A 57,671-nucleotide genomic window follows, 5' to 3' on the forward strand; every position below is an offset into this window, starting at 1 on the left:
GCTTGCATATACCTGCTTACGTAGGTGAGGCATCAGCAGCTACACCGTCTGTGAATCCGCTATAACTTCACTACCAACTTCACTCACTTACACACATGCGCAAAACAATACTTTCTGCGCTTCTGGTCGCGCCCGTCCTGTTGCAGCAGGCCGCCGCTCAGAACCGCGAAATCTCTGGGCGTGTTACTGATGCCGCGAACGGCCAGGGGCTACCAGGGGTTACCGTGCTAGTAAAAGGTACAACTACTGGAGTATCAACTGATTCGGACGGCTCGTACACGATTAGTGCGCCTGCTTCTGCTACCACTCTGGTGTTCAGCTCCATTGGATACTCAGCTGTAGAGCGTGTTATCGGTAATGCTTCTGCTATCAATATTGCTTTGGCTACGGATGCCAAGCAGTTAGGCGAAGTAGTGGTAACTGCCCAAAACGTAGAACGAACTCGGAACTCGCTGCCTTACTCGGCTACGCAGGTAGAGGGGGAGAGTATTACAAAGGCTCGTAACCCTAATTTTATTAATGGCCTCTCAGGCAAGGTAGCGGGTGTTACTATTCGCCAGAGCAACTCGCTAGGAGGTTCGACGAACGTACTAATCCGGGGTACGAAGTCGCTGTTCGGAAATAACCAGCCTTTGTTCGTGGTGGATGGTGTCCCAATTAGCAATGCCAATACAAACTCTTCGGACCAGCAGACGGGACGCGGAGGCTATGACTATGGTAACGCTGCCGCTGACATTAATCCGGATGACATTGCGTCGACTACTGTACTGAAAGGTGCTGCCGCAACTGCCTTGTATGGTGAGCGCGCTGCCAACGGTGTAATTCTTATCACTACCAAGAAAGGGCGTAAAGGACTAGGTGTTACGATTAACCTCGGGGCTACAGCTGGTCGCATTGACAAAAGCACCTTCATTAAATATCAGGATCAATACGGTGCTGGCTATGGTCGCTACTATGAGGACCCAAGCCTTTTCTTTCTCTCCCGCGACATTGATGGCGACGGCGTCAAAGACTTAGTAGCACCTCTATCGGAGGATGCCTCATATGGAGGACGGTTTGATCCTAATCTGAATGTTTACCAGTGGGATTCGTTTGACCCCACGTCGCCAAACTATCAGAAGGCTACTCCCTGGGTAGCCGCCAAAAATGGCCCTGAAGAATTTTTTAAGACAGCTCTGACGCTCAACAATAGTATCTCCATTGATGGAGGTAACGATGCCGGCTACTTCAAACTGGGCTACAATAACATTCGTGACAAGGGTGTTTTGGAGAATAGCGAGGTAAATAAAAACATCGTAAACTTTGCTGGTTCGCTTAACCTAACCCCCAAACTAACCACTAGTGCCTCCATCAACTATACGCGAGTTGATGGTAAAGGCCGCTATGGTACAGGTTACGGTGATGGTAACGTGTTGACTAACTTCCGACAGTGGTGGCAGACTAACGTTGACTTGAAAGAGCAGAAAGCTGCTTTCGAGCGCACAGGTCAGAACAAAACTTACAACTACTCTGACCCCAGTGACCTGTCACCAATTTACTGGAACAACCCATATTGGGTGCGTTACAAAAACTACGAGACTGATAGCCGTAATCGCTTCTTCGGCAACGTAGCTGCTACTTATAAAGTAACAGATTGGTTTAACATCCTAGGTCGGGTAACTTCTGACTCATATGATGAGATTCAGGAGGAGCGAAATGCTATTGGTAGCGTTGGCCTTTCTAGCTATAGCCGCTTCGACCGTACCTCTCGGGAATACAATTACGATCTGATTGGCAACTTCTCTAAGAACGTTACGGAGTCGTTCAGCTTAAGCGGATTGATTGGGGCCAACCTACGCCGTCAGTACATCAGCTCAATCTTTAGTTCTACCAATGGTGGACTAGTAGTACCCGATCTGTACTCGTTGACGAACTCGGTTAGCGATCCGCTGCCTCCTACCGAAAACGAAACGCGTATCGGCGTAGACGGTATTTTCGCTAGTGCAACCTTGGGCTTCAAGAACATGCTGTTCTTGGACCTAACTGCCCGGCGCGATAAATCTACTACACTGCCTTCTCAGAACAACACCTTCATTTATCCCTCCGTTGCCGGCGGCTTCGTGTTCTCCGAAATGCTGAAGGATGTATCTTGGCTCTCGTACGGTAAAGTGCGGGCTAACTACGCCGAAGTGGGTTCGGGAGCTTCTGCTCTGTCCGTATTTGATGTGTACTCAAAAGTGTCAACCTTTGACGGTAACGCACTTTACTCTGTTCCTAATACGAAGAATAATCCTGACCTTAAGCCAGAGCGCACGAAGAGTGCTGAGGCAGGCTTAGAAATGAACTTTTTGCGGAGCCGGGTCGGTTTCGATTTGACAGTTTACCAGCAGAATACGGTAAACCAGATCATTCCAGTAACTCTGTCTACTGCTACCGGCTATAGCTCTCGCTTTGTGAATTCAGGCGAAGTTCGTAACCGCGGCGTGGAGGTTAGTGCCTTTGTAACTCCAGTGAAAACAACTGATTTCTCTTGGACGCTGAATGCGAACTGGACCCGTAACCGTAACGAGGTACTATCCCTGTATCAAGGCGTCGACAACATCGTACTTGCTACCTATCAGGGTGGTCTTAGCTCAAATGCTACGGTAGGACAACCGTTTGGATCATTGCGAGGCTCGGACTTTATCTATAACGATAACGGCGAGAAAGTGGTAGGAGCTAATGGCTATTACGCCCAGACTGCTACCACTAACAATGTAATAGGTAATCCTAATGCTGACTGGACGGGTGGTGTGTCTAACACAGTGAATTACAAGGGTTTGGCCCTGTATTTCTTGGTTGACGTACGGCACGGCGGTGAAATATTCTCCCTGGACCGTTATTACGGACTGGCTACTGGCTTGACTCCAGAAACTGCTCAGAACAACGATCTGGGCAACCCTTCACGCAACACCATTGCCAATGGTGGCGGTGTGATTCTGCCCGGCGTAAAGGCTGACGGCACTGCTAACACAACCCGGGTAAGCAACACCAACTACGGTTTGTATGGGTATCTGCGTAATCCAGCATCGGCCTTCGTGTATGACGCTAGCTTTGTGAAGCTGCGCGAGGTTTCCTTGACCTATTCGCTGCCAACCTCCATTGTTTCCAAGTTTGGTGCTTTCAAGGGAGTAGATCTGTCATTAGTAGGTCGCAACCTGTGGATCATTTCCAAAAACCTGCCTGATGCTGACCCAGAAGATGCATTGAGCTCGGGTAACTTGGGCCAAGGCTATTCTTCTGGCTCATTCCCTGCAGTGCGCACGTTTGGTGGTAACATCCGCTTAAGCTTCTAACTCAAGTCTATAATGAAAAAGTCACTTCTCTTCATTCTGCCGGCGATGGTGCTTGCCACCTCTTGTGTCGACACGCTGGATGACTATAACATTGATCCCAAACGGCCACTTTCTGGCCAGGTGCCTGGCACTACCCTCGTGTCAAGCGCAGAGCGCAGCTTGGTTCGTACCCTAGTGAGCTCAAGCGTAAACTTGAACCCCTTCCGCCTGTACACTCAGTACTGGGCTGAAACCACGTATTTCGACGAAAGTATCTACGATATCAAAACCCGGAACATCAATGGTGGATTCTGGACTGCACTTTATCGTGATGTGCTGCGTGACCTGCAAGAGGCCAGAACTATCATTAATGCCAATACTGATCCCACCTTCGACCCGAAAGTAAAGGCTAATCAGTTAGCCTCTATTGAGGTGCTGGAAGTGTATGCCTGGGCCACGCTGGTTGATACTTTTGGTGATGTCCCATATTCTGAGGCTTTGGACTTCACCAAGGCCCCTAAATATGATGATGACATGGTTATCTACAACGACCTGATTACGCGCTTGGATAGAGCCATAGGTCAGTTTGATGTGGCTTCCGAAGGGTTAGGATCAGCTGACCTGATTTATGGGGGTAACGTGAAGGAGTTCGTGAAATTCGCTAACTCACTCAAGCTGCGCCTTGCATTAACAATTGCTGATAAGGATCAGGCAAAGGCGAAAACCCTGGCCGAAGCAGCCGCAAAAGCAGCTCTAATTTCCTCGAATGAGGAAAACGCTGCTATCGAGTTCCAGTCTTCTAACCCGAATACCAATCCCCTGTTTGAGGATTTGGTGCAGAGTGGTCGTAATGACTTTGTTGGCACAAGCGTGTTTATCGATAAGCTTAACATGCTTAATGACCCACGCGTTGATAACTACTTCAAAGCTAGAGGTGGAGTATACAAGGGCGGTGTTTATGGCACCAGCAACAACTATGCATCCTTCTCAGCTCCTGGAGCAGCCCAGGAATCTGCTACCCATCCTGGCGTACTGCTCTCTTACTCACAGGTAGAGTTTTTACTTGCTGAAGCTGTAGAACGTGGTTTCGCCGTAGGTGGAACGGCAAAGTCTCACTACGACAATGCTGTTACTGCCTCCATCCAGGAATGGGGTGGTACCACTGCTGAGGCTACTGCCTATTTAGCTCAGCCTACAGTAAACTACCTGACTGCTACGGGTGACTATCGTGAGAAGATTGGTACTCAAAAGTGGATTGCCCTTTACGACCAGCCGGTTGATTCCTACCGCGAGTACCGTCGGTTAGATTATCCTAAGCTCACAAAGCCAGCAGGTGCCCTTTCTAACTTACCAAACCGCTTCCCTTATCCAGTAGTTGAGCAGAACCTGAACGCTGCCAACAACAGCGCTGCCGCCGCCGCCATTGGTGGTGACAACGTGGATACGAAAATATTCTGGGACGTTCGGTAATTAACTTTCTAAGCAAAAAAAGAGGCTACCAGAAACGGTAGCCTCTTTTTTTGCTTAGAGAAATGAGAAAAACTCGTTAGAATAACCATTATACAGCTCACCATGCTTCTTCTCTCAGGCTGATAATTAAACTTGTCTTGTATTTGATGTAACAGTGCAAAATCTTCACTAGTAAAAAGTAGAGTAGATTAAAAGCAGCTGCCAGATTACAGAGTTTTATAAGCCGCTAATTCTGCATCAAATAGCCCTTGATATACTCCTCTAAGTCTCCGTCCAGCACGTTCTGCACGTCGGTGCGCTCAATGCCGGTGCGCAGGTCCTTGATGAGCTTGTAGGGGTGCAGCACGTAGTTGCGGATTTGCGAGCCGAAATCGATGCGCTTCTTTCCGGCTTCTACTACCGCCCGGGCTTCGTTGCGTTTATCGAGTTCCAATTGGTACAGGCGCGACTTGAGCATGCGTAGGGCGTGCTCCTTGTTCATGAGCTGGCTGCGCTCAATCTGGCATTCGATGATGATGCCAGACGGGGCGTGGCGGAGCCGAACGGCCGTTTCTACCTTGTTTACGTTCTGGCCCCCAGCGCCCCCGGCCCGGTAGGTATCCCAGGTAATGTCGGCCGGATTGATTTGGATGTTGATGGTATCGTCCACGACGGGGTAGGCAAATACCGAGGCGAAGGAAGTGTGGCGCCGGCCGCTGCTGTCGAAAGGAGAGATGCGCACCAAGCGGTGAACTCCGATTTCGCTTTTGAGGTAGCCGTAAGCAAACTGACCATCGATTTCCAGGGAAGCGGACTTAATGCCGGCGCCTTCGCCGGGCTGATAGCTAACTTGGCGCACGGAGAAACCTTGCTTTTCACCCCACATGATGTACATGCGCATGAGCATTTCGGCCCAGTCCTGGCTTTCCGTGCCGCCCGCCCCGGGGTTGATGTCAATGATGGCGGAAAGCTGGTCCTCCTCATCCGAGAGCATGCGCTTGAACTCCAGCCGCTCCACCGCCTGCTGCGCCGCGTGAAACTCGCGCTGCATTTCCTCTTCTTCTACGTCGCCTTCGCGGTAGAAATCATAGAGTACTTCTACGTCGCTGACTAGCTTCTCAACGGCCTCATAGTCATCCGTCCAGACCTTAACCGATTTGATTTCCTTCATAACAGCCTCGGCTTTTTTGGAGTCATCCCAAAAGCCGGGCGCCGTGGTTTGCTGCTCGGTAGCTAGTATTTGCTCTTTGCGGGCATCGTAGTCAAAGATACCTCCTCAGGGCCTCGGCGCGGCCCTTCAACTCCTTCACCTGGTCGTAGGTCATGGAAAAAAGAATGAATGATAAGATGAAAGGACAGGGCGTGACATCAGCAGATGCACGAAGGCAAATGTCCGGATAAATTGTGAGGGTAACCCTACCCCCAAAAAAGGCCTACAAACCAGAAAGGACGGCTCCGGGTATGGGGCCGTCCTTTCTGGGTTACTTTAATGCTCGCTAACGAAGCTAAGCTATACGCGTACCATCCAACCGTGCTGGTCGGCCGCCTCGCCGCTACGAATGGCGGCCAACGCGGCCGATACCCGGTGCGAGAAGGCGTCGGCGGGTGGTGTGGGCAGGGTGTAGTCCTGGCCCGGGTAGCCGATGGTAGCAATGGGCGCGATGGTAGCCGCCGTGCCTACCCCGAAAGCTTCCTGTAGGGTGCCATTGGCCTGCGCTTCCAGAATCTCCAGGGCCGACACTTTGCGCTCTTCCACGGGCATGCCCCAGTCGTGGGCCAGCTGCAGCACGCTGCGGCGGGTGATACCGTCGAGAATGGAGGTGCTCAGGGCGGGCGTAATCAGTCGGTCATTGATAACGAACATGGCGTTCATCGTGCCCGACTCCTCCACGTACTTGTGCTCCGAGGCATCCGTCCAGATGAGCTGGTTGTAGCCTTCCTGCTGGGCTAGCTTGGTTGGGTACATGGCTGCGCCGTAGTTGCCCGCGTTTTTGGCAAAGCCCGCTCCGCCTTCGGCTGAGCGCACGTATTTCTCCTCGAAGCGCACCCGTAGCGGTTTGTTGTAATACAAGCCAACGGGGCAAGTGATGATCATAAAGCGGTAGGAGTCCGAAGGACGGACGCCTAGCATGCCATCCGTGGCAAACATGAAGGGCCGGATGTAAAGGGCGCTACCCGTGAAATTAGGCACCCACTCCGCATCCAGACGGATCAGTTGATTCAGGCCCTGCATGAAAATTTCTTCCGGTACGGCCGGCATGCACATGCGCTCGGCGGACAGGTTCAGCCGGCTTAGGTTGTCGTAGGGACGGAAGATGTAAATGTCGCCTTGCTGATTTTTGTAGGCTTTCATGCCTTCAAAAATGGCCTGGCCGTAATGCAGAGCCGAGTTAGCCGGGCTTACCGTCATGTCGCCGTAGGGCACAATTTGCGGCTCCTGCCACTCGCCATTGTGGTAGTCAACTACCAGCATGTGGTCAGAAAAGGTCTTGCCGAATTCGAGCTGGTCGAAATCTACGGCAGCCAGACGCGAGGCGGTGGTGCGCTGCGTGGGAATAGTGAACGTGTCGAGCATGAGGAGTGGGGTGGGAAAAGGGTAATGGGTACACAACCAAAAGTTCCGGGCCACTGGGCGGGCCTAGGAAGCTAGTTGTGTTGGCGTGGGTGGGAGGAGGGGCGGTGCGGTAGGGTAAAGGTGCAGAATTTCTTCCGAACACTTGTTAGTTTAAATCAGTGCCAGCCTCTACATCCGAGGCTCCCACTTCACTTCTTCGGCTTGTAGCTCATGCGCCATCTGGCGGCTTAGGACGAAGAGGTAATCGGAAAGGCGGTTGAGGTACATCACAACCAAATCGGCCACAAAAGAATCTTCGCGGAGCTGAATAACCAGCCGTTCTACCCGGCGGCACACGCACCGGGCCACGTGGGCAAACGAAACGGACTGATGGCCTCCGGGAAGTACGAAAACCCGCAACTCGGGTAACGTTTCGTTCATGCGGTCCATCTCACGTTCCAGCAAAGCCACGTCCTCGGCGTGCAGGTCCGGAATTTTCATCTTGGACTTCTCCGGGTCAGAGGCCAGGGACGAACCGATGGTAAACAGGCGGTCCTGGATTTCTTTGAGCAGGTCGCGGCGGCTGGCATTTACCTCCTGGTCCCGGACTAGGCCCACGTAGGAGTTCAGTTCATCCACAGTGCCGTAGCACTCAATGCGTAGGCTGGATTTGGGCACGCGGGTGCCGCCGATGAGGGAGGTTAAGCCCTGGTCGCCCGTTTTAGTATAGATTTTCAACAGGAAGGAAGAAAACAGTGGAACGTAAAGTCCAACTACTACTTATTGGCCCTAAATGTTAGAATCCGGACTACATCTGAAGGGCGGCCAGCGGCTAGGAAGTAGTTAACTGCTGGGTAGCCACCGCGTTATTTACCACATCAGATTCAACCAGGCCGTCGCGCAAGCGCACGATGCGGTGCGCGTGGCGGGCAATATCTTCCTCGTGCGTTACCATAATGATGGTGTTGCCGCGCACGTACAGGGCCTCGAACAATTCCATAATCTCATGGCTGGTGCGGGTGTCAAGCGCCCCGGTAGGTTCGTCGGCCAGAATGATGCTGGGGTTGTTGACCAGGGCGCGGGCAATGGCCACGCGCTGGCGCTGACCACCGCTAAGCTCATTGGGCTTGTGCATGGCGCGCTCGGCCAGGCCTACGCTGCGCAAGGCCTCCCGGGCCATTTCCTGCCGCTCACTTTTGCCATAACCGGCATAGATGAGAGGTAGCGCCACGTTGTCGAGGGCAGTGGCCCGGGGCAGCAGGTTAAAGGACTGGAACACGAAGCCAATTTCCCGGTTGCGCACGTCGGCCAGCTGGTTATCGGTCATGTTGCTTACGTCCTTGCCATTCAAAATGTAATGGCCGCCGGAAGGCGTGTCCAGACAGCCCACAATGTTCATGAGCGTGGATTTACCCGAGCCAGACGGACCCATGAAGGCAACGTACTCGCCGCGCTGAATGGTAATGGATACCGATTGCAGAGCGTGAATCTCTTCGGCCCCCATGCGGTAGACCTTGGAAATGTCAGTGGTTTCAATGACGGGATACAGCATAACCAGAGGGCCGGGTTAGTTCCAGGGAGCGGCGGAGGTAGCGTAAGACGCACGACGTGCCTCATACTGTGTACGAAAGGTAGCGTAATCTGCGGGGGAAAGCAATGCCCCTAAGTGGGCTAATGGGGCGGCAGCGTATTCTGTAAGGCCCACAGGCACAGCGGCCAGTACGTACGCCTTCAGCAAAGCCGCCGACTCCGGGTTATACTCAATTCCGCGCAGGAGCGTGTTGTAAGCCGCCGGAAAGTCGCGCTGCCGGGTATGAAAATTGGCCGCCGCCACCAGACCGTTTTCCACAAACGGAGCCTCTCGTACCAGTTGGGCGTAAAGGGTAGCGGCTTGCTTGGGCTGCTGGTCTGTTTCGGCCAGAACGGCCCGGAAGTACAGGTGATGAAACCGGTCGAAACCTTCAAAATGGCCCTGCTTAACCAGCTGGCGCAAGGCCGGCCACTGCTGAGTCCGGACGTACAGCTCGCCCCGTAGCACGTTCCAGGCCGAAGCGCCCGGGGCCGAAACGGCCGGCGCAAACTGACCCAGCACCTGCTGGGCCGCCGGTACTTGGCCCGCCTGAATAGCCCGCGGTAATTGAGCCAGCAAAGCAACCTGCCGGCGGGCAGGATCGGTAATGGCCGTGGCCGTGGGCAAAAGCTGGGCGGCCGGTAGCTCGTCGCCGCGCAGTACCAAGTATTGGACCCGCAACGAGTCCGGAGCTTGCTGAAAACTGGTTCGGAAGTCAGGATCAAGCACTACCTGCAACCGGCGCGCTGGCCCAATTGAGGCCAAGTCGGAGCCGGTAGCGGCCCGCCGCGCAACCCGCCGGGCAGAGTCCGGCTGGTTGCTTAGCGCCAGGGCGTACGCGGCGGGTAAGGCTGCCGAGGTGGTGCCGTTCTGCCGGGCCTCGGCCAGGCGGCTGGCGGCCGGCGCCGGCAGGTGCTGATCCAGCAGCCACAGGCCCTGCAACTGTTGGTAGTAGCCAGTAGCTGATCCGGAGCCGGTAGCCAGCGGTAGGATAGTGGTTTGAGCCGCCACGGGCCGTCCTCCGTAGTGCTGGGTGAAAGCGCGCAGGAAGTTCAACTGGTCGAGGTAGGCGCCATTCTCTGGCTGAGCGGCCAGGTAAGGTAGCACCGACAGCAGGGTAGTGTCGCGGCGAAGGGCCCGGTTCAGACCATCGTGGTAGAGACGGGCGAAACGGACGGGGGTAAGCGCCACCGCTGTATCGGGAACGGGCGCCGCTGCCGCCGCTTGGTTGGTGAGGCGAGCCAGGAGCAGGCCGTTGCTTTGCAGGGCCTCATTCGGAGTGGTGGCGTTGCGCTGCGCCAGCTGGGTAGCGGCGGGCCATTGCTGCTGCCGGATAAGGTAGGCCAGGCGGTTGGCTTGCAGTACGGCATCGTCGGGAGCGGCAGCTTCGGCGCGGTCCTGGTAATAAGCCACCGAGTCGGCAATGGCGGAGCGGGTGTAAAGCTGGGCCAGGTCGCCGTTGAGACGGGCACTCCGGGGCGCAGCCTTCAGCGCCTCGCGCAACACGGTAAGCCGGTCGAAGAAGTCCTGGGGCTCATTGTAGAGGGCCGCCAGCCGGAGGGAAATCTTTTCGGATGGGCGGCGGCTGAGCGCCCGGCGCAGGATGTTGATTTCGTTTTGCCGCTGCAGGCGGAAGCGGTACAGGGCCGCCCGGCCCAGGCTGGCTTTGTGGTTGTGCTGGTCGAGGGCATCACTTTCGGCATAGTACCGCTCGGCCAGCAGGGCCTGCGAAAGGTCATCAGGCGTGACCTCGCTCTGCAGGCGGGCCAGGTCGCCCAGGTTATTGTAATAGCCTGCCTTTACCTGGTCGGCAATGATGAGCTGATTACGCAGCAACACTGCCCCTAGTAGCGCAATACCAAGGGCGTACATGGCGTAGAAAGGGAAGCGGCGCGGCTCGTACACCACCCGGTACACGGGTAGCTTTTGCCGCAACAGGGTAGCAAAATTCAGCAGCAGATAAATCAGAAAAGCCGCGCCCACGCACAGCAGGGCCAGGGCCGTGAAGTCGCGGGCGGCCAGCAGCAGCGGGTCGTTGGCTGTGGCCAGGGCGTAGCCCAGGGCCGCTGCCCCAAGCAGCACCAGAACTAAATACAAATGAATCATGCCGGGCTGGTAAGGCACCCACGCCCCGTAGGTAGCCGCCCGCCGCCGCAACCCTAGCCAGCTTACGACCACCGCCGGCACCAGCAGAATCAGCGGATCGAGGTGCCAGCCGGGCAGCACTTCTACTTCCCCATTGTTCCAGTAGTACATGCCCAGCGTGCCCAGGTACAAGCCGCTGGCCAGCAAAAACGGCAGCAGCCCGAAGCGGCCCGCCGGCGTTTCGGCCTGGGTATTAAGCCACAAGAGGCCGTACACATTCTCGAACGCAACCCACACCACCAGCAGGGCAAAAGCCACGGCTCCGCTCACGGTGAAAAAGCCGCTCAGGTGCAGGGCCGTAACTTCCGCGGGGTTGGGGTTATTGCCAAACAGCAGGGCGCCCAGGCCCAGTACCAATGCGCCAAATAGCAGCAGGCGCTTGCCCAGGGCTATATCGGGCCGAAAGGCGTGAAAGTAGTAGGCCGGTAGGGCCAGCACGGCCAGGGCCAGCACCAGAAAGTACTGCTGCTGGGCATCGAACACCCCCAGCAGGTCCGCGTTCAGCGACATTAGCAGGAAGATAACCAAGGCCATGCCCGCCACGAAGGCCGGTCTGGCAAAGCTGCTCACTACCGCCAGAAAGTACACCAGTGCTACTCCCAGCAAACCAACCAGTACCAATGCCGCTTCCGTCCGCAGGAAGGGCCCGGCTACGTCGTAGGTCTGGGTAATGAGGTAGGTATTGGCCTGCACGGGCAGGGCTTCCAGGCCCACGCGCACCGCGGCTACGGTGGTCGGGACGGGCGTGAGCTGGGCCACCGCGCGCACCGGTAGCACCGTGTCATCGGCGGTAACGTAGTGCCAGCCGGCCGCCACTACGGCCAGCACGGCACCCAGCGCCAGCAACAGGAAGAAGCCGCGCCACCAGCTGGGGCGAGGCGCAGGGGCGGAAGAAGCGGAAGCAGGCACCAACAGTTAGTCCAGTACTTTGGGTACGCGGAAGTAATCGGAGTCTTTGCGCGGGGCGTTGCGCAGCCCGTCCTGGTGGCTTACCGTGTTCTGGGGCTCATCGGGGCGCAGCACGTTGATTTCCTGGGAAAGGTGCACGAGGGGCTCCACATCGGTGGTATCGAGCTGACGCAGCTGGTCTACCCAGTCCAGAATTTTGTTTAGGTCGCCGAGCATCTGCTGCTCTTTCGTGTCGTCAAACTCGAGGCGGGCCAAGTGGGCCAGGCCGCGGAGGGTAGCAAGGTCGGTGCTCACGGATAAAAAAGGTAAGGAGGTAAGATGAGGAAATGAGCCGGGCAATTCGGCTGGGAAGCGGCCAGCAGCTCAGTGACGGTTGGCCGCCAGCTCCGGTTGCGCGCCCGGGGCGGCCGGACTGGCCGACTGCGGCTGGCGCCACGTGCTGGGCTCCGGAATACCACCCGCCTCGGGGCGCAGGGCGCTGGCAATGGTTGTGTACACTTGCTGCTTAAGGGCCGGGGCATCAGCTGCCGTAAGGCCAGTGGTCAGAATAGGCTCGTGCAGAATAATGGCCAGGGGCGAGTAGCGCACCCGCAGTCCGTCAACGTCGGGCATGAAGCGGTGGTTCAGGGGCATGGTGATGGGAACCACCGGCACCCCGGCCGCAATGGCCAACTGGAAGGCCCCATCCTTGAAGGGCTCCAGCTGCTGACCCGGCGTTTTGGAAATGGCGCCCTCGGGGAAGATAACCACCGAGCGCCCTGCCTCCAGCGTCCGGCGGGCTTGTACCATGGCCCGGCCCCGGCTAATGGCACTGTCGCGGTCCACCGTAATGTAAGCGCGCCCGAAAATCGGCCCCCAAGCAGGTACTTTAGCCAGGGAGCTTTTGCCCATGATGTTGAGCCAGCCCGGAATCGTTTTGAACAGGAGGGGAATGTCGATATAGGAGCTGTGGTTGGCCACGTACACGCAGGGCTGCCGGGCCGGCAGCGGGTTTTTACGGACTATTTCCACCGGCATTCCCCACATGCAAATGAACAGCTTGCTCCAGTAGCGGTTCAGCGTGTGCAGGTAGCGGTGCCACTGGGGCCGCCGGCTCAGGGCCCACTGCAGCGGATACGTCAGCACGAACGGCATTACAAACCAGAACGTAGCCCAAGTGGTATACAATCGGTGGCCGATAAAGCGGAGGAGGCGCGACATGGGTGCAAAAGTACGGGGAATGTGAGAAGGGCCCTAGCAGCACGCAAGAACAGTACCCGCGCCGAAGCCCGCGTTGCCCCCTGCAAGCCTACCCCGCCGCGCTGGCCCAAGCCAGTAATACATCACTAGGCGCCCTGCCGGGCCGCTTACAGGTTCAGCAGGCGGGCCGCTTTCAACAGGCCCGCTACGCTGATGGCGTCCGTGATGCGGCTGTCCATAACCAGCTGCACGGCCTCCGTCAGCGGGAGTTTCCAGAGGCGTAGGTCCTCGGTTTCTTCGGGCTCTACCTCACCCTGGGTCAGGTCCTGGGCCAGGAAAACAAAACCTTCCTCGTCGGTAACGGAGTTGGAGGTGTGCAGGCGCATGATGTTGGTCCAGCGGGCGGCACTCAGGCCGGTCTCCTCGCGCAGCTCGCGTTGCGCCGATTCCAGAATGTCAAGCTCCACGGGGCCGCCGCCCATGGGAATTTCCCAGCTGTACTCGCTTAGGGAGTAGCGGTACTGGCCTACCAGCCAAGTGTTGCCCTCCGCATCTACCGGGATGATACCCAGGGCCTTATTCTTCATCGACACGACCCCGTAGATGCCCGGGTTGCCGGCCGGATTGATGATTTTGTCTTCCCGAACCCGAATCCAGGGGTTCTGATACTTGATTTCGGAACCCAGCAGCTGCCAGGGATTATGGGTTTCATCAACGGCGGGAGCAGCCATAGCAGACGGACGGTTGGGGTAGCAAACAAGTAGCGTGAACCCTGCAAAGGTAGGGCACGGCGCGGGCTTACCCGGCGGCTGAGCTGCTCTTACCGGCTGGAACGTGCCGTTGGCCGTCGTAAGCAAGCTGTTAGTCCAGTAGGGCAGCGCGGACCCTGGACGCGGGCATACCTTTGACTTATTAAGTATTCAGCGCGCGTAGGGTTTATGGAAAGGAAGGCTCGTACCGCGTAGTGTTGCCACCGGCAAAAGGAGTAGGGTGGATGAATGATATTTGCCGGCCAATGCGACGGAAAAGGCCGCTGCCTCGGGCAGCGGCTTTTTTATTTTCTGGCGGCCGGCAGCCTAAATCATGTAAGTAGCTCCCGCCAACCTCTACTATGTGGCGCGCGTACGAAGCCAGTATCGGTCGTTCATTTCCCGGCCGACACTGTACTTTTTATGGCTAATCAACCAAAAAACCAGGCATCTCAACTACAGGAAGGCGACCCTCTGTTCAATCTGAAGCACGCCCAGGCTGAATCGGAGCTGGCCGAAAAAACGGGGGGCTTAGGCCCAATCACCAACGTGTACATCACCACCGATGAGGATGACGCCCTCGACGAAGGCCCCCGGGACAAGCAGGGTTTCCGCCGCGGCGAATCGGCGGGTCCGGACGCGGGCACCACGGCCGGCAGCCACTAATTCGGCTGACTTTCAGCGCTAGACGTTACTTCTAGCTCACCACTTTACCTTCTAGAAAAGCCTCCGCGGGTGCTTCGGCCACCGCGGAGGCTTTTCCCATTTTAGCGGGCGGCTCGGCCGTGGCCCGCTGAAATAAGGCGGATCGGTAGCAGGGGCCAGGCCTAGGAGCCGTATTTTTGGGGCCTATGCTACTAGTTTCTTACTCCGGCCAGCCGCTGGAAGCAGGCCTCGATGAGGCGGGGCGCGGCTGCCTGGCGGGCCCCGTGTTTGCCGCCGCCGTTATTCTGCCGCCTGATTTTTCGCCGCGCTACCTCAACGATTCCAAGCAGATGACGGCCAAGCGCCGGGAGTTGGTGCGGGCCGAAATATGCCGCGAAGCCGTGGCTTGGGCCGTAGCTGAGGCCTCGCCCCAGGAAATTGCCAGCATCAACATTGCCCAGGCGAGCTACCTGGCCATGCACCGCGCCGCCGACCAGTTGCAGCCGCGCCCCACGCATCTGCTGGTTGATGGCAACCGCTTCCGCCCCCACGCTACCCTGCCCCACACCTGCGTCATTGGGGGCGACGGTATTTACCGCAGCATTGCTGCCGCTTCCGTCCTGGCCAAAACCTTCCGCGATGAGCGCATGCGGGAGTTGGCGGCTGAGTTTCCACACTACGGCTGGGAGCAAAACGCGGGCTACCCCACCGCCCGTCACCGTACCGCCATCCGCGACTTTGGCCCCACGGAGCACCACCGCATGGGCTTCCGGCTTCTGTAAGTGAAAGAGTGATTGTGTGGGTAATGTAACCACGGAAAGGAGGTACAACGCCATCTTCCCTAACCAATACGCTACCCCGAGAAACGTAACAAGCCCTTACCTCCAGGCTGGAAGTAAGGGCTTGTTACGTTAATCGGCAACTAGCAACGAAGATGAAGACTGACTTCGGTGCCCTCGCCGTGATAGAACAACTCACCGAATCACCGAATCACCGCGTTACTCTTTCAGGCGCAGCAGGTCCAGAAAAAGGCTGAAGCCGTCTACGGTAGTGCCGCCCTCGCCGAAGCTGTCGAAGCTCAGCGGCTTGATGATGTAGCCGCTAACGGCTAGGTCCTGGGCTTTGAGGCGGTCGGTTTCCAGGTCCGAAGTGGTGGTGATAAAAACGTTGAGCCCCACAAACTCCGGGTCGGAGCGCAGGGTAGAGAGCAGTTCCAAGCCGTTCATGCGAGGCATGTTCAGGTCGAGCATTACCACGCTAGGCTTGGGAATGGCCGTTTGGCCGCCTTCGCCGCGGAGCATGTTCAGGGCCTCGCGGCCATTGCGGGCAATGTAGAGGGGTACTTCTACATTGTGCTTGCGCAGCTCGCGCTGCACGTTCATTATATCCATCTGGTCGTCCTCGACGAGCAGAATACTGGGTTGATCTGAAGGAGAAGCCATAAGGAAAGGAGCAGGATAAATACCAGGTGGCAGCGGCATTTTTATACGGCAACTACCGCATAATGGCGGTGTTTGGGACCGGGGCCGCTTAGTTTTCCAGGCGACGGGTGCGCTCCTTGGGCCAGGTGAAGATGAAAGTGGCCCCCTGACCCTCAGTGGATTCAACGCGAATGGTGCCGCCCTGGCGCTCCACAATTTTCTTGACAATTGCCAGGCCCACGCCAGTGCTTTCCAGCGTGTCGCGCTCCGTCAGGGTCTGGAAAATGACAAATATCCGCTCGTGGTACTCCGGGGCAATGCCGGGCCCGTCGTCGGCTACGGAGAAGGTGTAGAACTGCGGCCCCTCGATGCAGCCGATGCGTACGGTGCCGTGCTCGGGGTGGTCGTGGTACTTCACGGCGTTGCTGATCAGGTTGGTGAATACCTGCTGGAGCTGGACGCGGTTTGTGTGCAGAGTGGGCAGGTAAAATGGCAGCTCTACCTCAAACCCCGCGGGCAGCTCCAGGGAATCAATGATTTCCCGCAGCAGCTGGCGCACGAAAACCGGCTCGTCGGCCTGGGGTGTGCGGCCTACCCGGGCCAGGTCCAGAATGCCGGTAATCAGGCTTTCCATGCGCCGCACCCGTGTGCGCATCAGCTTCAAAAACTCCCGAATATGGTCGGGCAGGTCCTGGCCCAGGTCCTCCTCAATCCAGCGGGAAGCCGTTTCGATGCCCCGCAACGGCGCTTTCAAATCGTGCGACACCACGTAGGCAAACTGGTCCAGCTCCTGGTTGCGCCGCTCCAGCTGCCGGATGTTCGTATTAATGGTGTCGGTCATGGTGTTCAGCGAGTCGGCCAGCTCTGTCAGCTCATCCTGCTCCGTATCGTGCACCTGGGCCGTGTAGTTGCCGGCCGCAATGCGCTGGGCCTGACTGACCATGCCGCCAATGCGGCGCGCGAGCTGGCGCACTAGGTAGGAAGCGTACAGCAAGCCCAGGAAAATAGTGGCCAGCGTAATGCTTACTGACAGAATACGGGTTTCCCGGATACTGTCGCCCAGCTTCACGCGCTGCTTGATGCGGGTTTGGGTTTCTACCTTCTCAAAAGCCGCGAACAGCACCCGAATCTGGTCCATCAGGTTTTTGCCCGTCAGATCGGTGGTCAGGTTGCGGTGCTCCAGGCCATCGAGGCCGGTTTGGCTGGGGTTGCGGCGCAGGGCCTCCCGTTTCTCGCTGATAAGCAAGTGGGAGTAGGCCGCCCACTGCTGAAACAGCTGCTGGGCCCGAATCATGCGCTCATACTGGGGCGTGGCTACGGTTAGCTCGTCGCGCAGCTGAGCAAACCGGCCCAGCAGGTTTCTTTCGCCTTCGTAGTAAGGTTCCAGCACGGTTTCGTTGCCAATGAGCAGGTAGCCCCGAAAACCGGTTTCCATATCAATGATGTTGCGCAGCAGGGTAGTGGCCTCGCCCGTGATGCGCGTGGAGCGCTCTACCCGCTGCGAATTGCGCAGCACCGCCCGCGAAAGTTGATAATTGATGGCTACTACCCCGGCAAACAGCACCGAGATGGCCACGAAACCAGCAAAAAGTTTAGTAGAGATTTTCAGCTTCATGCAACGCGGTAACGGGAAACCGGCCGGTTACTGATCGGCGCGGAGCTTTTGCTCTATCGTACGCAGGAGCTTGGTAATATGATCAGCCAAGTCATTGATTTCTGACAGGCCTGCAATGGCTTCTTCCTTGTGGCCGGCCTGGTGCAGGTCCATGAGGCGGTTGGCCACGTGGTGAATCCGGATGTGGGCGCGGTCCAGCTCCCGCGTCTCGGGCAGGTGCCCAAACTCCGGCAGGGCCCGCTCCGTAATCCAGTGCCCAAAGTTGCACGCCTGCGGGTCGCGGATGGGTCCCTCGCTGGTTCCGCTACCGTACAAAAACGAGCGCAGCTTCGACTTGAAGAGCAAATGCTTGACGCTGGCTGATTCAAATTCCTGTTTTAAATCGAACGACATGGAGGGGAGAGGCAGTGAACCATGCCTAGGGCAGGGCACAAGCAGGGGGGCAGAAGGCAAGGCGGCCGGGAGTGGCATTCCCAGAATAACAAAGATAACAAAACCTGCTCGGGCCGGCCGGGCATAATTGGCTACTTTCGCCCTGCCAATGGCTTGCGGGCCTCCTGGCCTGGGCCGGGCGGGGCTAGTTGCTTCGTCTGGCTACTACCTTCACCCTGATATTCCTACTTCATTTCCCACCCATGTCTGAAACGCTCAAAACCGTTCCGCTCAATGACGTGCACCAGCAGCTAGGTGCCAAAATGGTGCCCTTCGCGGGCTATAACATGCCGGTGCGCTACTCCTCCGACCTCGACGAGCACCACACCGTGCGCCGGGCCGTGGGCATCTTCGATGTGTCGCACATGGGCGAGTTCCGGGTGCGCGGCCCCCAGGCCCTGCCCCTGATTCAGCGCGTAACTTCCAACGACGCCAGCAAGCTCACGCCCGGCAAAGCGCAGTACAGCTGCCTCCCCAATCAGGAAGGTGGCATTGTGGATGACCTGTTGGTGTACATGCTGGGCGAAGAAGACTACCTGCTGGTAGTTAACGCCTCTAACATTGACAAGGACTGGAACTGGATTCAGCAGTTCAACACCGATGGCGCCGAGATGCAGAACGTGTCGGACGACATCAGTCTGTTTGCCGTGCAGGGCCCCAAAGCCATTGCCGCGCTCCAGGGCCTGACCGATACCGACCTGAGCACCATTCCCTACTACTCCTTTGTGCAGGGTACTTTCGCCGGGGCGCCCAACGTCATTATTTCGGCCACGGGCTACACGGGCGCGGGCGGCTTTGAACTGTACGTGCCCAACGAGCACGCCCAGCAGGTGTGGCAGAAAATCATGGAAGCCGGCCAGCCCCACGGCCTCAAGCCCATCGGCCTGGGAGCCCGCGACACGCTGCGCCTGGAAATGGGCTACTGCCTCTACGGCAACGACATCACCGACGAAACCTCGCCCCTGGAAGCTGGCCTGGGCTGGATTACCAAGTTCACCAAGGATTTCACCAACGCCGAAAGCCTGAAAAAGCAGAAGGAAGCCGGCGTGGAGCGTAAGCTGGTGGGTTTCCTGATGGACGGCCCCGGCATCCCGCGCGGGCACTACGAGCTGGTAAACGAAGCCGGCGAGAAAGTGGGCGACGTAACCAGCGGCACCCAGTCGCCGAGCCTGAGCAAGGGCATTGGCCTGGGTTACGTGAAAACCGAGTTGAGCGCGCCGGGTAGCAAAATTTTCGTGCAGGTGCGCGGCAAGCAGCTGCCCGCTACCGTTGTAAAGCTGCCCTTCGTGAAGGGTACCGAGGAAGCGTAAGGATTATCTACGTCGTCCGGAGCGCAGCGCAGGACCTTTTCACGCCCAACCGCACATCGTAACAACGACGAGTCGTTCGGGCGTGAAAAGGTCCTGCGCTGCGCTCCGGATGACAGGCTTTTGACTACTCATTTTAAATGCCCACTCTCGATATCTGCTTTTCGCCCGAGCTGCTACCCTTGTTTAACCTGCAAGGCCGGGTGGCGGTGGTGGTGGACATTCTGCGGGCTACGTCCTCCATTGTAACGGCCCTGGCCCAGGGCGTTACCCACCTGGTACCGTTCAGTGAGCTGGCCGACTGCCGGGCCATGGCGGCCGAGGGCTACCTCACGGCCGCGGAGCGCGACGGGCGGCAGGCCGAAGGCGTAAACCTGGGCAACTCGCCCTTCGGCTACCTCAACGGGGTAGTACCCGTGCGGGGCCGCGGGGTAGCCATTACCACCACCAACGGCACCCGCGCCCTGCACCTCTCGGGCGCCGCTGATGCGGTTGTGGTCGGGGCTTTCCTGAATATTGGGGCCGTAGCCGAGCATCTGCGCCGGCTGGGCAAGGATGTGGTGGTAGTGTGCGCCGGCTGGAAGGGCAACTTTTGCCTCGAGGATACCTTGTTTGGCGGGGCCCTGGCTGCCCGCCTGCAGGCCGACTTCCAGACGACGGATTCCGATGCTACGCTGGCTGCCCTGGACCTGTGGGCCCTGGCCCAGCCCGACCCGGCCGCCTACCTGCGCAAATCCTCGCACGTGCGGCGCCTCAACCACCTGGAAGCCCACCAAGACATGGAATTTTGCCTGCGCCAGGATGAATATGCCGTAGTACCCGTGTTCCGTAACGGACGAATAACGAGCCTGCCGAAGTAGGTAGCCTGGTCTGGTCCCCGTGACGCTAGCAGCCGGCGAGTACGAGGACTTTAGCCATCCCGGATAACGCGACCCGGGGAAGGGGAAAGTCCGCTAATTTCTTAAAGCCGATGCATAGGGCTAGATTTGTAGGTTTTTGATGTAAAATGTGCTTGCTTCCTGACCTGACCGTTCAGTTAGTAGTCTTGCTACTTGGTAAGAAGCACGCCTGAGCATCACGTATATGCCTTGGTGAGGCAGCCCGCGCCCTAGTTAGGGCGTCCCTCACCGCACCTTTACCCGCAACACGTTCTACCTCATTCCTAGTTATGCTGAGTCACGGTCAGGTTGTCCGGTTGATTTTTGGGCTGAAACTGCGGGAGCTGCGCCAGGAGCGCGGCTACACCCCCGCGGAACTGGCCCGCGCCTGCGACGTCTCGGTTTCCTACCTCAATGAGATTGAGAAGGGCAAAAAGTACCCTAAGGCCGATAAGATTCTGAGCTTGAGTAAGGTGCTGGGCGTCAGCTACGACCAGCTTACTTCGCTGACCCTGAGTCGGCGCCTGGAGCCTATTTCTGAGCTGCTACAGTCGGACTTGCTCAAGGAGTTTCCGCTGGATATGTTCGGGCTGGACCCGCTGCGCATTGTGGAGCTGATTGCCGATGCGCCAGCCAAGATGAACGCCTTCATCAGCACCCTGTTTGAAATTGCGCGCAACTACGAAATGCGCCAGGAGCACTTTTTCCTGGCCGCGCTGCGCTCTTTCCAGGAGATGCACGATAACTACTTCGAGGAGCTGGAGCAGGATGTGCGCACCTTCATGGTGGAGCACAAGCTGCCCGCAGCGGCCCCCCTCGACCGGAGTCAGCTGGAGCGGGTGCTGGTGGAAAAGTACGGCTACACCATCGACCGGAGCGGCCTGGACCAGTACGCCCACCTGGGGCGGCTGCGCTCCGTATTTCAGCCTAAAACCAAGCGTTTGCTGCTGCGGCCCGGCATGAGCGGGGCCCAGGAAGGTTTCGTGCTGGGCCGGGAGGTAGCGTTCAACTACCTGGCCCTGCGGGAGCGGCCCTACGTGAATGCCTCCTTCCCGGTGCGCTCCTTCGAGGAAGTGCTCAACAACTTCAAGGCCTCCTACTTTGCGGGGGCCCTGCTCATGGATGAGGAAATGCTGGTGCGGGACCTCACGCGCTTCTTCAACGCCAAGAAGTGGGAGCCGGGCTTGCTGCTGGAGTTGCTGGCTAAGTATGATGTGTCGCCGGAGATGTTCATGCAGCGCATTACCAACCTGCTGCCGCGCCACTTCGGTATCCAGAGCCTGTTTTTCCTGCGTTTCGACCAGGCCAACGCCTCGGCGGGCTACAAGCTGACCAAGGAGCTACACCTCTCGCGCCTGCACAACCCCCACGGCAACGAGCTGCACGAGCACTACTGCCGCCGCTGGATTTCCCTGCGCATGATTGCCGAGCTGCGCCAACAGCCGGCCACGCACGCGCCGAACTACACGCTCGGGGCCCAACGCTCCCATTACCCCAACAACGACGAATACCTCTGCCTGACTCTGGCCCGCGCCGGCGCGGCCACGGAGCCCGCCGTGAGCGTTACGGTGGGCCTGCTCTGCGACGAAAACCTGCGCCAGAAAATCCGCTTCCTCGACGATGCCATCATTCCCCAGAAGGAGGTAAACGAAACCTGCGAACGGTGCACCATCCCGAACTGCGAGGTGCGGGCGGCTGCCCCCGTGGAAGTGGAGCGCCGCCAGCGCCAGCAGGAGCTGGAAGCCGCCGTGGCGGCGCTGGTAAACGGCGGGTAGGGCTAAAACGGCTATGTTTGAGGAGTTGACTTTTTCCGATTTCGTTTGACTGCTTCTCCTTCCGTTGCTCGGCGTTTCCGCTGGCCGGCCCTGCTGGCCGCTCTTTTACTGGTTTTCGGCGCCCTAGCGGCCGCGTGGTACATGCTGTGGAAGCCCAACGTGCGCTCCTCCGCCTTCGGGCCGGCCTACCTCTACATCCGAACCGGTACGGGCTACGGGGCTGTGTTGGATTCTGTGCGCAAATACGAGTTGTTGCACGATGTAAACACCTTCGAGCGGGTAGCCCGCTGGCGCAACTATCCGCAGCAAGTAAAGCCCGGGCGCTACCTGTTGCGGCCGGGCCTGAGTAACGCGGAGCTGGTTGACCTGCTGACGCGCGGGGAACAGGACACGGTAGCCTTTACCCTCGATGCCTTTAAGTACAAGCCCCAGCTGGCCCGGCAGGTGGCTCGCCAGCTCGAAACCGACTCGCTGCGCCTGCGCCGGCTGTTGCGGGATAATACCTACCTGCAACGCCGCTACCAGCTGGATACGACGACCATTCTGACCCTGTTCCTACCGGGGCCCTACCGCCTGCTCTGGACCACTTCGGCCCCGCAGTTCCTGGACTCGGCCGCTGCCACCCACCGCCGCTTCTGGACGCCGGAGCGCCGCCGCCGCGCCGATTCGCTCAACCTGACTCCGGCCCAGGTGCACGTACTGGCCAGCATTGTGCAGCGCGAAACGGCCAAGAAAGAAGATAAGCCCCTGATTGCCGGCACCTACCTCAACCGCCTCCGCCGCGGCATGCGCCTGCAAGCCGACCCCACGCTACTCTGGGCCATTGGCAACTTTGAGGTGAAGCGGGTGCTGAACCGGGACAAGCTCGTCGACTCTCCCTACAACACCTACAAGCACAAAGGCCTGCCGCCCGGCCCGATTACCTCGGCCAACCGTCAGAGCCTGGACGCCGTGCTCAAGCCCGCCCGCCACGACTACCTCTTCTTCTGCGCCCGCCCCGGGGGTAGCGGCTACTCCGACTTCGCTGCCACTTTTGCCGAACACAAGCGCAATGCCCGCCGCTATCAGCATTGGCTGGATAGCTTGGGGGTGAAGCGGTAAGAATGGTAAGATTGGGCAGGTGTGAAATGGCGAGTTGCTGTGCTGCCAGCGTGGTAGTGAAAGAACTGGCTTGGTGAGGTGGCAGAGCAGGAAGCTTAGACATTCTCAGCGAAAGGCCATTGCTGCTGTTTACAACCTGATAAGCCGCAGCTGCACTGAGTCGCGGCGGGCGGCTTGTTGCCGGGCCAGGGTAGCCTCATAGCCCAAACCAGTAAACTCCGAGTGCTCCAGGAAAAGAAGGGGGGAAGTCAGCAGCGGCTCGCGCCAGGTGGCTACGGCGGGTTCGTGCTGCAGGGAGTCGAAGGCGGCTACGTTGGTCACGCGCCAGTAACCATCCAGCAGTACGTACTGGTAGCCGCGCCGCCGCAAAGTTGGCAGCACCTGGCCCGACAGCACGGCGCGCACGGAATCGGAAGGCTGCTGAAACGGGGCCAGTCCCAGCCCCACGGTGCTGGCTACGGGCCCGGCCTGGTGAGCTCGTAGCCAAGCGGCCACGGCGGGGTAGCTGGAAGGCGAATACCGGTAAATCTGCTGCTGAACGCGGTATAGGTTCAGCCCCACGGCTCCTAACACAACTGCCGCTGTCACCGCCGCCGGCAGCCGCCGCAGCTGCAGAAACGCCAGGGCGTACCAGATGCCGTAGGCCCACAACAGGCCCCGCGGCGCCTTCACCAGCAACGACATGCCCGCCAGCAGGCACCAGCCCCAGCTTGCCAAGTACAGCTCCAGCGGCAGCACGGTGCCCCGCCGCAGCTGGCGCAACGCCACCACGGGCCCCAGCAACCCCAACCACACCAGCCCCGATTCAAAATCCCAGAGGTAGCGCAGGTAATAAAGGCCATCGGGCCGAATGGTAGCGGCTCGCCCCGCGGCGTTGGCGGCATCAGGAAACGCTACTTTGTAATAAATAGCGGGCCATATGTACCAGGGCAACCCGGCCAGTACGCCTACCACGCCAAACAACACGTAAGGAGCGGCCAATAGCCCAGCTGCCCGCCACCAGTGCCCGTGGCGCCACAGCAGCCCATCGGCCCGCCACCATTCCAGCACCGCCAGGATAGGCAGGGTCAGCATGAACTTGTAGTTAAAGCACAACCCCAGCATCAGCCAGCCCGCCGACCAGTACAACGTCGCGGCCGTAGACTGCCGTAGTCGCTGGTAGTAAGCTCGCAGCAAGCCCGTAAAGCACAGCAGGCTCCACGAACTCATGGTAAAGTCGCGGCCGGAAAAGGTGAGAAACAGGCACGTACCGAGCAGGATGGTGAGCAGGCCCGCCTGCCAGCCGCGCAGGCGGGCTTCATGGGCCACAAAGTCGGCCATGAAGGCTAGGGCTGCCACTGCTACCAGCGCGTTCAGATGCTGAAATACGCGGTAATCCGTGGTGAGCCACGCCACCGGAGCGTACACCAGCGAAAAAAGCGGGCTACCGTGGTGAAACAAGTGGCGCAGGTTGCCGTGCGCTACTTCCTGCACAATCTGCCAGTTACGCACCGAATCGTAGTCAGGCAAGGCTGCGTTGGCCAGCCCGTGCAGGCGCACGGCCGCTACCAGCAGCAAGGCCGGCAGCAGCCAGCGCACACGAGAATAAGACGAAGGCAAGCCGGGCACAAGTCAGGGAGAATGCGCTGCACGAGGCGGCAGCGGCAGGGCAATACTAGGTTTTCGGGGTCAATAGTACGAACTGCTGCCTTCCGATGCGTACTTGCAGCACCGGTGGCGGCGGCCGAATAGGGCCGCCGGAAGCTTCTGTTCATCTCTACTACCTTAATTTGAGTATGCGTATTGTGTTGCAACGCGTCCGTCAGGCTAGCGTTACCGTGGCTGGCCGCGTGACCGGCCAGATTGGTCCCGGGCTTCTGGTGCTGGCTGGTTTCGCCCCCACCGATACTACGGCGGCCCTAGAGTGGATGGCCCGCAAGCTGGTGAACCTGCGGATTTTCTCGGATGAGGAGGGCAAGATGAATCGTTCCGTACTGGCTAGTGCCGGCGAGGTTCTGGTGGTAAGTCAGTTCACGCTGCTGGCAGATGCGCGCAAGGGCAATCGGCCCAGCTATACCGGCGCGGCGCCGCCGCCCGTGGCTGTTCCCTTGTATGAGCAGTTTGTGGCCCTGGTAGCCGAGCAGCTCGGGCGGCCCGTAGCCACCGGCGAGTTTGGGGCCGATATGCAGGTAGAACTCCTAAACGACGGTCCCGTCACCATCGTGCTCGACTCGCCCGAGTAGTCAACGGCCTTCATTCTCTGCCAGCAGCAAACCCTGCCGCCTCATTCCAGAATCCAGCTTTATTTCCCTACTAAGCATGACAATTGAGGAAGCCCAGCGCACCGTAGATCAGTGGATTAACACCACCGGGGTACGGTATTTTAATGAATTGACCAACATGGCCATGCTGACGGAAGAGGTTGGTGAGGTAGCCCGCATCATTGCCCGGCAGTACGGGGAACAGTCTTTCAAAGAGTCGGATAAGGATAAGGTGCTGGCCGATGAGCTGGCCGATGTCCTGTTCATGGTTATCTGCCTGGCCAACCAGACGGGCGTTGATTTAACCGAGGCCTTACGCCGGAACCTGGAGAAGAAAACGCAGCGCGACGCTACCCGGCATCAGCAAAACGAGAAGCTGCGGTAGAATTTCCGAGCGTAAAAAAGCCCGCCAGCCGATACGCAACTCCTGGTATCGGCTGGCGGGCTTTGCTGGCGGCGGTTCGTTAAGCTTTCAGGTCGAAGGGCAGGGCCACTTCCTGAAAATTGATGCCGTGCTGGGCCGCGGTGTTCCGTAGCAATTCATGCTGCCAGGGCCGCAAGGTGGCATCGGCACCCTGCTCAATAATGTCAGCAATCAGGCGGTTGCTCAGCACCAGGTTGGCCATAATGGGGCTGTGGTCTTCCGCTAAGTGGGTTTTCAGCGCCATCAGCAGCGCCTCGCGGGCATCGGCCTGGGCCGCCTTAGCTCCGGTAAGCCGCCGCCGAAACGGGAAACGCCGCTGCTCGGCGGGCAAGGGAGGCTCTGGTTCCCGGTCTTCCTGCGCCAGATTAAGCAGGCGTTCCGCATAGGGGCTGCGCTTTAACTCGGGGTGCAAGCCGGGAGCATTGCGCAGATGGCCGGAACTGGTAACGGGCAGGCGCGTGAGCTCGGCCAGCCGGTCGTTGCTAGCCACCATGTAGGTAGGCCGGTCGATGGAGCGTGCTACCTCGTCGCGGAGCAGAAACAAATCCCGGAACAGCGGCAGCTCCTGGGGCTGAATGCGGTACTTACCGGCCAGGCGCAGGTAGGGCCGCTCATCACGGGCGTAGCGTACTTCTTCCAGCGCCTGGTTTTCCTGCTCGGCCCACGCCGTGCGGCCCAGGGCAGCCAGCTTGTCGGCCAGGCGGTCGGCCAGCTCAAACAGGTAGAGGACGTCGTTGGCAGCGTAATGCTTTTGCGCCTCCGTGAGCGGGCGCTTCAGCCAGTTCGACTTCTGCTCGCCCTTGTCCACCTCCAGGCCCAATTCCTGCTGAATCAGTCGCCCCAAAGAAATATTATTGTCAGCTTCTGCTAAAAGCGTATATTGAACACTTGTATCCGTGATGGTGCGCACGTGTACGCCGTACAGCTCATCCAACAGCAAAATATCCGATTTGCAGCTGTGGAAGACCTTCTCCACGGCAGGGTCTTGGAGCACGGCCCACAGCGGCTCTAGCTCCTGAGCAGGGTTGGTGAGAGGAAGGGGGGCAATCAAAAAAACAGTTTCACCGTCATAAATCTGAATCAGGGCCAGGTTGCGGCCGTAGCGGTGGCGCATGTCGTCAAATTCCAGATCGACGGCCAAGCGGGCGCGCTGGTGGAGGACTTGAGCGGCTTGCGCTACGGCAAGTCCTTCCGTGATATACTGAATATCAGGCATTAATACGACGGGTTCGGGGAGTAGAAAGTTGGTGGGCTGATGATGGTTCCACCTAGCAGGTAGTAAAGGTAGTCAGCCCAAGCTATCAAAACCACTAGATGCAACCCAGGGGAAGTAGTAGTTTTTCCAGTTTATATTTTATGTTGCTAATTGTAAACGCCTTACTTACAATCCGGTCCGAATTGGAGCATGAATACTATGCAGGCCCGGCAAATGCGTGTACTTTGCGTGCTTACCCGCTTTTGCCGGCACAGCGGACCGGCTTTTTTTCACTCTAATCGGCCTCAAGGAGGGCCAGGTTGTATGAAACAAAATTTCCTCATTCCACTGGCGTGCGGTGTGCTGTTGGCTACTTCGGCCGCAGCTCAGACACATACGGTAAGTGGACGCGTAACCGATGCTACCGGCTCGGGCCTGCCCGGCGTAACGGTACTGGAACGCGGTACTACCAATGGTACCAGCACCGGCGCTGACGGCAGCTTTTCGCTGGCGGTGCAGCCCGGCGCTATTCTCGTGCTCAGCTCCATTGGCTTCGAGTCTCAGAACGTAGTAGTCGGCGACCGAACCACGGTGGCTATATCACTGAAAAGCAGCGCTACGGAACTTGGCGAGGCAGTAGTCGTTGGCTATGGTACGCAGTCAAAAGCGGACCTTACCGGCTCGGTAACGCAGCTTAGCAGCAAGGATGTGGGCAACCAGCCTGTGCAAAGCTTTGAGCAGTCTATTCAGGGCCGCGCGGCGGGGGTCTTCATTGAGAATAGCAGCGGTAAGCTGGGTCAGGGCATTCGGGTGCGGGTACGTGGTGTTTCCTCTATTAGTGGTGATACCCAACCGCTTTACGTAGTAGACGGTATTCCTATACTGGCTGATAACCTCTCGTCAACTTCAGGTGCTACTAATCCCATTGCCGATATCAACCCCAATGATATTGAGAGTATTACCATACTAAAAGATGCCTCCGCCTCTGCAATCTATGGCTCACGGGCTAGCAATGGAGTTGTGCTTATTACAACAAAGCGCGGCAAATCAGGGGCAACTCGGTTTACTTTAGGATTTCAAACAGGAAGCAGCAGCCCGACCAATAAACGCGAGTTTCTCAATAACCAAGAATACGTTACCCTACTAACGGAGGCACTGGTCAACAGCGGACGTTCCGCTACGGCCAATGCTACTCGCCTGCGCACGTATGCTGCTGGCGCAGCTGATCCTTTAACGTACAATACTGATTGGCAGGACCAAGTATTTCAAGATGCTCCGTTTAGCCAGTATGATTTGAGCGCCAGTGGCGGAAATGAGAAAACTAGGTTCTTTGTCTCAGGGCAGTATAGCAATCAGAACGGCATTATTGTAGGTAACAAATACGAGCGTATTTCCACTCGTTTTAATGTTGACCACAAAGCCAACGATAGGCTTGCTATTGGTATAAATGCGGCGCTGTCTCGTTCACGAAATCAGCGACTGCCAAACGACAATGCCTTTAGCAACCCTATGCAAATTGTGGCGTTGGCTCCTATTACTCCACTAATAGACCCGCGCACAGAACTTCTAAGTGGTTCTTTGGACCCCGCTACAGGACAACCTAACACCACGTTTCCGTTCTACTACAACCCGCTGCTAAGCATTGAGAACGGCTCGTACAATACCATTGTCTACCGGACGCTGAGTAACGTTTACGCCCAGCTCGATATCGTAAAGGGGCTTTCCTACCGCTCGGAACTCGGAGTAGATGTTTTAAACCAGAGTGAGGACCAGTTCTTGGGACGTATTACGTCACGAAACACGGGGCCAACCAATGGTTTTGGCTTTAGTGCACGTTCTACGAATGCCCGTGTAGTAGTTAACAACTTTGCTACTTACCGCAACACATTCAATGAGCAACATTCGTTGGACCTGACGCTAGGTACTTCATTCGAGTCTGCCCAACTTACTAGTAACAATGTTACCGGAACCCAGTTTGCCTCTGATGCCTATAAAACGCTAGCCAATGCTAGCTTGATTACTGCGGGTGGTTCAAACCGTACCAATAACACACTGGTTTCCTACTTCGGCCGGGCCAATTACGCTTTTGCGGGCAAGTATTTGCTGGGAGTGAGTGCCCGTTACGACGGATCCTCGCGTTTTGGGTCTAATAACCGCTATGGTTTCTTCCCGGCCGCTTCGCTGGGCTGGTTAGCAACTGAGGAGGCCTTCTTGAAAGACAATGCAGTGCTGAGCATGCTCAAGCCTCGTATCAGCATTGGGCGTACGGGTAACCAAGGTTTCACAAACTTTGCCTCCCGCGCTTTATTTTCAGGTACCTCGGGTTACGTCGGCATTCCTGGTCAGCGACCTATCTCATTGGCCAGCCCTGACCTTACTTGGGAATCTACCACGCAAGCCGACGCGGGTATTGAGTTTGGGCTGTTCAAAGACCGAATTTCTGGGGAAGTAGACGTGTATGAGAAGCGCACCACAGATTTAGCGTTGTTTGGACCCGTGCCAGGCACCACGGGCTTTACTTCTCTTTTCCGTAACATAGGCAGCTTACGCAACCGCGGGGCCGAATTTTCGCTCACGACCCGCAACTTCGTGGGTGACTTCACCTGGACGACCTCGTTCAACGCCTCGCGTAACATCAACCGGATTACTGACCTTGACGGACCACCCATTCTGGGTAGCTTCCTAAACCGTGCTCAAGAAGGCGAACCGCTGGGTGTATTTGTTGGACCTGAGTATGCCGGTGTGAACCCCGACAATGGGGATGCGCTTTACTATTTGAATTCAACCAACGCCGACGGAACTGTTAACCGCGGTACCACAAACAATATCAACGAGGCTACCTCAGTAGTAGTAGGTGATCCTAACCCGAAGTGGACAGGAGGTATTACCAATACTTTCTCGTTCAAAGGGTTCGACCTAACGGCTACCCTAGTGGGGGTATTTGGGAACAGCATCTTTGATGGAGCAGGCCAGTATTATTCGGTTGGCTTTAATAATGGTCCGGATAACCAGACGCGCGACCAGTTGCAGCGCTGGCAGAAACCTGGTGATATTACGAATGTACCGCGCGCTGAATATTTGGGTGGCAATGGTATCGGTCTGTCCTCCCGTTTTGTGCGGGATGGCTCCTATGGTCGTTTGCGGACAATAGCGCTTGGCTATAACCTGCCGGCTGCTTGGGCTCAAAAAGTGTTTTTGCAGTCAGCGCGAGTGTTTGTGCAGGGACTGAATCTCGTGACGTTCACGAAGTACAAAGGCTGGGACCCCGAGGTAAGTACCGACTACTTAACTGGATCAGCTAGCCAAAGCCAAAACAATATCAACCAAGGTATTGACTTCTACACTGCCCCGCAGCCGAAGACCTATACGATTGGTGTAAACATTGGATTTTAAAGCGTAAACCGACTTTCATAAGCGCTTTTCACATTCCTAGCGAGCATTCATCATGAAAAAAATACTGTACGGGCTGTTGACTGCCTGTCTGCTTACAGGATCATTCTCATCGTGCAACAGCAAGCTCGATGTTGAACCTACAGACAGCATTGATGCCGCAAACGCTTTAAGAACTTCCGCTGACGTAGAAGCTGCCCTCGTTGGCTGCTATACGGGTCTTCAAGATGAGGACGCGTACGGAGGCAACATTCAGTTGTTGTCGGATTTGCTGGCGGATAACGGCGAAATTTCCTTTGTAGGCACGTTCATTCCGCCAAACCAAGCTGCGCGTAAGCAGATACTTAAGGATAACGGCTTTGTTACGTCCATTTGGACCAATGCCTACGACGTTATTAACCGTACTAATAATGTACTGGCCAACTTAGACAAGCTGGATACGCCAGCGAAGCAGGCCCGAGTAGAAGGAGAAGCCAAATTCATTCGGTCTCTACTGTACTTTGATCTGGTTCGATTATACGCTCGTGACTGGAACGACGGAAATCCTCAAACTAACCCAGGTGTGCCACTGGTGCTCACCCCAACCCGGACTATCTCGGCAGAGAGCCAGGTGCGCCGTAATACCGTTGCGGAAGTGTACGCTCAGATTTTGACGGACCTCACCACGGCAGAGGCCCGGCTAATTACGGCCAACCCCGCAAATAATAACGGCTTCTTCGCTAATCGGTACGCCGTGGCTGCTCTGCTTTCTCGTGTGTATTTGCAGCAAAGCAAGTTTGCCGAATCAGCCGCTGCCGCTAATCGGGTTATCAGCTCCGGCCGCTATTCACTGACTCCCAGCTACGCTGATGAATTTACTTCATCAAATGACTTGTTGGGCAATACCTCAGAGGACATCTTCGCAATTCAAATTAGCTCTCAAAGCGGGGCCAATGAGCTTAATACCTACTATTCCGTTAATCGACGCGCTGATGTAAACATCAATGATCAGCTAATCGACCAGTTTGAGCCTGGCGATGAACGTCTTGATCTAATTTCTATTGATCCAACCGGCGGCCCTGCCTATTCAAGCAAGTATGATGTGCTGTACGGTAATATCAAATTGTTCAGATTAGCAGAAATGTATCTGAACCGGGCTGAGGGTAACTTCCGGGCTGGCACCTCAGTTGGGGCTACGCCATTAGCTGATATCAACCGCATTCGTCAACGGGCTGGCTTAGCTCCGCTGGTAACGCTAACGTTAAACGCTATTCTGAAAGAACGCCGTTTAGAGTTGGCCCTGGAAGGTTTTCGGCTGGGAGATTTAAAGCGTAATAGAGAGTCAACAGTTGATTTGGGTAATCCGCCTGTTACGCTGCCGTACAACTCGCCTCGCCTAATTTTCCCTATTCCACTCCGGGAAATCAACGCTAATCCTAACTTAGTCCAGAACGAAGGGTACCAATAGCCTAACGAAGAGCACCATTAACACAGCAAAAAGGCCGTTCCGGAAATTCGGAACGGCCTTTTTGCTGTGTTAATGGTAGTACCTAGTTTACTCTTCATCCTCCTCGTCCAAGTGGCTAAAATCCAGGTTGGGAGCCAGCTTCAGGGCTTCGCGAATCACGTCGTCCATGAGGGGCTGGGAGTCGGCGTCGAGGGCGCGCTCGAAAAGGTTTAGCAGCTGCTCGCCTTCCTCGTTCACGTAGAGGTTGGTGTAAAGCCGCTCGAAAACATTGGCCTCTTTGGTGATGGTTGCATCAATGGCGGCGACGGAGGGCGCCCGCAACGCCCGGTGCAGCACGTCTAGCACACGGCGGCTTTCCTCCAGGTCGCCGAGGTCGGAGAGCAGCTTCATTAGGGCCAGCGCTACCCCCAGCCGTACCCGCTCAAAGCGGTAAGCCAGGTCAGCCGGAGCTGCTTGCTCGAAGGTACGGTAGGCGGCTAGCGTGGTAGGGTGGAGGTAGCGGGCGGCATCGGCTTCGGAAGGGAAGGCCAGCTGCAACAGCCGCTGATAAGGAGGAACAAGCATAAGTAGGAAGCAGAGAAACAGCCAGCCGCGCGCGGGTGGGCAAAAGATTGGTGGGGCTGGATGTAACCCCACGCTACAAAGGTACGATTGTGTACTTTGAGGTGGGCAACGTTTCTTGTCTGCCGTTGCAGTTGTACCTTCCTCTTATCACCTACCAGCTCTCCCACTCTGATGACGCACAAAGAAAAATGGTTAGCATTTGCCCCCGCCGGGTTGATAGTAGTTGGCTTCGGTACCTGCCTTGTGCAGTGGGCCACGGAAAAGAAGCGCCGGGGAGAGCCTACGGGTGAGTGGGTGGCAGCCGGTACGGCGGCCCTAACGGTGTTTAATGCCGGGCTTTGCCTCTTTGGGCGGGGCGTAGCCGAAAGTGTTTTGTACCAGCTAAAGGAGAAACCGCGCGAAATGGACTACGGCAACGTAGGCCGCCTCTAGCAGTGTTGATACAGCAAATTAGCGCACTGGTGAGTTTCCTACTCAGCTAAACTCACCAGTGCGCTAATTTGCTGCATTACTGCTCCAGAACTCGGATTTTGAGCTGTGACGCGTGCTGAGGTGAGTGGTAGAGGCGGTGCGTAGCGGCTTGAAAGTCTTTTTCGTCGGCTTCGAAAATATTAGGGACAAAGGTCTGCGGGTTGCGGTCAACTAGCGGAAACCAGCTGCTTTGCACCTGCACCATCAGGCGGTGACCCTTGCGGAAGGTGTGGCATAAGTCCTGGACGGTGAAAGGCACGGCCGTTACCTGCCCCGGAACAAAGGCCTCGGGCTTGCTGAAGCTGTTGCGGAACCGGCCGCGCATCACCTCAGAACGCACCATTTGCTGGTAGCCGCCCAGCTTCACGGCCGGGTTCAGGCGGCTGTTGTTGGGCGTATTGTCGGGGTATACGTCAATTACCTTTACCACCCAGTCGGCATCGGTGCCGGTGGTAGCCACTTGTAGCAGCGCCTCAATTGGGCCGACCAGGGTCAGGTCTTCGGTGAGCACCTCGGTTTGATAGGTTAGCACATCGGGGCGGCGACTGGCAAAGCGTTGGTCGTCGGTCATGTACTCGCGGGTCATGCCCGTGGCCGTAGCCTCCGTGAAGGGCACCGGGTGGGCCGGGTCGCTGAGGTACTGGTCGAACTCCGGGCCGCTGCTGGGCTGCTCAAAGCCGATTTTACCGTTGGGCTGAAAGTAAAGCGTGCGTTCTTTCGTTTCGGTGGGCGGCCAAGCCGCAAAGGTGCGCCACCGGTTAGTGCCGCCCTCGAACACGGTGGCCTCGGGCATGGGGGCCGGCTTGCCGTCTTTCAGATACGACTTGAAAAACGGGGCCTCAATTTCTTTTTGATAGTACAAGGAAGGCGACTCACCGTAGGCCACGTTGCCTACCACCTCGCCGGTACCGCGGGCCCAGCCCCCGTGCACCCACGGGCCCATCACCAAACCATTGCGCATACCGGGATTCTGCTTTTCAATGGTTTCGTAGATTTTCAGGGCTCCAAATAGGTCCTCCGCATCGTTAAAGCCGCCCACGGTGAGTACTGCCGTGCCTTTGTTCAGATTTTTGAGGTGGGGCCGCAGGTCGCGCGCCTGCCAGAACTCGTCATAGTTGGGGTGCTGGATTATTTCCTTCCAAAACGCCACCTTGCCCTGGTAGTACTTGGCATCGGCGTTTTTCAGCGGCCCCAGACGCATAAAGAAGTCGTAGCCGTCGGGGGTGCCGTGCTGGAAGGCCGGGTTGCCGGTAGGAGTGGGCTGGGGGCGAGGCAGGCCGAAGGAGGCCAGGAAGTTGAACGCATGCGGCAGGAAAAACGCCCCGTTATGGTGGAAATCGTCCCAAAACCAGTCGGCAATGGGAGCCTGGGGTGAGGAAGCTTTCAGGGCCGGATGGCGGCTGAGCAGGCCGGTAGCGGTGTAGTAACCAGGGTAGCTGATGCCCCACTGGCCTACCCGACCGTTATTCTTCGGACCTTTTTTGAGCAGCCACGCAATGGTATCGTACGTGTCGGTGCCCTCGTCAATGTCCTTTTTTCCCTTGTACGCATCCTTCTCGGGGCGCACATTCACAAACTGGCCCTCCGACATGTACCGGCCCCGCACGTCCTGGTAGGCGAAAATGTAGCCCTCGTGCAGCATGGTGCTGCTTGGCCCCAGGCTCTTTTTGTACTTTCCCGAGCCGTAGGGGCCTACGGCGTAGGGCGTGCGGTTCAACATAATCGGGTACTTGACCTTGTCCGCATCCTTGGGGGCGTACACAATGGTGTAGAGCTTTACGCCGTCGCGCATCGGAATTTGGTACTCCAGCTTGTTGTAGTGTTGCTGGATGTAGAGCGTATCGGCCAGGGTAATGGCTAACTGCTGCTTGTCTGCCTCGGAGGGCAAAGGGTAGGTAACCGGGGTTTGCGCCAGGGCAACACCAGCGCCGCTGGCTAGCAGGGCCGCCAGGGCTGCGGGGCGGAGGTAGGGGTAGATCATGGGTGGAAGAATGGGGTAGAAGTAAATAAGTGAGGCAAGGGTAAGGTAAGCACTAGCCGGCACGGTGCCCATATGGGGCTGAAGAAAGCGTGCAGCCAACGCACCTGAGTAGCATCTTTTCCTGCATTACACCGCACATTCTGCTTTCTTTGACCATCAAACCTTTCCTCAATCCGCTGGCAGAGGCCGGCGCTACCCCTACTTCCGTGCTTTACTCCCGATTACGCGCCGCCTGGCTCTGGCTTTGCTGCCTGCTGCTGGCACCGTCGGCGTTTGCTCAGACGGCCGCTACCCCCGACGGACCGTTGCTTACTCCTCGTCAGTTCCTGGGCTACGAACTGGGCACCCGGTTTACCCCCCACGCGGAGCTGCTCCGCTACGTCGACCATGTGGTGCAGCACAGCCCCGGCCAAATGAAGCTGCAGCGCTACGGCCGCACCTACGAAAACCGGCCCCTGGAACTGGTGTACGTGGCTACCCCCACCAACCTGAACAACCTCGATGACATCCGGCGCAACAACCTGCGCCTAGCGGGGCTGGAAAGCGGCGCCGCTGCTACCAAACAGCCCGCCGTGGTGTGGCTCAGCTACAACGTGCACGGCAATGAGGCCGTGTCGTCGGAGGCCGTGATGCAGGTGCTCTACGACCTGGCTAACCCCCAAAACCAGCAGATGCAGCAGTGGCTCCAGAACCTGGTGGTGATTGTGGACCCCTGCGTGAACCCCGACGGGCGCGACCGGTACGCGCAGTGGTATAACCGCGTGGCCAACCAGCAGCCCAACTCTTCGCCCCTAAGCTGGGAGCACCACGAGCCTTGGCCCGGCGGGCGCTACAACCATTACTACTTCGATTTGAACCGCGACTGGGCCTGGCAAACCCAGCAGGAAAGCCGCCAGCGCATCGCCGTGTACAACCAATGGCTACCCCAGGTCCACGCCGATTTTCACGAAATGGGCCCTAACAATCCCTACTACTTCTCGCCGGCGGCCAAGCCCTTCCACGCCGACCTTACGGAGTGGCAGCGCAAGTTTCAAAACGTCATCGGCGACTATAACCGCAAGGTGTTCGATAAGAATAACTGGCTCTACTTTACCCGCGAAACCTACGATCTGTTCGCGCCTTTTTACGGCGACACCTGGCCTTCCTTCAACGGGGCCATTGGCATGACCTACGAGCAGGGTGGTGGTGGCCCGGCCGGCATTAGCTACACCAAAACCGATGGTGATACCCTGACCCTTACCCAGCGCATCGAGCACCACCATGCCACCAGCTTGGCGACCATTCAGGCGGCCGCCGACCGCCACGACGAGCTGATCCGGGAGTTTCAGAAGTTTTACACCGATGCCCGCACCAAGCCCCGCGGTGAGTATAAATCCTACGTGCTGACGGGCTCCGCTGACCCTGGCCAGATGCGCGCCCTCACCCAGTACCTCGACCGCCAGCAAATCCGGTACGGCTACGCTACTAAGCGCAGCAAGCAGCAGGGCTATAACTACGCCACGGGCAAAACCGAAGGCGTGCAGATTCAGCCCCGCGACCTTGTAGTGAGCATGTACCAGCCGAAATCAACGCTGGTGAAAGTGCTGTTCGAGCCCCAGGCCGCTTTAGAAGACTCCCTGACCTACGACCTCACGGCCTGGTCGTTGCCCTACGCGTTTGGCCTGAATGGCTACGCGCTCAAAAGCAAGGTGGAGGCGAATAACTCGGCGCCCAGTAATCCGCGGCCGGTAACTGTCAGCTCGCAATCAACAACTGATAAACCCTACGCGTATCTGGCGCGGTGGAACAGCCTGCAGGACATCCGTTTTCTGGGCCGCTTGCAGCAGCAGGGCGTGAAAGTGCGCGTGGCCGATGAGCCGTTTGAAACCGAGGGCCAGCAGTATCAGCGCGGTACCCTCATCATTCCGCGGACTGGTAACGAGCGGCTCGGCGCCCGCTTTGACCAACTGGTGCGCGCCCAGGCCGACTCAGCGGGCGTGCTGGTGCAGGCCGTGCAGTCGGGCCTTTCCACCACCGGCGGCGACCTGGGCTCCCGTTCCGTGCGCCCCCTGAAGCAGCCCAGCGTGGCTATTCTGGCGGGCCCCGGCGTTGATGCCACGGCTTTTGGGGAAGTATGGCACTTCTTCGAGCAGCAGATCGGCTACCCCGTGTCGGTGCTGGGTACCGACTACTTCAACAGCGTCCCCCTGAGCAATTTCGACGTGCTCATCCTACCCGACGGGGGCTACGACAACATTCTGACGGAGCGTGGGCTGGAAAACGTGAAAACCTGGATTCGGGCCGGCGGCCGTTTGATTGCCCTGGAGGGGGCGTCGCGCTTTTTGGCGGGTAAAAAGGATTTTCTGCTGAAGCCCAAGCTCGCTGACTCCACCGCTGCCAAGAAAAGCAATCCGTACGCCTCGCTGCGCCGCTACGCCGATGCTGAGCGCGAGCAAATTGGCGAGCGGGTGCAGGGCAGCGTCTACCGCGTGCAGCTGGATAACAGCCACCCGCTGGCATTCGGTTACGGCAGTACCTACTACGCCCTCCTGCGCGATACGCCCAACTACCGTTTCCTGCCCCAGGGCGGCTGGAACGTGGGCGTGCTAAAGAAAAACAGCTATGCCGCCGGCTTCACCGGTCGTAAAGCGCAGCGCGCCCTCACCGATACGTTCGTGCTGGGCACCCAGGACCTGGGCCGGGGACAGGTAGTGTACCTAGCCGACAACCCATTATTCCGGGCTTTTTGGCAAGGCGGCAAGCTCCTGTTCGGCAACGCCGTGTTTATAGTGGGCCAGTAAGCGCTAAGACCACTTAAGAAAACAAGAAGGCCCCGTTGGTAGTACCGACGGGGCCTTCTGTGCTCTAAAAAGAGGAGCAGATTAATCTACTACGTCCTCAGCTTTGTTTTTAACGGCTTTAGCGCCTTTTTTCACGGCACGACCGGTTTTGTTAGCACCTTTTTTTACCACGCTACCCGTTTTCTTGCCAGCGTACTTAACGTCTTCTTTCGTGTTGTACGCCTTCTGACCGGCTTTGGTGCGGCCCGAGCGGGCCTCTACTTTCACCGTGCCATTGTCACGCTCTTCAATAGTGGTTTTAGCGCCGGATGCATCATCACGGACAGTGGTTTTGTCGCCTTGGGCGAAGGCAGCCGTCGAAAAAACTACGGCGGCGGCCAGCATTAGTATCTTTTTCATGAGGAGAGTCTGATTGAGAATAGATTCTGAGTCCTTATACGGCGTGGTAAAAATTGGTTGTAGAATCCCGCAACAGCCCGGGGCGTGCCTGCGCCTGAAAAGTCGGCAGTAAACGTCTCGCTACTCCTAGTTCAACCGAGGAATCTAAACTACCCATGCCGGGCCGGACGAAGATAGATTCCTGGCCTGCGCAGTAAATGGCAAAAAGAAAAGGCTTCTCAGCTAAGGTCAAAATTAGCTTCTATTGCACCCAAAGAAGGTTTTATGCTATTGTTCTTAACCTGCTTTGTAATTATCAAATATCAATAATGGTAAAGCAAAATGGCACGTATTATGCTTTACTTTTTAAAATTATACAATAAACGTAAAGCATAATTTTGTTAGGTAAGCTTCACTTATTTACTAAATATGGAAATAATGAAGCACACTTCAAAAAAGGTCTCAGCAGAGCTAGTAACCCTATGATGAAGGCAAGATAGCGCAGGGTGTGGTATGCACAAATTTAGGATGGTTGCTAGGCGAAGATAATTACCCTTCCCTTGTTACTATAAACGCCTTACGGAAGCAGTAAAGAGGAGTCACCGTAACTTAGAAAGCGGTAGTTGTGCGCCAGTGCGTGGTCGTAAACGCGCTGCCAATCTGGGCCGAGTAGGGCCGCCACAAGCAGGAGCAACGTGCTTTCGGGCTGATGAAAGTTCGTGATAAGGCCGCGCACCATGCGGAACTGGTAGCCGGGGGCAATCAGCAGTTGCGTGGTGGCGTGCAAGGTAGCAGAACCAGTCGCTTCCAGGTGCGCTAGTAGGGCGGCTAGTGCGGTGGTAACTGCAATATCGGGCCGGCCTTCGTAAGGCTGCCATTGGCTTACGTGCCAGGTGGGCTCGGCAGTGGGCTGCTCCACGAGCTGGGCTCCGAGCCAGTACAGGCTTTCAAGCGTGCGTAAGCTGGTTGTGCCCACCGGAATGATGGGGTGGGGCAACTGCTCCAGCAGCTGACGCAGGGTAGCGGCCGTCACGCTGATGGGCTCTCCGTGCATGGGGTGGCCAGCCATAGACTCGGCCTTCACCGGCTGGAAGGTGCCCGCACCCACGTGCAGGGTCACGCGCGCAGTAGGAACGGCGCGAGTTGTCAGCTCGGTTAAAACTGCATCTGAGAAGTGTAGGCCGGCTGTAGGAGCCGCTACGGCCCCTTCGTGGGCAGCATACACCGTTTGGTAGCGGATAGCATCAGCGGCCGTATCAGTGCGGTTGAGGTAGGGGGGAAGGGGCAGGTGGCCAGCCCCACGCAGTACTTCAGCGAAGGGCAACAGAGCCGGCTCCCAGCTAAACCGAATAAGCGCGTAGCCTTCGCCCTGCTCCGCCCGCTCTGCCGTAAGCAGGGCCGGTTGGCCTGCTACCTCAAACTCCACCGTTACGGGGCCAGTTTTCCAGCGCTTACCGTTACCTACCAGGCATTTCCAAACGCAACTTCCGGTTTGCTGCATGGCTGGCTCAATGGCCCGGTGCGGAGCTACTGGCTCCAGGCAAAACAGCTCCACTACTCCACCCGTAGGCCGCCGGGCAAATAGCCGGGCCTGTACTACCTTGGTATCATTGAAAACCAGAAGGCTGTGAGAGGGCAGTAGCGCCGGGATTTCGTAAAAGTGCCGGTCCGTCAGCTCGCCGCTTTGGTAAACCAGTAGCCGCGACTGGTCACGGTCGGGCAAGGGCTCGGGCGCAATGCGTTGCGGGGGTAGCTGGTAAGTAAAGTCGTGGATGGAAAGCTGACGGGGGTCGGGCGTAGGAGCACTCATAGCCCGCAAAGATAATTCAGGGCGCAGCAGTATAGCCTAACAAGCTGAGTAAGACAGAACGCAAAAGGCCCGACATACAGAGCTGCTAACTCTGCATGTCGGGCCTTTTGCGGTGGAAAGGTCTTTTTCTTTATCTATCTACTTTCCCTCGCAAACGTTGAGTTCTCGAGCCTTTTACTTCTGGAAGAACAGCAAGTGCTGCTGAGGTAGTGTTTCTACTGAATCGGTAAGGCGGAGCCCAATGGCCGCCATTTCACGCCGAACCTGAGCTACACTCATCTTGTGGATACGCTTGATGGCGACTTTCGGATCCTCGGCCCGATATTCGACCAACGCTACCCGACCAGTAGGAGTCAGGGAATTGCGGATGGCGCGCATCATTTCCCTTGGGTGGTCAAACTCGTGGTAGGCATCCACGATAAGCACCAGATCTACGCCTTTGGCGGGGAGATTGGGGTTGTCGGTTGTGCCGCGCACCGGCACCACATTATGGATATGGCGCTTCTCGGTGGTTTCGCGCAGAGCAGCCAACATTTCCGGCTGAATGTCCACGGCCAGCACTTTGCCTTTGGGTACCAGCGAACTCATCCGAAACGTGAAATAGCCCGTGCCCGCGCCAATATCGGCTACCACATCGGTAGGCTTCAGCTTCAGTTCCCGCAGCAGAATATCGGTGCCTTCCTCCTGCTGCCGGTCGGTGCGTTCCAGCCAGCCGGCGCCTTCATGGCCCATTACGTGCGCAATCTGGCGGCCCATATAGTAGGTGCTGATACCATTGGGGTCCTGAGGAGCTCGCCGCTCATAGCCGCTGGTATCGGGTAGGGCGCGGCGATTTTCCTCGACTAGCTGCGCGGCGGTGCTTTCGGTGAGAGGTTGCGTGCAGGCCCATTGCCCGAGTAGAAAACCAGCTGCGCCTAAGGAAAGCAAATACTTTATTGGGAAGGACATATGCACGGGTGCAAATAAACAGCGCAACCTTAACATCCTAGCCGACGGAACCGTTCGGCTGCGCAAGAATCAACAAAAAATAACCCTCGCTTAAATGCCTGCGTAGCCGAATAAAGGCTGAATTAGAACAAGCAGAACCACAGAATTAATCCAGTTTTCTGTTTTCGTTTTTTACTTTGGCCCGTACAAGTCCCGTTTCCATACTATTCACCCTAATTTCTTTTCGCTCATGAAACACCTATCCGGACTCCTGCACAAGCTGACGGCTGTTGCCGCTGTGGCTGTAGCCCTGACCAGCTGCAACCGCGCCGAGTACGCCATGCTGCCCAAAACGTCATCTGCTTACCACGGTGCCCAGCGGGGTGTGGTAGTAGCGCCCGCACCCGTTGCTACTCCAGTTGCGGTAGAAGCTCCCACCGTAGCTGCCTCAGCAGCAGAAGCTCCAGCAGTAACAGCTACCCAGGTTTCCCAACCTGCATCAACCGCTCCATTAGCTACTTCAGCTACTGCTGCTAGCCAAAAGGTTGTTGCCGAGCCAGCTTCGGCCCATTCCGCTACTAAAGCCGCTCCTAAAACCATTAAGTTGAATATGGCTCAGAAGGTGATGCTAGCTAAACTAGATAGAAAGGCCGATAAAGTTGCTGCTAAGCTTACCAAAACTGATACTGCTTCAACCAACGCTATAAGCCGCAATCTGAAGTTAGGTATTATATTGGTATTGATAGGAGCCCTGATTACCATTCTGCCTGGAGGTATCTTTAGTTTACTTGGTAGTATTGTAGCCATCATTGGTATTGTGTTCATCATCCTGGCGTTGTTGGATATGGCTTAAACCAGCTTACCAGGCATACTTTTCAAAAAGCCTTTTCCAACTGGAAAAGGCTTTTTGATTTATGCATAGCATCCTACATCGGGTCTACGTCGGCGGCAATGCGCACCTGCTTGAACTCTTTCTGGTTGCGCACGATGTCCACGGCAGCCATAACATCGGCCTTGGCTGCGCGCAGGACGGTGTGCTCCCGGCTCAGCTTTATGGTGATTTCCTGGAGGTAGAAGTTGCGGATGCGGAAGATATAAGGCGCCTCTGGCCCTAGTACCGCCTCCCGGCCCAGCCGGTCGACCAGTTCCTGGGTGAGCAGCAAGGCGGCCCGCTCGCCCACCACGGCATCCATGTGCTTTACCGTGAGCCGAATGATGCGCATGAATGGCGGGTAGCCATGCTCGCGCCGTTGCAGAATCTCGTACTCGTAAAACTCCAGGTAATCGTTGCGGATAACCTTATCGAAGATGACCTGCTGCGGGTCACCGGTCTGAATAATTACCCGGCCTTTTTTGCCCTTGCGGCCCGCCCGCCCGCTTACCTGCACAAACATCTGGAAGGCCCGCTCGTGGGCCCGGAAGTCGGGGTAATGAATGATGCTGTCCGCGTTGATGATGCCTACCAGGCTTACGTTGGCAAAATCAAGGCCCTTAGTGACCATCTGGGTGCCTACCAGCACATTGGTGTTCTGCTTCTCGAAGTCAGCAATGATTTGCTGGTAGGAGTTCTTGGCGCGGGTGGTATCCAGGTCCATGCGCTGCACGTTGGCCTGAGGCAGCATTACTTTCAGGTCATCCTCCAGTTTTTCGGTACCGAAGCCTACGGTTTTCACGTTGCGCGAGCCGCAGGCCGGGCACTGCGCTACCATCCGCTCGTGGTAGCCACAGTAGTGGCAACGCAGCTCGTGGCTGTGCTTGTGGTAGCTCAAGCTCACGGCGCAACTCTTGCACTTCGGAATCCAGCCGCAGTCGAGGCAGTTGATGAAGGGCGCGTAGCCGCGGCGGTTCTGAAACAGAATCACCTGCTCCTTGAGGGCCAGCTTGGTTTCCATTTCCGCCATTAGCTCCGGCGTAAAATGGTTGTGCATAGTTTTCTGCTCCCGACTCTTGCGGGTATCTACCAGCACAATTTCCGGCAGGCCGGCTTCGCCAAAACGCTTGGTCAGGGAAACCAGCCCGTAGCGGCCGGCGCGGGCCTGGTAATAGGTTTCCACGGCGGGGGTAGCCGAGCCCAGCAGCGTTTTCGAGCCCTGGAAGTTGGCCATCATTAGGGCCACCTCGCGGGCGTTGTAGCGCGGCGAGGGGTCGTACTGCTTGTAACTCGACTCGTGCTCCTCATCCACAATGGTCAGGGCCAGGTTATCGAAGGGCAGGAACACGGAGGAGCGCACCCCAATCACCACCTGAAACCGGCCCGACAGCACCCCGTTCCACACTTCCACTCGCTCGTTGTCGGAAAACTTGGAGTGGTACACGCCCAGCCGCGAGCCGAACACGCGCATCAGGCGGGTCACAATCTGGGCCGTGAGGGCAATTTCGGGTAGCAGGTACAGCACTTGCCCGCCCCCATCCAGGGCCTGCTTGATCAGCTCGATGTAGATTTCCGTTTTGCCGGCGCCCGTTACGCCGTGCAGCAGCACAATGTCCTTCTGCTGGAACTGCCGCATGATGTCGTCGCGGGCTTCCTGCTGGGCCGGGCTCAGGGTGAAGTGCATCTTGGCCTCCGCGTCGTCCTCGTCCAGCGGGAAGCGCGACACGATGGTGTCGAACTGCTCCAGAATGCCGTTTTTGATGAGCGTATTCACGGCCGAAGGCGAAAGGTGCGGTGCCGAGGTCAGGGCCGCCTTTTCCATGCCCTTGTGGTTGGCATGCTCGCTCTGGTACACCGGCACCCGCTGCAGGTAGCGCATGAGTACATCCAGCTGCTTGGCTTTCGAGGCCAACTGGGCAAACAGCTGCTCCAAGGCCGCTTCCGCTACCAGGTGGTGGGCCAGCCGAACTTTCTTCACCACCTTCGGCGAATACTTGTCCTGCAGATGCTCAAACAAAAACACCACGTCCTTCTGCATCAGGGACTTGATGTACTTGTGAAAAGAGGCAATACCGAGCAAGTCGCCGACCTCCGTGAACGTCAGGGACTTGCCTTCCTCGCCGGTGCTCAAGGCATCCACTACTTTCTGCTCCTGCTCACTGAGCGGGTAGGGGTTGGTTTCCGCATCGAAAGCCGGGTGAAGCTGCACGCGGCTTTCGGAGCTGAGCTTCAGGGCCGAGGGCAGGGCCGCGTTAATAACTTCGCCCAGCGTGCAGAGGTAGTACTCGGCCATCCAGCGGAAAAGCTTCAGCTGGGGCTGCGTAACTACCGGCGCGTCGTCAATGAACTCCAGAATGTACTTGGCCTGGTATTCCTTGGGCGGCGTTTCGTGCACGGCAGCCACAATGCAGCTGAGCGTACGTTTGGCCCCGAACTGCACAATCACGCGCCCGCCCACCACCACCTGGTCGTTCAGCTCAAAGGGGACGCGGTAGGTGTAGAGCTTAGGCAGCGGCAGCGGCAGAATGACGTCGGCGAACAGCGTAACGCGGTCGGCGGCGGGTTCTGGCTGGGGCTGAACAAAGTCAAACGTGAGGCTCAAAGGAAAATCAGGCTGGAAGCGGAGGGTAAAGATAACACGCCGGCGGCCGGAACCGGCGGCTGTTCGGGCATCAAAGCTGGGCCAATGCCTCGGCTACGGAGTGCACCGGCTGTTGGCAGGCCCGGTTAAAGCAGACATAGATAGTGGTCTGTCCGTTCCGGGCGCTTCGGTCGCGGAGTAGGGGTAGGGAGCTACTACCGCTACTGCCGGCCAGCACCGCACCGGGTAAGTAGCGGCGGCTTAGCTCGTTGCGAAATGCCTCGGCCTCTAACCCGACAATGGCAATTTCGGCGGCCGGCCGGAGCAGGGTAGTGTACAGGCCCGCCCAGTTTGCCATACTCTGGGGCTCGTGCACAACCAAGGGCAGCACTTGCTGCAGCATGGTGGCGGCCAGCTCCAAATACTGGCTGTTCTCTAAGTGCAGGCCCAGCCGGTGCAGATTGCGCGCCATCACGGAGTTGGAGGCCGGAATAACGTTGTCGAACAGCTCCTTTTTGCGGGCAATCAGGGCTTCTCCGTTGTCAGCCGTAAAAAAGAACAGCTTTTCCTGCGGGTCGAAAAAATGGTCGAGCACGTAGGCCGTCAGGCGGTCGGCTTCCCGTAGCCATTCTTCGGCAAAAGTTGCTTCGTACAAGCTCAGGTAGGCCTGAATCAGCAGGGCGTAATCTTCTAAAAAGGCGGGAATAGTGGCCCGTTCGTTTTTGTAGTTGCGGTGCAGGCCCGGGCCACGGTGCAGGTTAGCGCGCAGAAAGTGGGCATTCCGCAACGCTAGCTCCAAATAGTGCGGCTCGGTGAAGGCTCGGTAGGCATCCAGCAAGCCCTGCAAGGCCAGCGCGTTCCAGCCAGTGAGGATTTTGTCATCAAGGGTCGGTCGCACCCGGGCGGCGCGGGCTGCCAGCAGCTTCGCGCGCCAGGTTCGGGCTCGTTCCTGCACTACTTCGGGGGCTAGTTGGTATTCTTGGGCAAAGTCGGCATTTGTGGCCTTGCGGTGCAGAATGTTCACGCTGTGTTCCCAATTGCCCTCCGGTGTGCAGTTATAGTACGCCGCAGCCAGGGCTGCTTCCGCGCCCAGCACTTCGTGCAGCTCGCTCATCGTCCAGATATAAAACTTGCCTTCCTCGCCTTCACTATCGGCATCCAGGGCAGAGTAAAAACCGCCTTCCGGGCTCATCAACTCGCGACTCAGAAAACCGACGGTTTCCTCCACAATTTGGCGGTACAACGGGTCGGCCGTTACCTGATATGCCTCTGAGTACAAGCTTAGTAGCTGCCCGTTGTCATAGAGCATCTTTTCAAAGTGAGGCACCAGCCATTGCTCATCCACGGAGTAGCGCGCAAAACCACCGCCTACCTGGTCATATAGGCCGCCCCAGGCCATGTTGCGGAGCGTCAGGTTGAGTTGAGCGAGGATGGTGGAGCTCCCGGAAACGGCGTGGGCCTGCAGTAGAAAGCGCCAGATGCTGGGCATCGGGAACTTCGGGGCCCGGTTCAGGCCGCCTTGCTCCCGGTCGAACTTCGCCGCGAGGTTGTACACCAATAGCTTGAACTGCTCGTCTGACACGCCAACTGCGGTATCAGGGGTCCGGTACTTTTCCAGCTCGCTGGCCTGCAGCACCCGCGCGAACTGCTCTGCGGAAGCGTCTAACTCTGCTCGGTGCTCCCCGGCATACCCTTGGCCGATGCTGGTGAGCAGGGGCAGCCAGTTGCGCGGTGGAAAGTAGGTGCCACCATAGAATGGTTTAGCGTCGGGGGTAAGAAAAACGTTCAGCGGCCAGCCGCCCTGCACCCCCATGGCGTGCAGCGCATCCATATACACTTGGTCGACATCGGGCCGCTCCTCCCGGTCTACTTTAATGCACACAAACTGTGCGTTCATCACCGCCGCTACCTGCGGGTTCTCAAACGACTCACGCTCCATCACGTGGCACCAGTGGCAAGCCGCGTAGCCAATGCTGACGATAATGGGCTTACGCTCCTGGCGGGCCCGCTCCAGGGCTTCCGGTCCCCACGGATACCAATCGACGGGATTGTGGGCGTGCTGCAGTAGGTAAGGACTAGACTCCTGGGCGAGGCGGTTCGAGTGAGCAGCCATGGGTAGCAAAAAGTAAGGACAAGGGAAAGGCAGGGCCCCGTCCGCAAATGGCGGCTTGAGCAGTGCAAAAAGAAAACCCGACCACCAGGGGCCGGGTTTTAAATCAGCTATTTTCCGGTGCCGATGAATCGGGGTCGGGCTTACGGCGCGGGGGCCGAACGCGGCGCTTAGGAGGCGCTGGGGCGGCTTCCGGTGCAACTTCCGGGGAGGCAGCAGCACTAGGAACTAGCGGAGCCTCCGTAGTGGGAGCTGGACGACGCGGGGCGCGCTTCTTTGGCGTAGCCGGTGGAGCCTCCGCGGGAGTCGGGGGGGCAGGAGGAGCCTCAGCTGGGGGCAGCGAAGTTTCCTTGGTTGCAGGCCGCTTTCTGCTGCGAGCTTTGGAAGCCGTGGCAGCCGCCGGCACCTCAGGCGAAGCTACAGTTGGCGCTGTATCAGCAGGGGCAGGAGTAGCCGGCTCGCTAAGAGCTGTGGCTTCTATAGTCGTGGCTACCTGAGCCTTTTTGGACCGACTCGGCCGAGCTGGACTAGCTGGGGTTACCGAGCGCCTATTCCGGCTAGTTGCTTTGGCTACCACCGCAGTTTCTTCTTGCTCTGCTACTGGCTCCGTGGCTGCCGACGTAGGAGTTGACTCCACATCCGAGGATGCTGTCGTGAGAGCAGGAGTTGCTGAAGTTTCTACACCAGAGCTAGCCGCTGGTTCTGGAGCAGTTGGTTGAGGCGCTTCGCTGGCCCCTTCCGGTACAGAAGCAATAGCCTCTGGTTCTTCCGGCGCGGCGTACAACGGCCGACGAGCAGTGCGGCCAGCAGGACGGTCAGCCTGCTCTGGCTTGGGCTCCCTTCTTTTGTTGCGGCTGCGTCGGGGGCGCGCTTCCGAAGAAGGTTCCGCCTCGGGCTCAGTAGTGTCACCCACCTCCTCAAGCTCCACTGCTTGCAAAGCAGGCTGGCCTACCTCGGGTTCAGGCTCCGGAGCACGTCGGTTGCCCTGGCGCAGCTCGGCTTCCGTGATGTACACTACCTCCGAATCCGGCTCGGCAGCTGGCGCTTCTTGCTGGTCTACAGCGGGGGCGAAAGAAGTAGGGTCTGCAGCTTCCTCCATGCTAGCTGAGGTAGTAGCGGCTCCCGCGTTGTTTTCAGCAGCCAAACGGGCGTGTTTACGCTTGGTGCGCTTGGCACCGCCCCGGGAACGGCGTTTCTTTTTACGCACGGGCTCATCGGGATTTTCCTCCAGGTCAGTATTGGCAGCATCGGTTGCTTCGTCGTCAGAGTCTTCGGTCTGCGCTAGCGTGTACGCGTGCTCGTAAGCCGATTCAGGCGTGATGTCCGCCTCGTCTTCGGCTTCTTCCTCGTCTGCTTCCTCCGGTTCCACCAAAAGCCCAGCACCGGGCCGCACCAGGCTAGCAGCCGATTCTTTGGTTTCCACTTCCTCCTCATGAGGAGCCACGTTGCCGATGTCTATCCGTTCTTCGTCGTCATCGAATTCCTCCAGCTCCGGCTCTTCGGGCTCGAGCATCGGGATGGGAAGGGCTGCCAACTCACGCTCCACGTGTAGCATTTCCATGCGTACGTCGGCCTGAGCGCTGATTTTGCGCAGCCGCTCCAGCGTTGCTTCCAAAAACTGCCGATGCTCCGGGGCAGCCGCGTGCAGGGGCCGGTGCCCCAGGGCCTGCCGAATACCTTCCCACTCCTTTTTAAACCGGCCGAAAGCCGTGTCAAAGTACGTGCGGGTAAACCGCTCCCAGATGTAGTTTTCTGCTACCTCCGAGGGGTGCAGCATGTCTGAGGCATAGAAACGATAGTCGCGCAAATCATCCAGCAGCAGCTCGTAGGCTGGGAAATACGACACATCTGGTAGCAACTCACTCAGGTAGTGGCACGCCACTCGCAGCATGGACTTGCTGGCAGAATTTAGCACCAAGGTTTCCTTTAGGTGCCGCACCGGGCTTACCGTCAGAACGAAGCGCAGCTTGGGATTAATGCGCCGCAGGTAGGCATGCGTTTCCGCTACGGCCGCAATAATTTCATCGGCCGTAAGCATTTCCCGCTCAAATTTCTCAGCCGGAACCTTATGACAGTTACTAATAATCTCATCCGTCTCGCGCAGGCGGTAGGCATATGCCGTGCCCAGGGTAAGCACTACGGCATCGGCCGTGGCCAGAAACACACCGGCTTCTCGCGTAAGGGTTTGAATGTGTTGTAGCAGAGCCACTGGGTTGTCAGCTCCTACCTCAGCGTGCAAGTCGTAGCTCTGCCAGCGGCCACGGGCCTCCACCAAGTGTTGTTGCCAGTCCATGTCTTCGCCCGCGGCGGCTCGCAACAGTTTGCAAGCGGAAAGCGGATTGAACACAGTTCCGAAGGGATTTACCATCGTCGCAACCTTGAAATCAACGAGGCGCGAACCAATAGAATCCGAAAAACAGGAGCCTATGGTCAGCACCCGCGCCGAAAGGGGCAGCTGTTGCGGATGGGGCGTGAGCGGTAGTTCAGTACGAAACATGTTTTTGAATACGGCCTTTGGCGGGCCAACGGATAGGCAACCTACTCAACATCCCGCGTTCAGCCAAAATTGCTATCCTGGGAGAGAAGGCCACTAGCAGGGGAGAGGCAGGGTTAGAAACCAGCTATACGATAGAGAAACCCAGATATGTTTCTCATTGCTAGCTCCACCCGGTTAGCCGCGGCCTTCATTGGCTCAGGCGTGAGACAGCGCAGACCTACGGAAAAGAATAATATAAAAAGCGCCCGGCTGCCAAAGCAACCGGGCGCTTTTGAAACGCTGGCTCGAGTGTAGCTTACTCAGCTACTACGTTGAAGCGAACCTTGTGCTTCACCTCGCGGTGCAAGTCAACCGTAGCGGTGTACGAACCTACTACGCTGGGCTCCGAGTCGAAGGAGAGGCGCTTGCGCTCTACGTCAACACCTTTCGCCTTGAGGGCGTCGGCCAGTTGCAGGGTAGTTACGCGGCCGAAGATTTTGCCGCTCTCACCCACCTTAGCAGGAATGTCCAGCACTACATCACCGATTTTGTCGGCAATAGCCTGGGCATCGGATTTCACCTTTTCAGCCTTGTGAGCTGCCTGGCGTACGTTCTCCGCTACAATTTTCTTGTTGGTTTTGTCGGCCAGTACGGCCAGACCCTGCGGGAGCAGGTAGTTACGGCCGTAGCCGGGCTTTACAGTAACAACGTCGTTCTTGTAGCCCAGGCCTTTAACGTCGTCTTTCAGAATTACTTCCATGTCAGTACTACGGTTGGCGGGTTACTTCAGCGAATCAGTTACGTAGGGCATCAGGGCCAGGTGACGGGCTTTAGCCACGGCCTGGGCAACTTTGCGCTGAAACTTCAGGCTGGTACCAGTGATACGGCGGGGCAGGATGCGGCCCTGCTCGTTGACAAACTTCAACAGGAAGTTCGGGTCTTTGTAGTCTACGTACTTAATGCCGTTCTTCTGGAAGCGGCAGTATTTCTTGCGCGTATCCTGCTTGTGGATTTTTTCGTTGGCGAGGCTCATCTTCTCTACTACTGGGCTACGGCTTCCGATTGTTTAGCTTTCTGCTGGTTCATTTCGCCCTTGCGGCGACGCGCACCGTAGGCTACGGCGTGCTTGTCCAGTACAGTGGTCAGGAAACGGATAACCCGCTCGTCCCGGCGGAACGCGAGTTCCAGCGTGTCTACGACGTTACCTTCGCCGGTGAACTCCACGAGGAAGTAATACCCGGTGTTTTTTTTCTGAATTGGGTACGCCAGTTTCTTGAGGCCCCAAGCTTCAGTGTTGATGATGTCGGCGCTATTTTCCTTAAGCACCTGCGAGAACTTCTCGACCGTCTCTTGCACTTGGCTCTCGTTCAGCACGGGAGTCAAAATGAAGACCGTCTCGTAATTTCTTACTGCCATTACGACGGGGTGAAAATTATGTGAAAAACTAAATGAGGGGCAAAGATAACAGGATTTACCGCAACAACTACTCTAGCCTCCAGTTTAAATTAGGAAATCTGGGAGCTTAAGATTTTGACTCTCAGCGACGAAACCTTCTGCCCCTTGGGAAGTTGGCAAATAAGAGTACACCCCAAATAGAGGTTCGGTGAGGGAGGGTAGGAAGTTCACTCGCAAGTACACCTATATATAAGGTGAGTGATTTCTGCATTTTAGAATGATTCTAAGCTTGCCAGCAGGGGCGAAAATTAGCCAACCCTGGTTTGTTCTCTGGGTTTCCCGACCTACATTTGTGGCCTTGAAGCACCCCCGCGTTTCTTTTTTCCAGTCAAATTGTGCTATGAATAGCATCCGACTTCGTCCCCTTTCCCGCCTTTTTCTCGCTCTGTTCCTGACCGTTGCTACCCTTGGTGATTCCTTCGCCCAGGCTGTTGGCTCGGCCCCGGGCGTGAGCAAGGAAGGCGTGGCCCCCGGCGCTACGGCTGCCGCAACCCCCGCTACGGCGGTCGCACCCGCCGCTGGCGGAGGTGATGCCGCTGCTATTGCAGCCGGCGATGCTCTTTTTAAAGGTAACTGCGCCCAGTGTCACGCTGTCAATGAGGTAATCGTGGGCCCGGCTCTGGCTGGTATCACCAAGCGCCGGCCCATGTCTTGGATCATTCCATGGGTAAAGAACTCCAGCAAGATGGTTGCCAGCGGCGACGAGTACTCGGTGAAAATTTTCAACCAGTACCAGAAGCAGCAGATGCCTAGCTTCCAGCTGTCGGACCAGGAGATTACCTCTATCGTGGCTTGGGTTACCTCGCAGGAAGGCCAAGCTACCGGTCCGAACGACAACGCAAACGGCACGGGTATTAAGCCCGGTGAACAAGGCCCTGCCGGCGCTGATGCCGCCGCTGCCGGTGCCGATGGCAAGTCGATGAACATCCTGCTCATCGTGCTGGTAGTGGTGCTGATTGTGCTGGTGGTGACGCTGGTTATCATCGCCAACATCATGAAGGATGTGCTCCGCGGCCGCAAAGACCTTGATGGTCGCGACCGGGAGATTCTGGAGCAGCGCTTCGACTTTTCGAAGATCTACAAGTCGACGGCCGTTCGGGCTATCGTTGGAGTTGTGTTTGTCCTAGCTGTTCTATACGAAAGCATTCAGGGCGCCATGGGGGTAGGTTTGACCCAGGGCTACCAGCCTACCCAGCCAATTGCCTTCTCGCACAAATTGCACGCTGGCGAGCACCAGATCAACTGCGCCTACTGCCACACTTCGGTATACAAGAGCCGCTCGGCTAACATTCCTTCGGCCAACATCTGCATGAACTGCCACTCGCAGATCAAAACGGAGTCGCCGGAAATCAAGAAAATTTACCGGGCCATTGAGCGGAAGCAGCCTATCCAGTGGGTACGCATTCACAACCTGCCCGACTTGGCTTACTTCAACCACGCCCAGCACACGCAGGTAGGTGGTGTTGAGTGCCAGACCTGTCACGGTCCGATTCAGAACATGGACGTTGTTTACCAGTACTCTCCCCTGACCATGGGCTGGTGCATCAACTGCCACCGCGAAACCCCGCTCAACACCAAGGGCAACGGCTACTACGACAACCTCGTGAAACTACATGATAAGTCGAACGGTGCAGTGCCTTTCACGGTATCGTCGAACGGCGGTACGGAGTGCTCGAAGTGCCACTACTAATATCATAGGGTCTCCGGCTTTGGGAGGCTTGGAAATATTCGCCAAGCGCCCAAAGCCGAAGACCCCACTTCCCTTTAAAAAAAGCCTGCTTAGAGACTGTACGGACTTTGTATCCGCGTCCCTAAGTCTCTGAGACCCTAAGTTCCAAAAACACGATGCAAGAGTCGCCTAAGTACTGGAAGGGAATTGAGGAACTGGAGAACTCACCGGAGTTCGTGAAGAATGCACTCGCCGAGTTTGCTGACTTCATGCCGGTGAAGGAATCCCATGGCAGCGCTGATGCCACGGTTGCGCCTCGCCGCGACTTCCTCAAGCTAATGGGCTTCGGTCTTGCCGCTGCCACCCTCGCCAGCTGCGAAACCCCCATTCGAAAGGCTATTCCCTACCTCAACAAGCCTGAGGAAGTTGATCCGGGTATTGCCAACTTCTACGCTTCTACTTTCTTCAACGGCCAGGACTACAACAGCATCCTGGTAAAAACCCGCGAGGGCCGTCCGATTAAGTTTGAAGGAAACCCTGAGTCGCCTGTTACTCGCGGCGGTTTGTCAGCCCGCGCTCAAGCAGTAGTACTGAGCCTCTACGACGGCGGCCGTTTGCAGCACTTCGCCAAGAAGGGTGCTAAGATTGATAAGGACCAGCTGGACCAGGAAGTGCGTAACGCTCTGGCTGGCGCTGGTCGCGTAGCCATTGTTTCGCCTACTATCATCAGCCCTTCTACTAAGAAGGTTATCGCTGAGTTTGGGGCCCGTTTCGCGGGTACTGAGCACGTGATGTATGACGTAGACTCAGCTTCTGGGTTGTTGCGGGCCAATGGTGGCGTTCTGCCGGCTTATGACTTCAGCAAGGCGGACGTAATCGTAAGCTTCGGCGCTGATTTCCTTGGTACGTGGTTGTCGCCGGTTGAGTACGCTCGCCAGTACATCACCAACCGTAAGGTGTCGCGGGAGAAGCAGACGATGTCTCGGCACTTCCAGTTTGAGAGCAATATGTCGCTGACCGGCTCTAACGCCGACGTACGCGTGCCGCTGAAGCCTTCCGAAATGGGAGAAGCAATATTGGCCGTGTATAACAGCGTAGTAGGTGGCGCTACCTCCACTGATAAACGTCTGCAGACAGCTATTTCTGAACTGACCCGTGCTGGTGCACGTGGCCTGGTGGTATCGGGCTCCAACGACCCAGCCATCCAGACCCTCGTAACCGCCATTAACCAGCGCCTCGGCTCGGCCGCCGTTGACGTGGCTAACCCCTCGATGGTTCGTCAGGGCGATGATGCTCGGATGGCTCGTCTGCTAACGGACATTCGCAATGGTCAGGTAGGCGCGGTTATCTTCTACCACGCTAACCCTGTGTTCGACCACCCCATGGGGGCCGATCTGGCCGCGGCGCTAAAGGCTGGTAAGGTTAGAACAACTATTTCGCTTAATGACCGCCTGGATGAGACGGGTGAGCTGTGCACGTACGCCGCTCCCGACCATCACTTCCTGGAGTCGTGGAATGACTACGAGCCGAAGCGGGGTTCTCTGAGCCTGGCCCAGCCGGTAATTACGCCGCTATTCGCTACCCGTCAGGCCCAGGATTCGCTGCTGACGTGGGCTGGCAGCCCCACCACTTACTATAACTACCTCCGCAATCAGTGGAAGGGGGTACTAGGCGGCGACTTTAATAAGGCCTGGGACAAGGCTGTGCACGACGGTGTAGCTGCAGGAACGGCTTCTCCGGCTCCAGTAGCTCAGGTTGGCGCTGCGCTAGACGTTAACGGCGCTATCAACGCCATCAAATCAGCTCCGAAGCCCACAGGCATTGAGTTGGTGATTTACGAAAAGGTGGGTATCGGTAACGGCTCTAACCTTTTCGCCAACAACCCTTGGTTGCAGGAACTGCCTGACCCAGTAACGAAAGCTACTTGGGGTAACTACGTCACGGTACCGCGCGCCTACGCTGCCGAGCAGAAGTGGGAGCAGGGCGACGTAGTAAAAGTTACGGCCAACGGTAAATCAGTTGAGCTGCCGGTGCTGATTCAACCAGGCCAAGCCAAAGGAACCGTAGGTATTGCTCTCGGCTACGGCCGGGTACGGGCTGGTAAAGTGGGCAATGAGCTTGGTGAGAACGTGCTGCCGCTGGCCACGATGCGCAATGACGCCATCATCTACAGCAATGCCGTTCAGATTACGCCCACGGGTGCTAAGTCGCCGATTGCGCAGACGCAGACCCACCACACCATCATGGACCGCAAGCAGGTAGTTCAAGAGGCTACGCTGAAGCAGTATATCAAAGACCCCAAAGAGGTAACGGAATACGAAAAGATTTCCACTCCTGAAGGTCTGGAGAAGCCTAATAAGGTCTCTCTGTGGCAGGACTACGAGTATAAGAACCACCACTGGGGCATGGCAATTGACCTCAACTCCTGCATCGGCTGCGGCTCGTGCGTGATTGGGTGTCAGGCGGAAAACAACGTTGCCGTAGTTGGTAAGCAGGAAGTAATCAACCGGCGCGAAATGCACTGGATGCGTATCGACCGGTACTACAGCTCTGCTTCGCACAAATCAGACTTCGAAGCCAAAGGCAAGCTGGATACTTATGCAGCAATGGAGGATCCTTCGGAAAACCCGCAGGTAATTTTCCAGCCCATGCTGTGCCAGCACTGCAACCATGCTCCCTGCGAGACAGTTTGCCCGGTACTGGCTACTACCCACAGCTCGGAAGGTCTGAACCAGATGACCTACAACCGTTGCGTAGGTACGCGTTACTGTGCTAACAACTGCCCTTACAAGGTGCGTCGTTTCAACTGGTTCTCGTACTACTCGAATGAGAAGTTCGAAACCGTAAACGGCCACATGTTCACCGACCTCGGCCGCATGGTACTGAACCCGGAAGTAACGGTTCGGGCCCGCGGGGTAATGGAGAAGTGCTCGTTCTGCGTGCAACGGATCCAGCTCGGTAAACTGGAAGCTAAGAAGCAGAAGCGTCGTCCGCAGGATGGCGAGATTGTTTCAGCCTGCGCCCAGTCCTGCCCCACGCAGGCAATCGTGTTCGGCGACATGCGCGACCCCAACTCCCGCGTATCGCAGATTCTGCGCCGGGAAGATGGTGAGCGTGCCTTCCACGTGCTGGATTCTATTAACACCCAGCCGAACATCACGTACCTCACGAAGATCCGGAATACGGAGTCGTCGGAGTTTAACGCCTAGAAATTGAGCCACGGGGGAGGGCAGTAGTGCCCACCGTAGTATTGCCCTCCCCATCTACTCCTTTAAGTCCAAAAAACTATGCAGCACGTATCGCCTGTACGGGAGCCGCTCGTTACCGGGGGGAAAACGTACCACGACGTCACCCAGGACGTGTGTCGCCAGGTAGAAGCCGCCCCCAACATCCGCTGGATGGCCGCTTTGAGCGTCGCCCTCTTACTGCTCGGCGTCTTTTTTTATTCCGTGTACCGCACTTTGTGGTATGGTATCGGAGAATGGGGCCTGAACAAAACTGTCGGCTGGGCCTGGGACATCACCAACTTCGTGTGGTGGGTAGGTATCGGTCACGCGGGTACTCTGATTTCGGCAGTTTTGCTGTTGTTCCGTCAGAAGTGGCGGACCTCTATTAACCGGGCGGCCGAGGCCATGACCATCTTCGCCGTAATCTGCGCGGCCATGTTCCCGGTTCTGCACATGGGCCGTCCTTGGCTTGCCTTCTGGGTATTCCCTTTCCAGAATACTTTCGGTTCGCTGTGGGTAAACTTTAACTCGCCGCTGCTGTGGGACGTGTTTGCCATTTCGACCTACTTCTCCGTGTCGCTGGTATTCTGGTACACGGGTCTGGTTCCTGACTTCGCTACCATCCGCGACCGGGCTAAAGGCCCAATTGCTAAAGTTGCATACTCCCTGTTGAGCTTCGGCTGGAAGGGTTCAGCCAAGCACTGGTCGCGCTACGAAACGGTTTCGCTGATTCTGGCCGGCGTATCTACGCCGCTGGTACTGTCGGTGCACACTATCGTATCAATGGACTTTGCAACTTCGGTTGTTCCGGGATGGCACACCACCATTTTTCCTCCCTACTTCGTTGCTGGTGCTATCTTCTCCGGCTTCGCCATGGTACTCACGCTGATGCTTATTACTCGCGTAGTATTCAAACTGGAGGACTATATCACAATTGAGCACATTGCCCTCATGAACAAAATCATGATGATAACGGGCTCTATTGTAGGGGTAGCATACATCACGGAGTTCTTTATTGCCTGGTACTCTCAGGTTGAGTTTGAGCAGTACGCTTTCATCAACCGCGCTACCGGCCCTTACTGGTGGGCTTACTGGTCGATGATGACTTGTAACGTGATTACTCCGCAGCTGGTGTGGATTCGTCGTGTGCGCTACAGCATTCCGCTGACCTTCGTGCTGTCGATTATCGTGAACATCGGTATGTGGTTCGAGCGTTTTGTAATTATCGTAACCTCGCTGCACCGTGACTACCTGCCTTCGAGCTGGGTTATGTTCTCGCCTTCCATTATCGACATCGGCATCTATGTGGGTACGATTGGTTTGTTCTTCACCTTGTTCCTGCTGTTTGCCAAGTTCTTCCCCGTGATTAACATGGCCGAAGTGAAGTCCGTCCTGAAGTACACGGTGGACAATGGCCCAACGTATACCGGTCAAGATCCGCACCACCACACTCCTCAGCCTGCTACCACCCACGGAGTCCCCGCCTCGGCCTCTGTAAACTACGATAAGCATGACTAAGCGCTTCGCCCTCGGCATCTTCGACGACGAAGACGTGCTGCTGCACGCCGTTGAAAACGTCCGCGAAGCGGGCGTTAAGATCTACGAAGTTTTCACGCCGTTCCCCATCCACGGAATCGACGATGCCCTTGGCATCGAACGCTCGCGCCTTCCGATTGCGGCCTTCTTCTTTGGCCTCACTGGTTTGAGCTTCGCCCTGTGGATGCAGATCTACATGCTGGGCTTCGATTGGCCCATGATTATCGGTGGGAAGCCCCACATTGCCCTGCCGGCCTTCATCCCAGTATCCTTCGAATTGACGGTACTGTTTTGCTGCCACGGCATGGTGATTACCTTCTACACCATCAGTAAGCTTTACCCACGCTGGAAAACTCCCGTGCTGGATGTCCGCTCCACCGATGATAAGTTTGTGATGGCCATTGAGGTAAACGAAAGCACCGATATGACCAAACTGACCCAATTGCTGCGTGACAACGGTGCTTCGGAGGTGAACCAAAAAGAAATGTCTAAGTTCTAATGACGCATTCGCTGAAAGTAACTCTGCAAGCGTCGGCGGTTCTGCTGGCATCGGTGTTCACCACCGCCTGCAACCGAGCCGATGATCCGGGTTTGGAGTATGCTCCTGAGATGTACGCCTCACTTCCTTATGAGCCGTTGAAGCAGGAGCAATCCAACAAGGTAAACCCAATGGGCTTGAACATGCGTGTTCCAGCCGTAGGAACGGTGCCGCGTGGCAAGGCCAACTACTACACCCACATTGCGAAGGACGACATTGCTACGGCTGAGACGAGCCTACGCAATCCGTACTCGTACACTAAGGATGCTCTGGAGGAAGGCAAAACGCTTTACGTGCGTAACTGCCAGCATTGCCACGGAGAGTCAGGCGCTGGTGATGGGCCAGTAGGAGCAAAGTTCAAGGGGGTTCCGAACTACTCAGTAGGAGCCTATAAGACCATGAACGACGGGCATATTTATCACGTGATACAATGGGGTAAAGGCCGCATGATGCCACATGGCTCGCAGGTTAATCCTCAGGAACGGTGGAAAATTGCCATGTATGTCCGTATGCTACAGCAAGGCAAGGGCCCGGATGGTATGACTGATTTCCTTAAGGCTAGTGGTGTAGCAAATGCGG

Annotated in this window: 44 protein-coding genes (1 of these 44 running past the window's edge); 20 read left to right on the top strand and 24 right to left on the bottom strand. The window is 57.1% G+C overall.

The window, feature by feature from the left end; genetic code table 11:
- The first annotated feature begins 95 nt into the window (after positions 1-95).
- Both IEW18_RS17215 and IEW18_RS17220 read left to right on the top strand, forming a co-directional pair.
- Positions 96-3,314: a SusC/RagA family TonB-linked outer membrane protein gene (locus IEW18_RS17215; protein ID WP_188559120.1), complete on the top strand. Its 3,219-nt coding sequence runs from the start codon at positions 96-98 to the stop codon at positions 3,312-3,314.
- A gap of 12 nt (positions 3,315-3,326) precedes the next feature.
- Complete coding sequence (locus tag IEW18_RS17220; RefSeq protein ID WP_188559121.1) at positions 3,327-4,763, top strand: SusD/RagB family nutrient-binding outer membrane lipoprotein; 1,437 nt, start codon at positions 3,327-3,329, stop codon at positions 4,761-4,763.
- Between the two features lie 226 nt (positions 4,764-4,989).
- Here IEW18_RS17220 and prfB read toward each other — a convergent pair.
- The 8 genes from prfB to IEW18_RS17260 all read right to left on the bottom strand — a co-directional run bounded on the left by prfB (position 4,990) and on the right by IEW18_RS17260 (position 13,830).
- Positions 4,990-6,067, bottom strand: a protein-coding gene (gene prfB, locus IEW18_RS17225; protein ID WP_188559122.1) for a peptide chain release factor 2 whose coding sequence is annotated in 2 segments (ribosomal slippage) — positions 4,990-6,006 and positions 6,008-6,067 — 1,077 coding nt in all. Because the reading frame shifts where the segments join, the coding sequence is not laid out codon by codon here.
- Positions 6,068-6,252: 185 nt separating this feature from the next.
- Complete coding sequence (locus tag IEW18_RS17230) at positions 6,253-7,317, bottom strand: branched-chain amino acid aminotransferase (RefSeq protein ID WP_188559123.1); 1,065 nt, start codon at positions 7,315-7,317, stop codon at positions 6,253-6,255.
- Between the two features lie 168 nt (positions 7,318-7,485).
- A complete protein-coding gene (locus tag IEW18_RS17235) occupies positions 7,486-8,034 on the bottom strand; it encodes a cob(I)yrinic acid a,c-diamide adenosyltransferase (RefSeq protein ID WP_188559124.1) in 549 nt (182 codons plus the stop codon).
- A gap of 94 nt (positions 8,035-8,128) precedes the next feature.
- Complete coding sequence (locus IEW18_RS17240) at positions 8,129-8,848, bottom strand: ABC transporter ATP-binding protein (protein ID WP_188559125.1); 720 nt, start codon at positions 8,846-8,848, stop codon at positions 8,129-8,131.
- 15 nt (positions 8,849-8,863) lie between these two features.
- Positions 8,864-11,920, bottom strand: coding sequence for a hypothetical protein (locus IEW18_RS17245; protein ID WP_188559126.1), 3,057 nt, complete (start codon positions 11,918-11,920; stop codon positions 8,864-8,866).
- A gap of 6 nt (positions 11,921-11,926) precedes the next feature.
- Entirely contained in the window at positions 11,927-12,214 is a 288-nt protein-coding gene (gene gatC, locus IEW18_RS17250; protein WP_110977075.1) for an Asp-tRNA(Asn)/Glu-tRNA(Gln) amidotransferase subunit GatC, read from the bottom strand.
- A 69-nt stretch (positions 12,215-12,283) separates the two neighbouring features.
- Entirely contained in the window at positions 12,284-13,120 is an 837-nt protein-coding gene (locus IEW18_RS17255) for a lysophospholipid acyltransferase family protein (RefSeq protein WP_188559127.1), read from the bottom strand.
- A gap of 146 nt (positions 13,121-13,266) precedes the next feature.
- Entirely contained in the window at positions 13,267-13,830 is a 564-nt protein-coding gene (locus tag IEW18_RS17260) for an NUDIX domain-containing protein (protein WP_188559128.1), read from the bottom strand.
- Between the two features lie 441 nt (positions 13,831-14,271).
- Here IEW18_RS17260 and IEW18_RS17265 point away from each other — a divergent pair, with 441 nt between their 5' ends.
- Together IEW18_RS17265 and rnhB are read left to right on the top strand one after the other, a co-directional pair.
- Positions 14,272-14,514 (top strand): hypothetical protein, encoded by a 243-nt coding sequence (locus tag IEW18_RS17265; protein ID WP_188559129.1) that lies wholly within the window; start codon positions 14,272-14,274, stop codon positions 14,512-14,514.
- A gap of 185 nt (positions 14,515-14,699) precedes the next feature.
- On the top strand, positions 14,700-15,275 hold the full coding sequence (gene rnhB / locus IEW18_RS17270; protein WP_188559130.1) for a ribonuclease HII: 576 nt from the start codon (positions 14,700-14,702) through the stop codon (positions 15,273-15,275).
- Between the two features lie 216 nt (positions 15,276-15,491).
- Here rnhB and IEW18_RS17275 read toward each other — a convergent pair whose 3' ends face one another.
- The 3 genes from IEW18_RS17275 to IEW18_RS17285 all read right to left on the bottom strand — a co-directional run bounded on the left by IEW18_RS17275 (position 15,492) and on the right by IEW18_RS17285 (position 17,922).
- Positions 15,492-15,935 carry a response regulator gene (locus IEW18_RS17275; RefSeq protein WP_188559131.1) on the bottom strand — a complete coding sequence of 148 codons (444 nt, stop codon included), beginning with the start codon at positions 15,933-15,935 and terminating at the stop codon, positions 15,492-15,494.
- Positions 15,936-16,023: 88 nt separating this feature from the next.
- The gene (locus IEW18_RS17280; RefSeq protein ID WP_229728809.1) at positions 16,024-17,529 is read right to left on the bottom strand and encodes a sensor histidine kinase; all 1,506 of its coding nucleotides are present in this window, start codon (positions 17,527-17,529) and stop codon (positions 16,024-16,026) included.
- Positions 17,530-17,556: 27 nt separating this feature from the next.
- The gene (locus tag IEW18_RS17285) at positions 17,557-17,922 is read right to left on the bottom strand and encodes a CZB domain-containing protein (RefSeq protein WP_188559132.1); all 366 of its coding nucleotides are present in this window, start codon (positions 17,920-17,922) and stop codon (positions 17,557-17,559) included.
- Positions 17,923-18,164: 242 nt separating this feature from the next.
- Between IEW18_RS17285 and gcvT the strand changes: the two genes are divergently transcribed.
- The 4 genes from gcvT to mltG all read left to right on the top strand — a co-directional run bounded on the left by gcvT (position 18,165) and on the right by mltG (position 23,022).
- Complete coding sequence (gene gcvT / locus IEW18_RS17290) at positions 18,165-19,271, top strand: glycine cleavage system aminomethyltransferase GcvT (protein WP_188559133.1); 1,107 nt, start codon at positions 18,165-18,167, stop codon at positions 19,269-19,271.
- A gap of 137 nt (positions 19,272-19,408) precedes the next feature.
- A complete protein-coding gene (locus tag IEW18_RS17295) occupies positions 19,409-20,128 on the top strand; it encodes a 2-phosphosulfolactate phosphatase (protein ID WP_188559134.1) in 720 nt (239 codons plus the stop codon).
- Between the two features lie 308 nt (positions 20,129-20,436).
- Positions 20,437-21,921 (top strand): helix-turn-helix domain-containing protein, encoded by a 1,485-nt coding sequence (locus IEW18_RS17300; RefSeq protein ID WP_188559135.1) that lies wholly within the window; start codon positions 20,437-20,439, stop codon positions 21,919-21,921.
- A 45-nt stretch (positions 21,922-21,966) separates the two neighbouring features.
- Entirely contained in the window at positions 21,967-23,022 is a 1,056-nt protein-coding gene (gene mltG, locus IEW18_RS17305) for an endolytic transglycosylase MltG (RefSeq protein ID WP_188559136.1), read from the top strand.
- Between the two features lie 129 nt (positions 23,023-23,151).
- On the opposite strand, the gene IEW18_RS17310 is transcribed toward mltG, so the two are convergent.
- A complete protein-coding gene (locus IEW18_RS17310) occupies positions 23,152-24,600 on the bottom strand; it encodes a glycosyltransferase family protein (RefSeq protein WP_188559137.1) in 1,449 nt (482 codons plus the stop codon).
- 197 nt (positions 24,601-24,797) lie between these two features.
- On the opposite strand from IEW18_RS17310, the gene dtd reads away from it, so the two are divergent.
- Positions 24,798-25,244 carry a D-aminoacyl-tRNA deacylase gene (dtd, locus tag IEW18_RS17315; protein ID WP_188559138.1) on the top strand — a complete coding sequence of 149 codons (447 nt, stop codon included), beginning with the start codon at positions 24,798-24,800 and terminating at the stop codon, positions 25,242-25,244.
- A 76-nt stretch (positions 25,245-25,320) separates the two neighbouring features.
- Complete coding sequence (locus IEW18_RS17320) at positions 25,321-25,647, top strand: nucleotide pyrophosphohydrolase (RefSeq protein ID WP_188559139.1); 327 nt, start codon at positions 25,321-25,323, stop codon at positions 25,645-25,647.
- 79 nt (positions 25,648-25,726) lie between these two features.
- Here IEW18_RS17320 and IEW18_RS17325 read toward each other — a convergent pair whose 3' ends face one another.
- A complete protein-coding gene (locus tag IEW18_RS17325) occupies positions 25,727-26,902 on the bottom strand; it encodes a ribonuclease D (protein ID WP_188559140.1) in 1,176 nt (391 codons plus the stop codon).
- A gap of 303 nt (positions 26,903-27,205) precedes the next feature.
- On the opposite strand from IEW18_RS17325, the gene IEW18_RS17330 reads away from it, so the two are divergent.
- Positions 27,206-30,274, top strand: coding sequence for a SusC/RagA family TonB-linked outer membrane protein (locus IEW18_RS17330; RefSeq protein WP_188559141.1), 3,069 nt, complete (start codon positions 27,206-27,208; stop codon positions 30,272-30,274).
- A gap of 52 nt (positions 30,275-30,326) precedes the next feature.
- Entirely contained in the window at positions 30,327-31,718 is a 1,392-nt protein-coding gene (locus tag IEW18_RS17335) for a RagB/SusD family nutrient uptake outer membrane protein (RefSeq protein ID WP_188559142.1), read from the top strand.
- An 87-nt stretch (positions 31,719-31,805) separates the two neighbouring features.
- On the opposite strand, the gene IEW18_RS17340 is transcribed toward IEW18_RS17335, so the two are convergent.
- The gene (locus IEW18_RS17340) at positions 31,806-32,282 is read right to left on the bottom strand and encodes a hypothetical protein (RefSeq protein ID WP_188559143.1); all 477 of its coding nucleotides are present in this window, start codon (positions 32,280-32,282) and stop codon (positions 31,806-31,808) included.
- A 171-nt stretch (positions 32,283-32,453) separates the two neighbouring features.
- Between IEW18_RS17340 and IEW18_RS17345 the strand changes: the two genes are divergently transcribed.
- Entirely contained in the window at positions 32,454-32,714 is a 261-nt protein-coding gene (locus tag IEW18_RS17345; RefSeq protein ID WP_188559144.1) for a hypothetical protein, read from the top strand.
- Between the two features lie 76 nt (positions 32,715-32,790).
- Here IEW18_RS17345 and IEW18_RS17350 read toward each other — a convergent pair whose 3' ends face one another.
- Positions 32,791-34,734 (bottom strand): CocE/NonD family hydrolase, encoded by a 1,944-nt coding sequence (locus tag IEW18_RS17350; RefSeq protein WP_188559145.1) that lies wholly within the window; start codon positions 34,732-34,734, stop codon positions 32,791-32,793.
- Positions 34,735-34,883: 149 nt separating this feature from the next.
- Between IEW18_RS17350 and IEW18_RS17355 the strand changes: the two genes are divergently transcribed.
- Positions 34,884-37,514, top strand: a complete 2,631-nt coding sequence (locus tag IEW18_RS17355; RefSeq protein WP_229728811.1) for a M14 family zinc carboxypeptidase — start codon at positions 34,884-34,886, stop codon at positions 37,512-37,514.
- 81 nt (positions 37,515-37,595) lie between these two features.
- Here the strand turns inward: IEW18_RS17355 and IEW18_RS17360 are convergent, their stop codons facing one another.
- The 3 genes from IEW18_RS17360 to IEW18_RS17370 form a co-directional block, all read right to left on the bottom strand.
- On the bottom strand, positions 37,596-37,913 hold the full coding sequence (locus IEW18_RS17360) for a hypothetical protein (protein WP_188559146.1): 318 nt from the start codon (positions 37,911-37,913) through the stop codon (positions 37,596-37,598).
- 556 nt (positions 37,914-38,469) lie between these two features.
- A complete protein-coding gene (locus tag IEW18_RS17365) occupies positions 38,470-39,702 on the bottom strand; it encodes an S-adenosylmethionine:tRNA ribosyltransferase-isomerase (protein WP_188559147.1) in 1,233 nt (410 codons plus the stop codon).
- A gap of 174 nt (positions 39,703-39,876) precedes the next feature.
- Entirely contained in the window at positions 39,877-40,650 is a 774-nt protein-coding gene (locus IEW18_RS17370; protein WP_188559148.1) for a class I SAM-dependent methyltransferase, read from the bottom strand.
- Between the two features lie 277 nt (positions 40,651-40,927).
- Between IEW18_RS17370 and IEW18_RS17375 the strand changes: the two genes are divergently transcribed.
- Positions 40,928-41,482 (top strand): hypothetical protein, encoded by a 555-nt coding sequence (locus IEW18_RS17375; RefSeq protein WP_188559149.1) that lies wholly within the window; start codon positions 40,928-40,930, stop codon positions 41,480-41,482.
- Positions 41,483-41,555: 73 nt separating this feature from the next.
- Here IEW18_RS17375 and priA read toward each other — a convergent pair whose 3' ends face one another.
- The 6 genes from priA to rpsF form a co-directional block, all read right to left on the bottom strand.
- Positions 41,556-44,102 carry a replication restart helicase PriA gene (gene priA, locus IEW18_RS17380; RefSeq protein WP_188559150.1) on the bottom strand — a complete coding sequence of 849 codons (2,547 nt, stop codon included), beginning with the start codon at positions 44,100-44,102 and terminating at the stop codon, positions 41,556-41,558.
- A gap of 70 nt (positions 44,103-44,172) precedes the next feature.
- Positions 44,173-46,194 (bottom strand): thioredoxin domain-containing protein, encoded by a 2,022-nt coding sequence (locus IEW18_RS17385; protein WP_188559151.1) that lies wholly within the window; start codon positions 46,192-46,194, stop codon positions 44,173-44,175.
- Positions 46,195-46,297: 103 nt separating this feature from the next.
- A complete protein-coding gene (locus IEW18_RS17390; RefSeq protein WP_188559152.1) occupies positions 46,298-48,688 on the bottom strand; it encodes a GSCFA domain-containing protein in 2,391 nt (796 codons plus the stop codon).
- Between the two features lie 295 nt (positions 48,689-48,983).
- A complete protein-coding gene (gene rplI / locus IEW18_RS17395) occupies positions 48,984-49,427 on the bottom strand; it encodes a 50S ribosomal protein L9 (RefSeq protein WP_188559153.1) in 444 nt (147 codons plus the stop codon).
- Positions 49,428-49,448: 21 nt separating this feature from the next.
- On the bottom strand, positions 49,449-49,700 hold the full coding sequence (gene rpsR / locus IEW18_RS17400) for a 30S ribosomal protein S18 (RefSeq protein WP_044002832.1): 252 nt from the start codon (positions 49,698-49,700) through the stop codon (positions 49,449-49,451).
- Between the two features lie 8 nt (positions 49,701-49,708).
- Positions 49,709-50,083: a 30S ribosomal protein S6 gene (rpsF, locus tag IEW18_RS17405; protein WP_188559154.1), complete on the bottom strand. Its 375-nt coding sequence runs from the start codon at positions 50,081-50,083 to the stop codon at positions 49,709-49,711.
- A 379-nt stretch (positions 50,084-50,462) separates the two neighbouring features.
- On the opposite strand from rpsF, the gene IEW18_RS17410 reads away from it, so the two are divergent.
- The 5 genes from IEW18_RS17410 to IEW18_RS17430 all read left to right on the top strand — a co-directional run.
- The gene (locus IEW18_RS17410; RefSeq protein ID WP_188559155.1) at positions 50,463-51,812 is read left to right on the top strand and encodes a c-type cytochrome; all 1,350 of its coding nucleotides are present in this window, start codon (positions 50,463-50,465) and stop codon (positions 51,810-51,812) included.
- Between the two features lie 155 nt (positions 51,813-51,967).
- Positions 51,968-55,000, top strand: a complete 3,033-nt coding sequence (locus IEW18_RS17415; protein WP_188559156.1) for a TAT-variant-translocated molybdopterin oxidoreductase — start codon at positions 51,968-51,970, stop codon at positions 54,998-55,000.
- Between the two features lie 78 nt (positions 55,001-55,078).
- Positions 55,079-56,536 (top strand): NrfD/PsrC family molybdoenzyme membrane anchor subunit, encoded by a 1,458-nt coding sequence (gene nrfD / locus IEW18_RS17420; protein ID WP_229728813.1) that lies wholly within the window; start codon positions 55,079-55,081, stop codon positions 56,534-56,536.
- A complete protein-coding gene (locus IEW18_RS17425; RefSeq protein WP_188559157.1) occupies positions 56,529-57,053 on the top strand; it encodes a DUF3341 domain-containing protein in 525 nt (174 codons plus the stop codon). The genes nrfD and IEW18_RS17425 overlap by 8 nt, the downstream gene beginning before the upstream one ends.
- Positions 57,053-57,671, top strand: partial view of a c-type cytochrome gene (locus IEW18_RS17430; RefSeq protein WP_188559158.1) — the 5' portion only. It continues 125 nt past the right edge of the window; 619 of the gene's 744 nt are visible here — the first part of the coding sequence; the start codon lies at positions 57,053-57,055; its stop codon lies beyond the right edge, outside the window. The genes IEW18_RS17425 and IEW18_RS17430 overlap by 1 nt, the downstream gene beginning before the upstream one ends.

The sequence above is a fragment of the Hymenobacter glacieicola genome (assembly GCF_014640315.1).
Taxonomy (GTDB): Bacteria; Bacteroidota; Bacteroidia; order Cytophagales; family Hymenobacteraceae; genus Hymenobacter; species Hymenobacter glacieicola.

What these genes read in the sequence shown, in the direction of transcription:
- IEW18_RS17390 (WP_188559152.1), bottom strand. Translation starts at nt 48,688, where the DNA reads ATGTTTCGTACTGAACTACCGCTCACGCCCCATCCGCAACAGCTGCCC.
- IEW18_RS17300 (WP_188559135.1), top strand. Translation starts at nt 20,437, where the DNA reads ATGCTGAGTCACGGTCAGGTTGTCCGGTTGATTTTTGGGCTGAAACTG.
- IEW18_RS17340 (WP_188559143.1), bottom strand. Translation starts at nt 32,282, where the DNA reads ATGCTTGTTCCTCCTTATCAGCGGCTGTTGCAGCTGGCCTTCCCTTCC.
- rpsR (WP_044002832.1), bottom strand. Translation starts at nt 49,700, where the DNA reads ATGAGCCTCGCCAACGAAAAAATCCACAAGCAGGATACGCGCAAGAAA.
- IEW18_RS17215 (WP_188559120.1), top strand. Translation starts at nt 96, where the DNA reads ATGCGCAAAACAATACTTTCTGCGCTTCTGGTCGCGCCCGTCCTGTTG.
- IEW18_RS17370 (WP_188559148.1), bottom strand. Translation starts at nt 40,650, where the DNA reads ATGTCCTTCCCAATAAAGTATTTGCTTTCCTTAGGCGCAGCTGGTTTT.
- IEW18_RS17260 (WP_188559128.1), bottom strand. Translation starts at nt 13,830, where the DNA reads ATGGCTGCTCCCGCCGTTGATGAAACCCATAATCCCTGGCAGCTGCTG.
- IEW18_RS17320 (WP_188559139.1), top strand. Translation starts at nt 25,321, where the DNA reads ATGACAATTGAGGAAGCCCAGCGCACCGTAGATCAGTGGATTAACACC.
- IEW18_RS17360 (WP_188559146.1), bottom strand. Translation starts at nt 37,913, where the DNA reads ATGAAAAAGATACTAATGCTGGCCGCCGCCGTAGTTTTTTCGACGGCT.
- IEW18_RS17425 (WP_188559157.1), top strand. Translation starts at nt 56,529, where the DNA reads ATGACTAAGCGCTTCGCCCTCGGCATCTTCGACGACGAAGACGTGCTG.
- IEW18_RS17220 (WP_188559121.1), top strand. Translation starts at nt 3,327, where the DNA reads ATGAAAAAGTCACTTCTCTTCATTCTGCCGGCGATGGTGCTTGCCACC.
- nrfD (WP_229728813.1), top strand. Translation starts at nt 55,079, where the DNA reads ATGCAGCACGTATCGCCTGTACGGGAGCCGCTCGTTACCGGGGGGAAA.
- IEW18_RS17230 (WP_188559123.1), bottom strand. Translation starts at nt 7,317, where the DNA reads ATGCTCGACACGTTCACTATTCCCACGCAGCGCACCACCGCCTCGCGT.
- IEW18_RS17285 (WP_188559132.1), bottom strand. Translation starts at nt 17,922, where the DNA reads ATGTCGTTCGATTTAAAACAGGAATTTGAATCAGCCAGCGTCAAGCAT.
- IEW18_RS17385 (WP_188559151.1), bottom strand. Translation starts at nt 46,194, where the DNA reads ATGGCTGCTCACTCGAACCGCCTCGCCCAGGAGTCTAGTCCTTACCTA.
- IEW18_RS17335 (WP_188559142.1), top strand. Translation starts at nt 30,327, where the DNA reads ATGAAAAAAATACTGTACGGGCTGTTGACTGCCTGTCTGCTTACAGGA.
- rpsF (WP_188559154.1), bottom strand. Translation starts at nt 50,083, where the DNA reads ATGGCAGTAAGAAATTACGAGACGGTCTTCATTTTGACTCCCGTGCTG.
- IEW18_RS17265 (WP_188559129.1), top strand. Translation starts at nt 14,272, where the DNA reads ATGGCTAATCAACCAAAAAACCAGGCATCTCAACTACAGGAAGGCGAC.
- IEW18_RS17240 (WP_188559125.1), bottom strand. Translation starts at nt 8,848, where the DNA reads ATGCTGTATCCCGTCATTGAAACCACTGACATTTCCAAGGTCTACCGC.
- IEW18_RS17345 (WP_188559144.1), top strand. Translation starts at nt 32,454, where the DNA reads ATGACGCACAAAGAAAAATGGTTAGCATTTGCCCCCGCCGGGTTGATA.
- IEW18_RS17280 (WP_229728809.1), bottom strand. Translation starts at nt 17,529, where the DNA reads ATGAAGCTGAAAATCTCTACTAAACTTTTTGCTGGTTTCGTGGCCATC.
- IEW18_RS17415 (WP_188559156.1), top strand. Translation starts at nt 51,968, where the DNA reads ATGCAAGAGTCGCCTAAGTACTGGAAGGGAATTGAGGAACTGGAGAAC.
- IEW18_RS17330 (WP_188559141.1), top strand. Translation starts at nt 27,206, where the DNA reads ATGAAACAAAATTTCCTCATTCCACTGGCGTGCGGTGTGCTGTTGGCT.
- IEW18_RS17275 (WP_188559131.1), bottom strand. Translation starts at nt 15,935, where the DNA reads ATGGCTTCTCCTTCAGATCAACCCAGTATTCTGCTCGTCGAGGACGAC.
- rplI (WP_188559153.1), bottom strand. Translation starts at nt 49,427, where the DNA reads ATGGAAGTAATTCTGAAAGACGACGTTAAAGGCCTGGGCTACAAGAAC.
- IEW18_RS17295 (WP_188559134.1), top strand. Translation starts at nt 19,409, where the DNA reads ATGCCCACTCTCGATATCTGCTTTTCGCCCGAGCTGCTACCCTTGTTT.
- IEW18_RS17410 (WP_188559155.1), top strand. Translation starts at nt 50,463, where the DNA reads ATGAATAGCATCCGACTTCGTCCCCTTTCCCGCCTTTTTCTCGCTCTG.
- dtd (WP_188559138.1), top strand. Translation starts at nt 24,798, where the DNA reads ATGCGTATTGTGTTGCAACGCGTCCGTCAGGCTAGCGTTACCGTGGCT.
- IEW18_RS17365 (WP_188559147.1), bottom strand. Translation starts at nt 39,702, where the DNA reads ATGAGTGCTCCTACGCCCGACCCCCGTCAGCTTTCCATCCACGACTTT.
- IEW18_RS17350 (WP_188559145.1), bottom strand. Translation starts at nt 34,734, where the DNA reads ATGATCTACCCCTACCTCCGCCCCGCAGCCCTGGCGGCCCTGCTAGCC.
- gcvT (WP_188559133.1), top strand. Translation starts at nt 18,165, where the DNA reads ATGTCTGAAACGCTCAAAACCGTTCCGCTCAATGACGTGCACCAGCAG.
- rnhB (WP_188559130.1), top strand. Translation starts at nt 14,700, where the DNA reads ATGCTACTAGTTTCTTACTCCGGCCAGCCGCTGGAAGCAGGCCTCGAT.
- IEW18_RS17255 (WP_188559127.1), bottom strand. Translation starts at nt 13,120, where the DNA reads ATGTCGCGCCTCCTCCGCTTTATCGGCCACCGATTGTATACCACTTGG.
- IEW18_RS17325 (WP_188559140.1), bottom strand. Translation starts at nt 26,902, where the DNA reads ATGCCTGATATTCAGTATATCACGGAAGGACTTGCCGTAGCGCAAGCC.